Here is a 55562-nt window from a genome sequence, read left to right on the forward strand (position 1 = left end):
GGGTGGGAGGTCACCGACGGTGACGACCTCGACGCCTGGGTCGGGAACGCGGCCGAGCTGACGGACGACTACGCCCCGGTCGACCAGCTGCTCACCCCCTGACCTTCGCCGAGCGGGTCCTCGCTGCCGCCGGACCTTCCCGTGCGGCTGTGCTCTCGCCGGCTGCTGCGTCGCTGTGGCTGCGAGTCGGGGTGGTCTCCGAAAGGGCCTCAACCGGAGCGGGGGTTCTCGGCCCGGCTGGGTCTGCGGGGCGCGGCCACGATTCTCCCTCTGTGCGGGATCCACGCACGATTCTTCCTTCGTGTGGACCGTGCCTCGCGAAGGAAGAATCGTGGCGACAAAAGGGCGCCTTCCAGGCAGGGATGCTCCCTTCGTGTGGAACGGTCCACGAGAAGGGAGAAGGCTTGCCCTCCTTGCCCTCCTTGCCCTACTTGCCCGCCTCGGGTCGACCCATCGGCCCGACCCTCGGTGTGCGCGCCCGTCAGGCCGCGACGTCACCCACCTCGCGACGCAGCCGCCCCAGCAGGGCCGACAAGCGCCGTGAGACCTGCATCTGGCTGATGCCGAGCCGGGTCGCGATCTCGCGCTGGGGCAGCTCGTCGACGAAGCGCCACGCGAGCAGGCGTCGGTCGTCGTCGGACAGCGTGGTCCGCAGCGACCGCACGGTCAGCCAGGCGTCGACCCGGTCGAAGCCGTCGTCCGCTCGAGCCGTGGCGCCCGTGCCGTCCTGGAGGGCGTCCGCCGTGAAGCAGCTGCCGGCGGCCAGAGCCTCGCGCACGTCGGCGACACCCACGCCGAGCTGGGCGGCGATCCCCTCGGGGTCCTCCGTCCAGGAGGCTCCGACGACGGTCTCCGCTGCGATGCGCGCCTGCAGCTCCTGCAGTCGGCGCGGTGGTCGCACGCTCCAGGCGTGGTCGCGGAAGTAGCGCTTGATCTCGCCGCGGATGGTGCTGGCCGCGTAGGGCGCGAAGTCTCCGCGATCAGGGTCGAAGCGGTCCGCCGCCTTGACGAGTGCGAGACGGGCGACCTGGAGCAGGTCGTCGTCCTCGACGCCGCGGCCGCGGTAGAGGCGAGCCAGATGCGCCGCGAGCGGCAGATGATCCTGGATGAGCGAGCCCGTGCGCATGGTCTGAGCCATGTCGACCTCCCGAGTCGGGGCGACGACGGCTGCTGCTCAACCTGAGATCCAGCCTGGACCGGCCTTCGGGGATCCGCAACCCGGCGGTTCGTGCAGCCCACGAGCGGGTACGTCCTGTGCGTGGACACCCCAGGACAGACCGCCCCCGCCCCGACCGCGCACCCGACCGTGCGGACCGTGCCGTTCGGTCCCCTGTCGATCGACGTCGACGACACCGTGCTGCTGCCGCGACCATGGACGTACGCCCAGTCGCGATGGGCGGCCGAGCTGCTGACCTCCCTCCCCGAGGGTGACGTGCTCGAGCTGTGCTCCGGGGCCGGCCAGATCGGCCTCGCGGCGGTCCACGGCACCGGACGTCGACTGGTGATGGTCGACGCGGCTCCCCGAGCCTGCGAGCTCGCCCGCGTGAACGCCGAGCGCGTGACCGAGGACGTGGAGGTCCGCGAAGGTCAGTTCGACGCCGTGCTCGGTGAGGACGAGCGGTTCGTCCTGGTCGTCGCGGATCCGCCGTGGGTGCCGACGCAGCGGGTGGGTGAGCATCCCGCCGACCCGCTCTGGGCGATCGACGGCGGGATCGACGGACTCGAGGTGGCCCGCCGATGCGTCCGGGTGGCGGCCAAGCACCTGGAGCCGACCGGACGGCTCCTCCTCCAGCTCGGCAGCCGGGAGCAGGTGGAGCTGCTGGAACGCCCCTTCACCTGGGTGGGCCTCGAGGTGGTCGAGGTGCGCGAGGAGGGACAGGAAGGATCGAGCGGCGTGGTGGCGCTCGTGGCGCCCACGCCCCGTTCGAGTTGAAGGACCCGCCGAACCGTGGTTCCGTGGGGGACAGGTTGAGTCAGCAGCCGATCTCGTTCGACGAGAGGCATGTGCATGACCACCACCCTCCCCGCCCCCACCGCCAGCGCGGTCCAGGATCCCGACGTCGCCACCGGTGAGCGTCTGCGACGAGCGGCCGAGGCGCCCGCCGACCGACGTCGCGAGCTGCAGAACGACGTCGTGGCCGACTACATCCCCATGGCAGGCCGCCTGGCGCGCCGGTACCGCGGCCGCGGCATCGCCGACGACGACCTCGACCAGGTGGCGCGCCTCGGCCTCGTGAAGGCGATCCGCCGCTTCGACCCCGAACGCCGCTCCTTCGCCGCCTACGCCGTGCCCACGGTCCTGGGCGAGCTGCGACGACACTTCCGTGACCGCGGCTGGACCATCCGGCCGGTGCGCTCGCTCCAGGAGCTGCAGATGTCGGTGTCGGCTGCCAGGGACGAGCTCCGCAGCACCGGCACCCACGAGCCGAGCGCCGAGGACGTCGCCGAGCGCCTCGGGATCGGCGTGGCCGAGGTCCGCGAGGCCGACGCCGCGCACGACGCCTTCGCGCCCCGGTCGCTCGACGTGCCGTCGCCCGCCGACGGCACCTTCGCGCACGAGCGGATCGGAGCGGTCGATCCCGGACACGAGGCGGTCGACCGGCTCCAGACGGCGATGCCGGCGCTGCGCTCCCTCGACGAGCAGGACCGTCGGCTGCTGCACATGCGCTTCGTCGAGGACCGGACCCAGCGCGACATCGGCGCCGAGCTCGGGGTCTCGCAGATGCAGGTCTCGCGCCGGTTGACGGCAGTGCTGCAGCGGGTGCGCGAGCGCATCGGACCGCTCGACGGCTGACCCCTCGGCGAGGCGCCGGGTTCCACGGTGCGTCGTCGAGGTGTGAGGCAGGCCGATCGAGGGTAGTCCTGGGACATGAGCACCTTCGGAAGCAGCCCCCAGTCCGGTCCCGGGACCAACGACCACGCACCGGTCGACCCCGCGACGTCGCCCGACACCGAGCCCGACGCCGACCTTCCCCCGACGGAGCCGTCGCTCGACGCCTCCGAGCTGGAGGACGACGAGAACGGTGGCGAGGAGGGCGACGACGCGTCGTCCTGACCTGGACGGGGCGGCCGGGGCGGGGTGGACCCCCACCCGGCCGTCGGTCAGCGCACGAGCGCCCGGGCCGCTGCCTGGGTGTGAGCCTGCTCGAGCCGGTCCTGCTGCGACTCGGCCTGGGCGACGAGGTCCTCCAGCTCGGCGCGGTCCAGCGCCGGGTGGACGTCGACGACCGACAGCAGCGCCTGCCAGCCGGCGCGCTTGCCCGCGACCGCCGTGCGCATCGCCTCGAGCTCGACGAGGTCGGTCATGTCGGTGCGCTGCGTCAGGGAGCCGTTCGGCTTCAGCCGCCCGAGGCGTTCGCCGGCCTGGGCCGCGAGCGTGAGCGCCTTGGACTCGCCGACACCGAGGTCGTCGGCCATGCGGCGCAACCGGCGTCGCTCGTCCACGAGCTCGCCGTGGATCGTGCGCACCGTGTTCCCGATCTCGGGATCGAGCTGCGCGTCGGCGCTGCGGTCGAACAGGTCGATGCCCGCGGCCGAGCCTGCGAGGTGCGTGTGCACGTGGTGGGCGATCGGTGATCCGCCCGGCACGATCGCGGAGATGGGGGAGGGCATGGGTGCTCCTTCGGGGCGGGCGTGGTCCCGCTCGTGGTCGAGGTCTGTGCCCAGCATGTACCCGCTCCCGGCCGGACCATGCCGCGCATGGTCTCGCGCCCGGCGGGTACGCGTCGGAGGAACACCACCGACGCGAGGAGGACGACCGTGAGAGCAGTGACGTGGCAGGGCCGACGTGACATCCAGGTGCAGGACGTGCCGGACCCTCGCATCGAGGATCCGGGCGACGTCGTGCTCAAGGTCACCAGGACCGGTCTGTGCGGCTCCGACCTGCACCTGTACGAGGTGATGGGTCCCTTCATGAACGCCGGTGACGTGCTGGGGCACGAGACCATGGGCGAGGTGGTGGAGGTCGGCAGCGACATCACCAACCTCGAGGTCGGCGACCGCGTCGTCGTGCCGTTCCAGATCTCGTGTGGCCAGTGCTTCATGTGTCGCAAGGGGCTGCAGACGCAGTGCGAGACCACCCAGGTGCGCTCGCACGGCACGGGAGCAGCCCTGTTCGGCTACAGCGAGCTGTACGGCAGCGTTCCTGGCGGTCAGGCCGAGTACCTGCGCGTGCCGCACGCGGACTACGGCGCCATCAAGGTGGGTCCCGACCTGCCCGACGAGCGCTACGTCTACCTGTCCGACGTGATGCCCACGGCGTGGCAGGCCGTCCGGTACGCCGACGTGCACGAGGGCGACACGCTCGCCGTCGTCGGACTCGGCCCGATCGGCGACATGGCCGCCCGTCTCGCGCTGCAGCAGGGCATCCGGGTCATCGGCATCGACCTGGTGCCCGAGCGGCTCGAGCGCGCCCGCGAGCGGGGCGTCGAGACCCTGCACGTGGAGGACGACGACGTCGTGGAGACGGTCTTCGAGCTCACGTCGGGTCGTGGCGCGGACGGCGTGATCGACGCCGTCGGCATGGAGGCGCACGGATCGCCGGCCCCGTCGGCCCTGCAGAAGGCCGTCGGCCTCCTCCCGGACGGCCTGGCGAAGCAGGCCATGACCTCGGCCAGCGTCGACCGGCTGGCCGCGCTGCACCTGTCCACCCAGCTGGTGCGCCGCGGCGGCACGGTCTCGCTGTCGGGCGTCTACACGGGCACGCACGACCCGATGCCCATGCAGCAGCTCTTCGACCGCCAGGTGACGCTGCGGATGGGACAGGCCAACGTGAAGAGGTGGGTCGACGACCTGATGCCGCTCGCGGAGCGCGCCGACGACCCGCTGGGCCTCGAGTCCTTCGCCACCCACCGGTTGGCTCTGGAGGACGCGCCGCGCGCGTACGACATCTTCCAGCGCAAGGACGACGGCGCCGTCAAGGTCGTCTTCGACCCCAGCCTCTGAGGGACGCGCGCGGCCGGCTCCCCCTCACGGGTGGGGGCCGGCCGCGGCACGTCGGGCGATCAGCTTGTGCGTCCCGTCGCACCAGGGGCCGCGCGCCGTGGCGTCGCAGCGGCACAGGGCGACCACCGGCCGCTGGGCCTGCACCGCCGTCCCGTCGGGCGCCACGACGAAGCCGAGGTCGCGCACCAGGCGAGGGCCGGCCTGCGCCCCGCGGATCATCGCCTCCCTGCGGTCGCTCATGCCGGCACCGGCGCGCCGAGGAGGTCGACGGCGCAGCGTTCCTCGACGAAGACGCACACGAAGGCGCCGAACCCCACCTCGTCCTCGAGCTGCGGGTCCCCACCGGTCTCCAGCTCGCAGAGCGTGCGGGCCAGGTGCTCGTGCACCGCGTCGGCCTCGACGTGCTCGTCGTAGTAGAGCGCGACCGTCTCGTCGAAGCCGAGACGGCGCAGGCCGTGCACCATGTCGGCGCTCGGGAGCGAGCTGGTGGCCTCGAAGGCCGCCAGGTGGCCCAGGGCCGCGTGCCGCAGACGTCGGTGCAGGCACAGCAGCGACATCGCGTTGCTGAGCGTCAACGTCTCCTCGGACGCCTCGTCGACGTAGGCGCCGTAGGTCGGGTCGAGCCCTGCCGCCTCCATCGCCCGCTCGAACAGGTGCGCGTGCAGACGGTCCGCCTGCCCGTCGCCGAGCTCGTCGTACTGCAGCTCGGCCAGCCCGGCCTTCGCGGCGTTCCCGAGCCGCGGCAGCACGAAGCACTGCGGGTCGGCCTCCTTGAGGTGGTAGATGCTGCGCTGGACGAGGATGCGGCGGACGTCGTCGGCATCGGCGCTCTCGCGGACGAAGCGGGCGACGCCGGGGACGTCGCCGTCGGCCTCGACGAGGCCGGCGAGGTCGCGGGGGCCGGTCGAGGTCGCGAACGCCTCGCGCAACCAGGCCTCGAGGTCACGACCCAGACGGTTCCGCAGCCTCAGCACCTCCGGCGACCACTCCAGGTCCGGGTCGACGCCGTCGAAGCCGCGGTACGCGAGCTCGTACAGCGTCCAGAGCGCGAGGGCGTGGTCACGGGTGGTCGGTGCCGGTGCGTCCAGGAGGTCGGGAAGCGGGCGCAGCGTGGTCAGGTGGTCGTGCACGGCCTGGCTGACCGGGCCGCACGGCGTGGGGATCCTCATGACCCTGACGTACCCCGGGTAGGTGCCGCCACACGTGAGGTTTGACTCGGTGCGCACCGGGTACGTGGGAGGTGGGTGACGCGGCCCCGGCCCGCCTCACGCAGTGCGGGGCCGGGCCGCGCCGCCCCTGCTCCGCCCCTGTTCCGCACAGCCGGCCTCGACGAACGACGCCTCTGGCGTGGGCCCCGTCCTCTAGAGTCTCCTCGGACCCCGAGGAGGCACGATGAGCGACTGGCAGCCCGACATGCTGGGCGAGGGCTACGAGCAGCGCACGTTCGAGCTGGGCGACGACCCCGACGGCCAGGGCGAGGTGTTCGCCACGCTCGTGCGCCGCACCTGGACCGGATCGGCGGCCGCGGAGCGCGCCGTCCTCTATGTGCACGGCTTCAGCGACTACTTCTTCCAGAAGGAGCTTGCGGAGTTCTTCACCGACCGGGGCTTCGCGTTCTACGCGCTCGACCTGCGCAAGTGCGGCCGCTCGCGTCGGGAGGGCCAGACGGCTCACCACGTCACCGACCTCGCCCTCTACGACGCCGAGCTGGACCGCGCCCTGGCCGTGGTGCGCGAGGAGGTGCCCGGGGGTCCGGTGCTGCTGTCGGGCCACTCCACGGGAGGGCTCGTGCTGCCGCTGTGGCTCCATCGTCTCAACCAGCGTCCCGGGGGCTCGCGCGGCGCGGGCATCAGCGGGCTGGTGCTCAACAGCCCATGGTTCGACCTGCAGGGCAAGCCGTGGATGCGGACGGTGGGCACGCTCGCCATCCGTGGCGTCGGACGGATCAAGCCGTTCGACGTGATGAAGCTGCCGCCGACCGACGCGTACGGCAGCAGCCTGCACGTCAGCGGACACGGCGAGTGGGACTACGACACCGTGCTCAAGCCGCTCGACGGCTTCCGCGTCACCTACGGGTGGCTCGGTGCGGTCCGGGCCGGACACGCGCGTCTGCACCGCGGCCTCGACGTCGGCGTGCCGTCGCTGGTGCTGCGCTCGGACAAGACCCGGTTCGCCCGCTCGTGGAGCGAGCAGGTCGACCGGGCCGACGCCGTGCTGGACGTCAAGCAGATCGCGCGGTGGGCCGGCTGCCTCGGCGACGCCGTGACGTCGTTGCCGATTCCCGACGCCCGCCACGACGTCTTCCTCTCGCTGAAGGAGCCGCGGGAGGCCGCCTACGACGCCGTCGACGCCTGGCTGCGAGCCACCGCGATCGTGTCGTCTGCGGGGGACGCCCCGGTGGGGTAGACCTGTCCCCGTGAGTGCCATGCCGATGTTCCCGCTCGGCACCGTGCTGCTGCCGGGCGGGCTGCTGCCGCTGCGGCTGTTCGAGCCGCGCTACCTGGAGATGCTGCAGGACGTGCTGCAGGCCGAGGAGCCCGAGATCGGCTTCGTCCTCATCGAGCGCGGCCACGAGGCCGGCGGCGGGGACGCGCGGTTCTCCACGGCCACGGTCGGGCGCATCGTCCAGGCCGAGCCGCGAGAGTCCGACGTCGGCATGGTGGTGCAGGGCGGACGCCGCGTCGAGGTGGAGGGCTGGCTTCCCGAGGACCCGTACCCGCGGGCCCGGGTGCGCGACCTCCCTGACCTGGTGCCCGACGTCGACCGCGCCGAGGTGGCCGCCGTGCACGACCGTGCGGTCGCCGCGTCGCTGCGTCTGGGCATCATGGCGCCGGAACCGCCTCCGCACGGTCTGCTCGCCGCCTGCTGGCACCTCGCGGACGCCTGCCCGCTCGGTCCCTACGACCGGCTCGCGCTGCTGCGCTCCACCCGCGCCCGTCAGCTCCTCGCCGCCGTCGACGACGCCTACGACCAGGCGGTCCAGATGCACGAGGCCTTCGGCCCGGGCAGCTAGGGCCTGCCTCTCCACGTCGTTCGAGCGACGCCGGTGGGTCGGGCAGGCTCCGGGTCCACCGAGGCCGTCCACGACGGCCTCGGTGATGTGGGCGCCATGTCCTAGGCTCAGGCGCGTGGATGCCCCTCTCGCCCTCTACCGCCGGTACCGTCCCGAGACGTTCGCCGAGGTGATCGGTCAGGAGCACGTCACCGACCCGCTGCGGCACGCGCTCGCGGCCAACCGGGTCAACCACGCCTACCTGTTCTCGGGGCCTCGTGGCTGCGGCAAGACCACCAGCGCCCGCATCCTCGCCCGCGCACTCAACTGCGAGCAGGCGCCGGTCTCGGACCCCTGCGGCGAGTGCCAGAGCTGCCGCGACCTCGCCCGGGGCGGGCCGGGCAGCGTCGACGTCATCGAGATCGACGCCGCCAGCCACGGTGGCGTCGACGACGCCCGCGACCTGCGCGAGCGGGCCTTCTTCGCGCCCATCAGCAGCCGCTACAAGGTCTACATCATCGACGAGGCGCACATGGTGAGCCCGCAGGGCTTCAACGCGCTGCTCAAGCTAGTCGAGGAGCCGCCGCCGCACCTCAAGTTCATCTTCGCCACCACCGAGCCCGACAAGGTCATCGGCACCATCCGGTCGCGCACCCACCACTACCCCTTCCGGCTCGTGCCGCCCAAGGCGCTGGGCGACTACCTGAACCAGCTGAGCGAGACCGAGGGCGTGCGGCTCGAGCCGGCGGCCCTGCCGCTCGTGGTGCGCGCCGGAGCCGGCTCCGTGCGCGACACCCTGAGCGTGCTCGACCAGCTCCTCGGCGGCGCCGGGCCCGAGGGCGTGACCTACGACCTCGCCGTCCAGCTGCTCGGCTACACCCCCGACTCGTTGCTCGACGAGGCCGTCGCAGCGTTCGGCGCGGGTGACGGGAGCACCGTGTTCGGCGTCGTCGACAAGATCATCGAGTCCGGTCAGGACCCGCGGCGCTTCGCCGAGGACCTGCTGCAGCGCCTGCGCGACCTCGTGGTGCTGCGCGCCGTGCCCGACGCGCTGGCCACCGGCCTGCTCGACGTCCCCGGCGACCGCGCCGAGCGGCTGCAGAGCCAGGCCACGTCGTTCGGCCCGGCCGACCTGACCCGCATGGCCGACCTCGTCAACGCGGCGCTCACCGAGTTCCGCGGTGCCACCGCACCCCGGCTTCTGCTCGAGCTGATGTGTGCCCGCATCCTCGTGCCGGCCTCCGACGCCTCAGGGGTCGTGGCCCGCGTCGACCGGCTCGAGAAGCGGCTCTCCATGGGCGGGGTCCCCGCCGCGTCGGCCGCCACGGGAGCCGACGCCCCGGCCGACGCCCAGCCGAGCGCGGCCGCCCCTGCGCCCGCTCAGCCTGCACCTGCCCAGCCCGTCCCCACGCAGGCTGCTCCGGCGCAGGCCGCCCCCACCCAGCAGACCGCTCCGGCACAGGCCGCCCCGGCCCGGCAGACGCCCGCCCCCGACCCGGCCCGGCCCCCCGTCGACGACGCGCCGCCCTGGGACGTCGAGGAGCCGCCGGAGCCGGATCATCAGCCACCCCCGCCGTCGGCGCCGCAGCAGCCCCCGCAGGAGGCGCCCCGTCGCTCGTCGCCCGATCAGGCGCGTCCCGCAGCGGCTCCGGCCCAGTCCCAGCCAGCCCAGTCCCAGCCGGCCCAGTCCCAGCCGGCCCGGTCCCAGCCGGCCCAGTCCCCGCCGTCGACCCGCGAGCCCGAGCCGGCCGCCGCCGAGGCCCAGCCGGCCTCGGCACCTGCCGGGGGGATGAGCGTGGCCGACGTGCGTCGGCTCTGGCCCGAGATCCTCGAGGTGGTCAAGGGCCTGCGTCGGTTCACCTGGATCATGCTCAGCCAGAACGCACAGGTGCAGGCGCTCGACGGAACCACCCTCACCATCGCCCTGGTCAACAGCGGCGCCCGCGACTCCTTCATGGCCAGCGGCTCCGCCGAGTACGTGCAGAAGGCGCTGCAGCAGGTGATCGGGGTGCAGTGGCGGATCGACGCCATCGTCGACCCCTCGGCCGACCCGCGGGCGGCGAGCAACCCCGCCCCGGCATCGCCCCAGGCTGCGGCTCCCACGCCGCCGGCCCAGGCCGCTCCGGCCGCCGGTGGCGACGCCGGCCGCGGCGTTGGCGCACCGGAGTCGGTGCGCCAGGCCATGCGCGAGCCGGCCTCGATGACCCCGCCGGAGGACCCCGACGCGTCCGCCCACCCCGACGACCCGGTGGTCGACCAGGGCACCGATCCCGAGCAGCTGCTCAGCCGGGAGCTGGGTGCCCGGGTGATCGATGAGATCGACCACGGCTGACGGTTCCGCCGACGGAGCCGCCCTGGTGGCACGTCGCCGCCGGCTCGACTTCGCCGACGACCCCCTTGCGGTCCTGCGGCGGCTGCGCGGCCGCGACCGGCTCGTGGGTCTGGTCGGCTCGTGGCACCAGGGCGACGCGCTCGTGGCGTGCGACCCGGTCCGTGTGCTCGACCCCGACGTCGACGACCCGTTCGACCTGCCCCTCCCGGTCGTCGTCGACGACGCCGGTGCCGGGTTCGGCGGTGGGTGGATCGGCCTGTGGGGCTACCGGTTGGGTGGCCGCGTGGAGCGGGTCCCGGAGCCGAGGTCGCGCCCCGTGCCGCGTCCCGACGCCCAGCTGGCGTTCTACGCCTGGGTGCTGCGGCGCACCCGCGGCACGTGGTGGCTCGAGTGGCTGGGCGACGTCGACGTCGCACCGGTGCTGGACCTGCTCGACGGACCGCCCCCGCCCCCGCGGGAGCACCGGGTGGGCGCGTTCACGCTCACGCCGTCGCCCGCCGAGCACGAGGCCGCCGTGGCGCGCGCCGTCGAGCACGTGCACGCGGGCGACCTGTTCCAGGTGAACCTGTGCGCCCGGCTGGGCGCCTCGCTCGAGGGCGATCCGCTCGACGTCTTCTGTGCCGGCGCCGAACGGCTCCGACCCGCCTACGGCGCCTACGTCGAGAGCCCGGACGGTGCCGTCCTGTCCTTCTCGCCGGAGCTGTTCCTGCGGCGCACCGGTCAGGAGGTGCTCACCTCGCCCATCAAGGGGACGGCGCCGCTGGGTCTCGACGCGCGCGAGGACGCCGCCACGGTCGGAGCGCTCGTGGCCTCGGCCAAGGACCGCGCCGAGAACGTCATGATCGTCGACCTCATGCGCAACGACCTCGGCCGGGTGAGCGCTCCCGGCAGCGTGCGGGTCCCCGCCCTCGTGCGTCCTGAACGGCATGCGGTGTGGCAGCTGGTGTCCGACGTCGTCGGCCGTCTCGCCCCCGGCGTCGGCGACGCCGAGCTGCTGCGAGCCACCTTCCCTCCGGGATCGGTCACCGGTGCCCCGAAGGTCCGGGCCATGGAGGTGGCCGCCGCGCTGGAGGCCACCGGCCGCGAGGCGTACACCGGCGCCATCGGGCACCTCAGCCCCCTGGCAGGTCTCGAGACCAACGTGGTCATCCGCACCGTCGAGGTGGCCGAGGGTCGCGCGTGGCTCGGCGTGGGCGGTGGCATCGTCGCCGACTCCGAGCCGGCGGCGGAGCTGGCCGAGGTGTTCGTGAAGGCCGCGCCGGTGGTCGCGGCGATCGGCGGCACGCTCACCGACGACGTGGCTCCCGCGGTCGGTCCCCGGCCCACCCCCGTGCACGGCTCGGTCGGGTCGGCCGCCGACGCACGCCGCGGCGTGTTCACCACCCTCCTCGTCCGCGACGGTCGCGCGGTCGACGTCGAGGCGCACCTGGCGCGGCTCGACGCGAGCGTGCGCTCCGTCTACGGCACCACCGTGCGCGAGGGTCTCGACGACGCGGTCGCCCGGCGGGCAGCGACCCTGGGCGCCGGGCGGCACCGGCTGCGGATCGAGGCCGTGCCGGCCGAGCCCGAGCGGGTCGGTGAGGACCCGGTGCCGGTGGGCGTCCGCCTGGTCGATGCCCCCCTCGTCGAGGCGCCAGCCACCTGGCGCCTGTCGCCCGTGGTCGTGCCGGGCGGCTGGGGAGCCGACAAGTGGGTCGACCGCGGCCCCCTCGACCTCTCCGCCGTCCCCTCGCTCGACGCTTCCGACGACGTGCTGGTGCTCGACGTCGACGGTTCCGTCCTCGAGGGCGGGCGCACCAACGTCTTCTGCGTCCTCGACGACGGGGTGCACACGCCGCCGCTCGACGGGCGCGTGCTGCCGGGCACGCAGCGGGCCCGGGTGGTCGACGCGCTGCTCGCCGCAGGCGTCCCGCTCCACCAGCGTCGGCTCACCACCACCGACCTGGCCGCTGCGTCCGAGGTCTTCGTCACCAACGCGCTGCGCGGGGCGGTCCCGGTGCGTGAGGTCGTCGGCGTCGGCACCTGGGAGGCGCCCGGTCCGGTGACCCGTCGGGTCGCCGGGGACCTGTCCGCCGGCGTTCCGTCGCGGCGGGAGCGGCGGCACGCACCCCGACGGGGCGGCAGCGCGCGGGTGCTGTTCGTCGACAACTACGACTCCTTCGTCTTCAACCTCGTCCAGTACGTGCGCGAGCTGGGCGCCGACGCGCAGGTGGTGCGCAACGACGCCGCCACCGTGGCGGAGCTGGTGGCCGCCCGGGAGGCCGGGGACCTCACGCACGTGGTGCTCTCGCCCGGGCCCGGGGCGCCGGCCGACGCGGGGATCAGCGTCGACCTGGTGCGCCGGCTCGGCCCCACCACGCCCTTGCTCGGGGTGTGCCTGGGGCACCAGGCGATCACCGAGGCCTACGGCGGGCGGGTGGTGCGCGCCGCCGAGGTGGTGCACGGGAAGCCGTCGCTCGTGCACCACGACGGGCTGGGCGTGCACGCGGGCCTGCCCTCGCCGCTCACCGTGGCGCGCTACCACTCCCTCGTGGCCGAGGAGGCGAGCCTCCCGCCCGAGCTGGTCGTTACCAGCCGCACCGCCTCGGGCGTGGTCATGGGCCTGCGCCACACCTCCCACCCCGTCGAGGGCGTGCAGTGGCACCCCGAGTCGATCCTCACCACCCGCGGCCACGACCTCCTCGCCACGTTCCTGCGCGGCACCGACCCGGCCGCGCCGTGAGGGTCGTCGTCTCCGGCACCCATGCCAGCGGCAAGTCCACGCTGGTGGCCGACGTCACCGCAGCGCTCCCCGACGTCGAGGTGCTGCCCGACCCGTATGAGCTGGTGGCCGAGGAGATGGGCGAGGAGCCCGATGCGGCTGCGTTCGGCGAGCAGCTGCAGGTCGCGGCCGAGCGGCTCGACGGACCGTCGCCGGAGCACCTCGTGCTGGCCGAGCGCGGACCCCTCGATCTGCTCGCCTACCTGGAGGCGCTGGTCGACCTCGGCCGCCCCGGCCGCGACGCCGAGGCGGTGCGCCGGGGTCGCGTGGTGGCGGCGAAGGCGATGGCGGGGGTCGACCTCGTGCTGCTGCTCGACCCCGACGACGTGCTCGACCCCGACGACGAGGACCCCGGCCTGCGCCTCGCGATGCACATGGCGCTCGTCGACCTGCTGGACGACCCCGACCTGGTGGGCGCGGCGGTCGTCGTCGACGTCGCCGGCGACCGCGGTGCGCGGCTCGCCCAGGCCGTCGCCGCCGTCGGAGGTAGGTAGTGCGCGGCGGTGGGTGCCCCCCGCGGATGCCGCGGGGCACCCACCTCCGACGGCCTGGGCCGGGGGACACGGCTCGGTCCGCGTGGCAGCATCGGCCCCATGGACCTGACCCTCACCGACGAGCAGGCGAGCTTCCGCGCCCTTGCGCGTGACTTCCTCGACCGCGAGGTCGTCCCCCACCGTGCCGCGTGGGACCGCGCCGAGTCCGTGGACCTCGCGATCATCCCCAAGCTCGGAGAGATCGGCTTCTTCGGTCTCACCATCCCCGAGGAGTACGGCGGGGTCGGCGGCGACTACGTCACCTACGTGCTCGCGGCCGAGGAGCTGGGTCGGGCCGACTCCGCCATCCGCGGCATCGTCTCGGTGTCGTCGGGCCTGTTCGGCACGTCCGTCCTGCAGCACGGCACCGAGGAGCAGAAGCAGCGCTGGCTGCCCGACATCGCCGCCGGGCGGACGCTCGGCTGCTTCGGCCTCACCGAGCCCGGTACCGGCTCCGACGCCGGCAACCTGCGCACCCGCGCCCGCCGCGACGGCGACGACTGGGTGATCGACGGCTCCAAGATCTTCATCACCAACGGCACCTGGGCCGACGTCGCCCTCGTCTTCGCCCGCACCAGCGACGACGGCCCGCGCGGGGTGTCCGCGTTCCTCGTCCCCACCGACACACCCGGCTTCCAGGCCACCGAGGTCAAGGGCAAGCTGGGTCTGCGTGGCCAGGCCACCGCGGCGCTGTCCTTCGACGGCGTGCGGGTCCCGGCCGACGCCCTGCTCGGCGAGGAGGGCAAGGGCTTCAAGATCGCCATGCAGACGCTTGACAAGGGTCGGGTCACGATCGCGGCCAGCTGCGTCGGCATCGTGCAGGGCTGCCTCGAGGAGACCGTGAAGTACACCGGCGAGCGCGAGCAGTTCGGTCAGCCGATCGCGTCGTTCCAGCTGGTGCAGGAGATGATCGCCGACATGAGCGTCGACGCCGACGCCGCGCGGCTGCTCACCTGGCGCGCCGCCGACCTCATGCAGCGCGGGGAGCCGTTCGGCACCGCTGCGTCCAAGGCCAAGCTGTTCGCGTCCGAGGCCGCGGTGCGTGCCTCGAACCTGGCGGTGCAGGCGTTCGGCGGCTACGGCTTCATCGACGAGTACCCCGTGCAGAAGTACCTGCGCGACGCTCGCGTGATGACCCTGTACGAGGGCACCAGCCAGGTGCAGAAGCTGCTGATCGGGCGGTCCGAGACGGGCATCAACGCGTTCGTCTGACCGGGTCGTCCGATCGAGGGCCCCTGTTCGACGACGCCCGGCAGCGCGCCGAGCGGGCCCACGGCCGCCGGGGCGCCTAGACTCACTCCTTGTGTACGACGGCGTCATCCAGGACCTCATCGACGAGCTCGGGCAGCTGCCTGGGGTCGGTCCGAAGAGCGCCCAGCGGATCGCCTTCCACCTGCTCGACGCCGACCCCGAGGACGTCCGCCGGCTCGCGGCCGTGCTGGTCGACGTGAAGGACAAGGTCCACTTCTGCGCGATCTGCGGCAACGTGACGGTCGACGTCGAGTGCCGCATCTGCACCGATCCTCGCCGCGACGTCACCGTGCTGTGCGTCGTGGAGGAGAGCAAGGACGTCGTCGCCATCGAGCGCACCCGCGAGTTCCGCGGCCGCTACCACGTGCTGGGCGGCGCGATCAGCCCCATCGCGGGCATCGGCCCCGACCAGCTGCGCATCCGTGAGCTGCTCGGCCGCCTGCAGGACGGCGCCGTCACCGAGGTCATCATCGCCACCGACCCGAACCTCGAGGGCGAGGCCACGGCCACCTACCTCATCCGCATGCTGAGCACCCTCGGCCTGCGGGTCAGCAAGCTGGCCAGCGGCCTGCCCGTCGGCGGTGACCTCGAGTACGCCGACGAGCTCACTCTCGGGCGCGCCTTCGAGGGCCGCACCGCCATCGCCGGCTGAGCGTCAGCGCGCCTCGGTCCCTGCCAGGAGCTCGGCCTGGTCGGCCGCGATCGCCCGGACCACGCGGATCCACAGGGCGCACGCGACGACGAACAGCACCGTCGTCGCGGCGGCGAACGGCGGCAGGTCCTGGATGGACGCCGTGTCGATCTCGTCGACCGGGACGAACACGGTCTCGACGCCGGAGGCGAAGCAGGCCAGCAGGAAGGCACCCCACCACCACCCCACGCGGGCGCCGGACGAGGGACGGTGGGATCGCACCCGCAGGGCGTCGCGCACCACCTGGTAGGGGAACCACAGCGAGACGATCGGCACCAGCCACCCGCCCCACACCCACCCACGACGGCGTGCGTGAGGAGACGTCGGCGACAGCACCTCGAGGTTGGATCGAACGCGCCACAGCCACAGGCACGTGACGACGTAGGCGCCGAGCAGGACGAGGTAGCCCGCGGAGTCGACGAGCTCGTAGGGGGTCCAGAGGTCCCAGGCCAGGCCGCCGTTCGCCTCCTGGCGCTCCCACCGCTCGACGGCGTCCTGCGCCAGCCAGAAGCGGGGCAGGAGCGTCGCGGTGTAGAGCGCGGCCCCGCCGACGGTGAGTGCGGTCAGCAGGCCGAGCGGCTGGGCGTACCCCGTGGGCGTCACGGAGTGCGGAGCGGCCGGGCCGGGAGCAGCCGTCGCGCCGGACTGCGCGACGCCCTCCGGGACGTCGTCCTGGGACGGGTAGCGCGGGTACGTCGGTGAGTCGGTCATGGTTCCCCCGGTCGTGATGATCTGGGGCGACCGTACGACAGGTGAGCCGCTCCGGAGGCGAGAACAGAGGGCTTTGTCCGACTTCGGGCACGCGTGCACCGAGGACGCCGATCGCCGCGGCGCCGGTAGACTCACCGAGTGGAGCTGGAGCTGCGACACCTCAAGGTCGTGTGTGCCATCGCCGACGCCGGGAGCGTCACGAAGGCCGCCGCCGAGCTGGGTGTCGCGCAGCCCGCGCTCACCGCGCAGCTGAGCCGCATCGAGCGTGCCCTGGGCGGCCCGTTGTTCGACCGCGACCACCGCGGCGTGCGGCCCACGTCGCTGGGCGAGCTGGTCATCGCCCGGGCCCGCATGCTGCTGCCCGCCATGACCGGTCTGCTCGACGACGCCACCCGGCTGAACGACCCCGAACGGGGGCGGAGCACCCCCGAGCACCTGTCCATCGGCTCCTCGTCGCCGGCCATCCTCGCGCCCCTCATCCAGCGGCTGGAGGAGCGGCACCCGGACCTCGAGGTCTCCACGACCGCCTCGTGGTCGGCCGACGAGCTGGCCCGTGAGCTCGACGACGGGCGCCTCGACTTCGCCGTGGTCGGCATCTGCGGAGGCGACAGCACGCCGGGGGAGCGCGGCCAGGTGTGGCGCACGTTCTCGGTGGACCCCGTGTTCGTGATGCTCCCGCAGGACCACCTGCTGGCGGACGTCGACGAGGTCGCGCTCGCCGACCTCGCCACCACCGGCTGGGCCGCGACCCCGGGCGACGGCTGCTTCCAGGAGTGCTTCGCGGCTGCCTGCGCGCGCGAGGGCTTCGCGCCGCGCAGCCTCTACGTCGCCGACGCGGCCAGCTGCATCGACCTCGTGGCGTCCGGCACGGCCGTGGCGCTGTGCCAGCCCACGCGGGTCCTCCCGGGGCTGGTGACCAAGCCGCTCGCCGGAGTCCCCCTGAGCTGGCGCCACCTCGTCGGCTGGCGACCCGACTCCGTGGGCGCTGCCTTCGCCGACGAGCTGCTGCTCACCGTCCGCATGGCGCACGGTGACCTCGTCGCGCGCAGCGCCGTCTACGCCGACTGGTTGGGGCGGAACCCGGGCTTCGGCGAGCAGCACGACCCGGGCATCACCCCCGCGGTATGACTCTTCCGGTATGACCCTCCAGGGCTGAACTGACAGTACGTTCTTGCCAACCCCTCGGGGGGGCTGCGGAGGCGAACCCGTCTCCGGACGACAGCGTGGGGCGTGGCGGCGAGCCGTCCGTTCCGCAGGACGGCGGCACCCTGGCGACCCCAGCGTGCCGCCACGACGAAGGAGATCCACCGTGAAGACTCCCAAGCGAACCCTCTTCGGCTCCCTGGCCGTCGCCGTCGTGCTGGCCACGGCGCTCGGCCAGCAGGCCAACGCCGCGCCGTCACCCGACGACGTCCCGCCCAAGACCAGCATGATGAAGGCCATGGAGCGCGACCTCGGCCTCTCCGAGACGCAGGCCAAGGCCCGCATCGCCGACGAGGCCCAGGCAGCCAAGGCCGAGAAGTCGCTCGTCAAGAGCCTGGGCGCCGACTACGCCGGCTCCTGGTACGACGCGAAGAAGGGCACCCTCGTCGTCGCGGTGACCGATGCCGCCGCCGCCGACGCCGTCACCGCGAAGGGCGCCGAGGCGCGCACCGTCGAGCGGTCGTCGTCGGAGCTGAACGGCTACATGAAGGCCCTCAACGCGAAGAAGAGCGCAGCGCCCGACACCGTGGCCGGCTGGTACGTCGACGCCGAGTCCAACAAGGTCGTCCTTCCGACGCAGGACGTCGCCGCTGCCGAGGCGTTCGCCGAGAAGGCCGGCGTCCCGGCCGAGGCGTTCCAGGCCGAGGCCGCTCCCGAGCGTCCGCAGCCGCTCTACCAGGGCGGCGACGCCTACTACATCGGCGGCGCGCGCTGCTCCATCGGCTTCGCCGTCACGGGCGGCTTCGTGAGCGCCGGTCACTGCGGCACCACGGGCAGCACCACCTCGTCGCCGAGCGGCACGTTCGCCGGTTCGAGCTTCCCCGGCAACGACTACGCGTTCATCCGCTCGTCGGCGTCGATCACCGGCACCGTGAACAACTACAGCGGCGGTAGCGTCGCCGTCCGTGGTTCTTCCAACGCGGCCATCGGGTCGTCGATCTGCCGCTCCGGCTCCACGACAGGCTGGCGCTGCGGCACCATCCAGGCCCGCAACTCCACGGTGAACTACGCCGAGGGCTCGGTGACCGGGCTCATCCGCACCACCGCGTGCGCCGAGCCGGGCGACTCGGGTGGATCGGCCATCTCCGGCAACCAGGCGCAGGGCGTCACCTCCGGTGGCTCCGGCAACTGCTCGTTCGGCGGGACGACGTACTTCCAGCCCGTCAACGAGATCCTCAGCGCCTATGGCCTGACCCTCAAGACCTCCTGACCGGAGGAACCGCGCACGGCGCGGACCGGGCACCCTCTTCCCCTGGAGGTGTCGGGTCCGCGCCGTTCGTCGTTTCGCGGGGCTCGCGCGTTGCTGCGTCGCCGCCGCTGGGCTTTCGCCTGCTGCTGCGTCGCTGTGGCTGCGAGGCGGGGTGGTCTCCGAAAGGGCCTCGACCGCAGCAGGGGGTCTGGGCTCGGCTGGGTCTGCGGGGCGCGGCCACGATTCGTCCTTCGTGCGGGATCCACGCACGATTCTTCCTTCCCGTGGACCGTGCCTCGCGAAGGAAGCATCGTGGCGACGAAAAGGGCCCCGTACGGGCAGTGATTCTCCCTTCGCGTGGACCGTCCCACGCAAAGGAAGAATCTCTGCCCACCCCGGCGCACGAGTCGCCCCTGCGGACGCAAGATTCTGCCTTCGCGTGCAGAAACCCGAACGATGCTGCGTTCACGACGGAATCCGAACACCAACGCAGCATCCTTCGACCCCTCACGCACGAACGCAGAATCTTGCGTCCCCCGAGCCACGCTCCGAGAGCCCACCCGACCCCGGACCCGACCGCCGGTCGAGGCCCTTTCGGAGCGCAGGTCGACTCGCAGCCACAGCGACGCAGCCGTAAGGCACGACCCACCCGGAGCAGCGCAGCCCGCACGGCACGACTCAGCCACAGCGACGCAGCCGCACGGCACGACCCACCCGCGACCGCACGCGCCGACGCCCTCGGCGCGATCTCGCGGTCCCACGGCAGGAACGACGGTGGAGGCGGCCTGTCGCAGGCCGGTAGCATGGACGACGTTGCCCGGTCAGCGTCGCCCTGGCACGGTCCACCCCACCCCCGCACCTCAAGGACATCGTCGTGGGCATTGTCGTCCAGAAGTACGGTGGCTCCTCCGTCGCCGACGCCACGAGCGTCAAGAGGGTCGCCCAGCGCATCGTCGCCACCAAGAAGGCCGGTCACGACGTCGTCGTGGTCGTCTCGGCCATGGGCGACACGACCGACGAGCTGATCGACCTCGCCAACGAGGTCTCACCGCTGCCGCCCGCCCGTGAGCTCGACATGCTGCTCACCGCCGGCGAGCGGATCTCGATGGCCGTGCTGGCCATGGCCATCGGCAACCTCGGCCAGGAGGCCCGCTCGTTCACCGGCTCCCAGGCCGGCGTGATCACCGACGCCGAGCACGGCAAGGCCAAGATCATCGACGTCACGCCCGGTCGCATCGAGAAGGCGATCGCCGAGGGCGCCATCGCGATCGTCGCGGGGTTCCAGGGCGTCTCGCAGACCACGAAGGACATCACGACCCTCGGCCGTGGCGGGTCCGACACGACCGCCGTGGCCCTGGCCGCGGCCCTCAGGGCCGACGTGTGCGAGATCTACTCCGACGTCGACGGCATCTTCACCGCCGACCCTCGGATCGTCCCCGACGCCCGCCAGATCCCGCAGATCTCCTACGAGGAGACGCTCGAGATGGCCGCGAACGGCGCCAAGATCCTGCACCTGCGCTGCGTCGAGTACGCGCGCCGCAACGACATGCCCATCCACGTCCGGTCGTCGTTCTCCGACAAGCCCGGCACGTGGGTCATCAAGGCCGACGACGTCACGAAGGACCCCACCATGGAGCAAGCGATCATCAGCGGCGTGGCCCACGACCGCTCCGAGGCCAAGATCACCGTCGTCGGCGTGCCCGACAAGGTCGGCTACGCCGCGGCGATCCTGCGCGCGCTCGGCGACGCGCAGATCAACATCGACATGATCGTGCAGAACGTGTCGGCCGCCGCCACGGCGCTCACCGACATCTCGTTCACCCTGCCGCGGGCCGACGGCCAGACCGCCATGACCGCCCTGGCGCGGCTCAAGGACGAGGTCGGCTTCGAGCGCCTCCAGTACGACGACAGCGTCGGCAAGGTCTCCATCGTCGGCGCGGGCATGCGCTCGGCGCCCGGCATCACGGCCACGTTCTTCCAGGCCCTGGCCGACGCCGGGATCAACATCGCGATGATCTCGACGTCGGAGATCCGCATCTCGGTCGTGGTGGCCGAGAGCCAGGTCGAGGAGGCGGTCCGCGCCGCCCACTCGGCGTTCGACCTCGGCACCGACGAGGTCCAGGCCGTGGTCTACGGAGGGACCGGACGATGAGCCGTCGCGCCAGCATCGGCATCGTGGGCGCCACCGGGCAGGTGGGTGTCGCGATGCGCCAGATCCTCGAGGAGCGGAACTTCCCCGCCGACGAGGTCCGCTTCTTCGCCTCGGCCCGGTCGGCCGGCACGGTCCTGCCGTTCGCCGGCCGCGAGATCACCGTCGAGGACGCCGAGACGGCCGATCCGTCGGGTCTCGACATCGCCCTGTTCTCCGCCGGTGCCACCACCTCGCGGGCCCACGCGCAGCGCTTCGCCGACGCGGGCGTGACCGTGGTCGACAACAGCTCGGCGTTCCGCAAGGACCCGAGCATCCCGCTCGTGGTCAGCGAGGTGAACCCCGAGGCCATCCCCGCCGGCGACGGTCCGGGTGGCCGCGGCATCATCGCCAACCCGAACTGCACCACCATGGCCGCCATGCCGGTCCTCAAGCCGCTGCACGAGGAGGCCGGGCTGGTCCGCCTGGTCGTCGCGTCGTACCAGGCGGTCTCGGGGTCGGGCATCGCCGGCGTCCGCGAGCTGCACGGGCAGGCGCGCGCCGTGGTCGAGAAGGCCGACGAGCTGGCCTACGACGGCAGCGCCGTCGCGTTCCCCGACCCCGACGTCTACGTCGCGCCCATCGCGTTCAACGTGCTGCCCATGGCCGGCAGCGTGGTGGACGACGGCAGCAACGAGACCGACGAGGAGCAGAAGCTGCGCAACGAGTCGCGCAAGATCCTCGGCCTGCCCGACCTCCGGGTCGCGGGCACCTGCGTGCGCGTGCCCGTGTTCACGGGGCACTCGCTGAGCATCCACGCCGAGTTTGAGGGCGACCTCTCCCCGGAGCGGGCCACCGAGATCCTGGGCAGCGCGCCCGGGGTGCAGCTGGTCGAGGTGCCCACGCCGCTGCAGGCCGCGGGCGCCGACCCGAGCCTGGTCGGGCGCATCCGTGCCGACCAGTCGGCGCCGGAGGGCAAGGGCCTCGTGCTGTTCGTCAGCGGCGACAACCTGCGCAAGGGTGCGGCCCTCAACACGGTCCAGATCGCCGAGCTCCTCCTCGGCTGAGGTGGGTGTGACGGGCATGGTCCGTGGCGTTGCGGCCGACCTTGTGGTGAGGAGCCGACGCCCCGCGGACCTCGATGCGCTGGTGGCGGTGCTCGCCGCGGTCCACGAGCAGGACGCCTACCCCGTGCGCGCGTCCCGCGTGAGTGCGGACTGGCTCGAGGAGGGGACCGACGTGGCTTGGGTGGCCCTGCTCGACGGGCACGTGGTCGGTCACGTGGCCCTCGCACGCACCCCCGACGGGTGGGAGCTGACCCGCTACGTCGTCGCCGTCGGTGCTCGCGGTCGCGGGGTCGGCAGGGCGCTCCTCGACGTCGCCGAGGCGTGGGCCGACGCCGACGGCCTGCCGATGACGCTGGTGGTCATGGAGCACAACGTGGACGCCCAGGCGGTCTACGCTCGCCGCGGCTGGGCGCGGGGCAGTGCCCGCCGCGCCGACTTCGTGGGCGACGACGGACGACGTCCGAGGATGGTCGACTTCCGGCGCGAGGCCGTCCAGGTCTGACTCGGGGTCAGGTCCTGGTGCGTGCCAGGGTCGTCCCCGAGGTGCGAGGTGAGCGGTCTCCCTAGCGTCGAGGCATGACACGGGGAACCTGGACGGACCTCCGCCGCTGGGCGGCCATCCTGCTGGCGCTGGGCGCGGTGGCGTCGAGCGTTCCGGCGCACGCCGCGGACGGCGAGGTGAGGTCCCGTGACGAGGTCAGGACCTACCTGAACGCACTGCGTGCCGAGCTCGACCTCCCGGGCGTCGCGGTCGCCGTGCTCGACGGTGACGACCTGGTCCTCGAGGAGGCCCTGGGTGAGGACGGCGACGGCCGACCCGTCACGCGGGAGACGCCCCACTTGATCGGGTCCGTCGCCAAGTCGATGACCGCCACGCTGGTGGTCCAGCAGGCCGAGGACGGCCGCCTCGACCTGGACGAACGGGTCGGCGGGCGGCTGCCCTGGCTGCACGACACCGACGCGACCGTCCGGCAGCTGTTGACCCACACGAGCGGCTACACCGCGAGCGACGGGCTCGCCGTCTCCGAACGCTTCGACGACCAGCCGGGTGCGGTCCGTCGGGCGGCAGGCGACCTGCGGAGCACGGGCACGCGCGGCAGCTACGCCTACAGCTCGGCCAACTACCTGGTCCTGGGCGCCCTGCTCGAGGCGCTGGAGGACCGTCCGTACGCGGAGATCCTGCGGCGCGACCTGCTCGGGCCGCTCGGGATGGACGACACGTCGGGCGCCGCCGAAGCCGGCCGCGACCTCCCGGCGGGCCACCAGTGGTGGTTCGGGCGGCCGCGTGCCCACCAGGTCGGGATGGACGAGTCGGGTGCTCCGTACGGCTACGTGGTGTCCAGCCTCTCCGACCTCGAGACCTACGCGGCGGCCCAGGCTGGAGCACGTCCGGACGTGCTCGACGGGGAGCTTCTCGCATCGGTGCACGCGCCACGTGTGCGGGCCGACGACGACCGGTACGGCTACGGCTGGCGGGTCACGGGCGACGGGGCCGGTCGCTTGGTCCACCACACCGGCGCGACCCCGGGGTTCTTCGCCCACGTCCTGGTCCGTCCCTCCGACGGGCGGTCCGTCGTGGTGCTGGCCGGCGCCTACGGCGAGGCGCAGGCCCCCGCCCTCGCCGGTGTGGCCAAGGACGTCCTGACGATCACGGACGGCGGTTCCGCGGCGCCGACGTCGGGCGACCCGGTCCTCGGTGCGCTGCCCTGGGTCCTCGGTGCCGCCGCTGCGATCGGCGCGCTGCTGGTCGTGCTCGTCCGGGCGCGGACCTCGGTGCGACGGTGGGGCCGTGCGGCGGCTGCCGGCGTCGTGGCGGGGTCGCTCCTGCTCCTGCCGGGACTGCTCGGAACCGACCCGCGGCAGCTGCGGATCTGGGCACCGGACAGCTTCCTCGCGCTGGTCGTCGCCGCCACGGCGTGGGCGCTGCTCGCGGGCGCTCTCGTCGTGAGCCGGCGAGGGCCGGCGGCAGGGGTCCGAGGGTCCTGACCGGGGGCTAGTCCGGCAGTGCGGCCCGCAGGGCGTCGGCGAGGTGCTCGGGCGTGGTGGCGAACGACCGGCTCGTGAGCACGAGCTCACCGTCTCGGGCGGGTCCGCGCACGACGACCGACTGCGAACGGGCGGTGTCGCCGCTGCCCACCCGGACGCGTCGCCGCGTGGCGCGCACCTGCGTGCTGCGCCGGCCCTCGTGCAGGGTCACGACGTCGCCACGCACCGTCACACGCTGCCGGGTCCGGCCGCGGACGGTGACGAACCAGAGCCAGGCCCCCACGGGCCACAGGCCGAGCAGGACGACGGGCGAGCGGCGCCCGGACGAGTCACCGAGGACGCTGGGGTCCCCCAGCGCGATGGTGGCCAGCACCGCCGCCGCCGTGGTGCCGACCGTGAGGACGCAGAGGAACCGCCATGGCCAGGGGCTGCCGTCGATGACGATGCTCCCGTCGACGGCCCTCGGCGTGACCGGGCGGCGGGGGAGGAGGATGTAGACGACGGCCATGAGGAAGGCCGCGCCCATGAGCCCGACCGTCGCGCCCATCGGCGCGTCGCCTCCGGACGCCGTCGCGGCCATGAGCACCCCGCCCCCGGTCATGAGCAGACCCATCGGCATGCCGATGAGGACGACCTTGCGCTCGGGGCTCATCGAGATGCGGCGACCGCGGCGACCTCGTCGAGGGCCGAGGGGTCGGCGAGGGCGCCTCGCGTGGCGGCCTCGTCGGCCGGGACTCCGCGCAGGATCTTCTTGACCGGCACCTCGAGCTTCTTGCCCGAGAGCGTGCGGGGCAGCGCCCTCACGACGTGCATCTCGTCGGGGACGTGGCGCGGCGACAGCCGGGTGCGCAGCTCGCGGGCCACGCTCGTGCGCAGGGCGTCGACGTCGGTGCCGTCGGGGTCGGCCAGCGACACCAGCAGCACCAACGTCCCGGCGCCCCCTTCGTCGTCCTCGAGGTGCACGACCAGGCTGTCCCTCACCTCGGGCAGGCTCTCGACGACGGTGTAGAACTCGGCGGTCCCGAGCCGCACGCCGCCGCGGTTGAGGGTCGCGTCGCTGCGGCCGGTGATGGTGCAGGTGCCGCGCTCGGTGATGGTGATCCAGTCGCCGTGGCGCCACACCCCCTCGATGTCCTCGAAGTAGGCGGCGCGGTAGCGCGAGCCGTCGTCGTCGCCCCAGAAGCCCACCGGCATGGACGGCATGGGAGCGGTGATGACGAGCTCGCCGAGGGACCCGACGACCGGCTCGCCGTCCTCGTCGAAGGACTCGACCGCCGCGCCCAGGCAGCGGCACGAGATCTCGCCGGCGTACACGGGGACGGTCGGGGCGGCGCCCACGAACGCGGCGCACACGTCGGTGCCGCCCGAGACGGACTGCAGGTGCACGTGGTCGCCCACCGCGTCGTAGACCCAGCGGAAGCCCTCGGCCGGCAGGGGTGCGCCGGTGGACCCCACGCCGCGCAATGTCGACATGTCGCCGATCTCGCTCGGCACGATCCCCTCCTTGCGGCACTGCAGCAGGAACGGCGCGCTGGTGCCGAAGTACGTGACGCCCAGCTCGTCGGCGTCGCGCCACAGCTGGCCGAGGTCGGGGTGGGCCGGGTTGCCGTCCCACAGGACGATCGTCGAGCCGGTCAGCAGGCCCGAGACGAGCAGGTTCCACATCATCCAGCCCGTGGTGGAGAACCAGAAGAACACGTCGTCGGCGCCGAAGTCGTGGTGCAGTCCCAGCGACTTGAGGTGCTCGAGGGTGATGCCACCGTGACCGTGGACGATGGGCTTCGGCAGGCCGGTCGTGCCGGAGGAGTAGAGGACGTAGAGCGGTGCGTCGAACGGCAGCCGCTCGAAGGCGAGCTCGCCTGGCTCACCCAGCAGCTCGTCCCACGTCGTCGTGGCGGTGCCGTCGATTGCGGGCACGGGCGCCTCGGGCTCCAGGTACGGCAGCCACACGAGGGTCTCCACGCTCGGGAGCGCGTCGACGATGTCGGCGACCTCGCCGCGCCGGTCCACCGGCTTCGCGCCGTAGCGGTAGCCGTCGACGGCCAGCACGACCTTGGGCTCGGTCTGCTTCCAGCGGTCGACGACGCTCTGGACCCCGAACTCGGGGGCGCAGGAGCTGAAGACCGCTCCCAGGCTGGCTGCCGCGAGCAGCAGCACGAGCGTCTCGGGCGCGTTCGGGGCGTAGGCGGCGACCCGGTCCCCACGGACCACGCCGGCGCGCTTCAGCCCGGCGCGAGCACGGGCCACCTGGTCACGCAGCTGCGCCGCCGTGAGCCGGACGTCGGCCCGCGACTGCGAGCGCGCCACGACGACCACGTCGGCGTCGGCCCGGCCGGGGAGCCGCAGCATCGCCTCGGCGTAGTTGAGCCGCACGTCCGGGAACCAGACCGCACCCGGCATGGAGGCGTCGGCCAGGGCAGGGGAGGGCTCCCCGTCGCCGGGGACGTCGAAGAACCGCCACACGGCCTGCCAGAACGCGTCGGGCTCCGCGACGGACCAGCGCCACAGGGCGTCGTAGTCGTGCGGGTCGATGCCGACCGTGCGGGCGAAGTGGACGATGCGCGGTGCGGCGTCGGGGTCGGGGCGCCAGAGGACCTCGGGGCTGCGATCGGTACCGGTCATGCGGAGTGCTCCTGGAGTACGGGGTGGCTGCTCAGCGCACGGCGTCGTCGTCCGGGCGGACGTCGCTCGCGGTCCACACCAGGAGACGCTGCACCAGCGGGACCGTGGCGGTCATGAGGCCCGGCACGATCAGCCACGCCCAGGGCCCGTCGACGGGCTCCAGGAACAGCAGCATCACGAGGACGGCCACCAGCATCACGGAGAGCGCGAGGACCGCGCGCGCCTGCTGCACGCCGAACGCGATGAGCAGCCGGGAGCCGATCTCGTAGGCGAGGCCCACCACGACCAGGACGGCCAGGCCGCCCCAGAAGGCGCCGCCCGCCGAGGTGCCGCGCACCGCGCTGAACAGGTTGAGGCACGCCCAGCCGCCGGCCGTGATCAGCAGCCCGGCGACCAGCCCGGTGACCAGGGAGGCGCGCAACGGCGGGACGGTGGGGAGTCGGTAGTCGCGCACCGCCCACACGGCGTCCTCGCTGCGGTCGCGGACCGCGAAGCCGAGCCGCCGTGCGAGGTCGCCGGTCCCGTGCAGGGCGTCGGTCGCACGTCCGCGTGCGCTCCCGAGGGCGGCCCCGACGTCGATGGTGGTGCGCGGACCGCTGCGCTGGGGCTGCGGCGCCGTCGCGGGCTGCTCGACGGCCTCGTCGTCGGACGGATCCGCGGCGCGCGAGTCCTTGCCCTTGAGCCGCGAGACGGCCGAGGCCTTGGGCGCTGCAGGCCGGACGGGTCGAGCCGTGCCCGACGCGGGCGCGCCGGGGCGCACCACCGTCTTCTTGACGATCTTCTTGACCACGCGCGGCTGGGTGCTGCCGGCACCGTCGGCCTGCGTCGTGCCCTCCTCGACCATGGCGCCAGTGTGTCACAGCGCACGTCGTCCGGGTTGGGGAGCGCACGCACGACGAAGCCCCCGGACCGTGGTGGTCCAGGGGCTTCGGATCCCGAAGGAACTGGGTCGGGGTGACAGGATTTGAACCTGCGGCCTCGTCGTCCCGAACGACGCGCGCTACCAAGCTGCGCCACACCCCGGCGCTGTCCTCGCTAGGAGGACGAACCCGCTGAGTCTATCGCAGTGAGGGTGAGCAGGGTGGCCTCGGGTCGGCAGGCGAAGCGGACCGGCGCGAACGGTGAGGTGCCGAGCCCGCCCGACACGTGCAGCCACGACGGAGACGAGCCGGCGACCTGGTGCGTGCTCAGGCCCTTCACGCGGGCCCGGTCGAGGTCGCAGTTGGTCACCAGCGCGCCCACGAAGGGCAGGCACAGCTGGCCGCCGTGGGTGTGCCCGGCCAGGACGAGCGGGTATCCCTGGCGGGAGGCGTGGTCGAGCACCCGCAGGTACGGCGCGTGCGCCACCGCCACGGCGAGGTCGGCGTCGGCCCCGAGGGACGCGGCCGGCGGGACGGCCGCGAGGTCGTCGAGCTCCAGGTGCGGGTCGTCGACCCCGGCGAACGTGAGTCGTCGCCCGTCGACGGTGAGCGACCCGGTCGCGTTGTTCAGGTCGAGCCAGCCGTGCTCGGCCAGGCCCTCGCGCAGGTCCTCGAAGGGGAGGGTCGCGGCGCGCTCCCACGTGCCCCCGACCTGGGTCCCGGTGCCACCGGTCAGGTACTTGAGAGGGTTCTTGGGCACCGGGGCGAAGTAGTCGTTGGAGCCGAACACGAACACGCCGGGGCGCTGCAGCAGATCGCCGTAGGCCTCCAGCAGCGGGGGAACGGCGTCGTGGTGGGCGAGGTGGTCACCGGTGCTGACCACCAGGTCGGGCTCGAGGTCGGCCAGGGACCGCAGCCAGTCGGCCTTGCGCCCCTGGGTCGGCGTCAGGTGCGCGTCGGACAGGTGCAGGACCTTCAGCGGGCGGGCGCCCGACGGGAGCACCGGCACGGACACGTGCCGCAGCGCGAACCACCGCGCCTCCCACCAGGCGTAGCCCAGGCCGGCCGCGCCGGCACCGATCACACTGGCTCCCACCACCACGGGCCGAGCCGCCACCGATGCCCTCATGCTCCCAGCCTAGGTGCGTGGCCGAACGGCGCTCGCCCGCGGTGAGAGGATGAGGGCATGTCAGCCCTGAAGGACCGCCTCCGTTCCGATCTCACCGCGTCGATGAAGGCCCGCGACACCCTGCGCTCGAGCACGCTGCGCATGGTCCTCACCGCCGTGACCAACGCCGAGGTGGCCGGCAAGGAGGCCCGCGAGCTGACGGACGACGACGTGCTGACCGTGCTGACGTCGGAGGCCAAGAAGCGTCGCGAGGCCGCCGAGGCATTCGAGGCGGGCAACCGTCCCGAGCTGGCCCAGAAGGAGCGCGACGAGGCCGCCGTCCTGGCCGAGTACCTGCCCGAGCAGCTGTCGGCCGACGAGGTCCGCGCTCTCGTCACGTCGACCATCGAGCAGCTCGGCGTGGCCGGCGACGGCATGAAGGCCATGGGCCGCGTCATGGGCGCGCTGCAGCCGCAGGTCAGGGGCCGGGCCGACGGCGGCGTGATGGCCGCCGAGGTCAAGAAGGCACTCGGCGCCTGAGGGTGGGCGCCGGGCCGGCCCGGTGAGAGGTAGGTGGCGCGCGTCTCCACCGGTTCGGAGGTAGGTGGCACGCAGATACCGGCTCGGTATCCGCGCGCGCCCTACCTCCCGAGGCGTGGAAGCGCGGCCTTCCTACCGCCCCGCGCGGGTCACCGCCCGCGGGCCGGCTCCCGCGACCAGCGGCAGCCCTGCTCGCTGCTGGTCAGTCGCGGTCGCCGTTCCCGTTGCCGTTTCCGTTCCCGTTGCCGCGCGGTGCGGGCTCCTGCTCGGTGTCGCGCTGCGTGGTCGTCGGCGCGGCGGCGCGGTCGTCGTTGCTGCCGCCCGTGCTCCTCACGGCCTGTCGCCGCGGCGGCGCGTCGAAGCGCTCGGGGCTCAGGTAGTCCTGGATGGTCCCCATCGCGTCCTTCCACATCGGACCCGACAGCGAGGAGCCGCCCGCCTGGGAGAAGCTCACGGGCGCACCCTTGAGCGTGACGCCGACGAGGCTCGCGGGGTTGTCCTTGCTGTTGACGCCCGCGATCATCGACGCGGCGGCCAGCTCAGGCGTGTAGCCGACGTACCAGACGGCCTGGCTGCTGTTCGTGGTGCCGGTCTTGGCCGCGGAGTCGATGTTGAGCCCGGTGCCGTTCTGGAAGCCGAAGCCGCCGGGCTGCTGGAGGCCGCGCAGGATGTCGTTGACCTGGGCCGCGACGTCCTTGCTCATGACCCGCTCGCACTGCTCGGGGTACTTCTTGAGCGACTCGCCGTTGGCGTCGAGGACCTCGTTGACCGGGCGCGGTGCGCAGTACTCGCCACCGGATGCAGCCGCGGCGTAGGCGGCGGCCATGTCGAGGGTGCTCACCGACGTGACGCCGAGGGTGAAGGACGGGACCTGGTTCGTCTCCGGCACCGTGATGCCCATCGACTCGGCCGCCTTGACCGTGTTGCAGAGGCCGGCGTCCTTCTCGAGCTGGGCGAAGTAGGTGTTCACCGACCGCCGGAGTCCCGTGACCATGTTGAAGGTGCCGGAGCCGGTGGAGTTCTTGACGTCCCACGTGCCGGTGCCGCGTCCCTCGCAGTCGTAGTAGGTCCCGGTGGGGATCTTCATCGTCTGGGGCGACCGGTACGACTTGGACGGAGGGATGCCGTCCTTCAGGGCCGCGATCGCGGTGAAGTACTTGAACGTCGACCCGGCCTGGAAGCCGCCGGACTGGCCGTACTTGGCCGGCACGGAGAAGTTGAGGTAGGTCTGCCCGGCCTTCTTGTCGCGACCCATCGGCTTGGACTGCGCGATGCCGCGGACGTTGCCGGTGCCGGGCTCGACGAGCGCGAGGGAGCCGATGGCCTTGTCCTTCGCGCCGACCCGGTTCTTGACGGCCTTGTTGATGGCCTTCTGCATGCGCACGTCGATGTTGGACTTGATCGTGAGCCCGCCGCGCTCGAGGCGTGCCTGACGCTCCTGGACGGTGGCGCCGAGCGCTTCCTCGTCGAGCAGGTACTGGCGGATGTAGTCGCAGGAGAACGCGGCGACGGACTCCACGCAGCCGTTCGGGAAGCGGGTGAGCTTGAGGTCGAGCGGGGAGGCGATCAGCTCGTCGGCCTGGGACTGGGTGATCTTGCCCTGGGTCGCCATGACCTGCAGCACGGTGTTGCGTCGCTGGAGGGCGCGCTCGGGGTAGATCCGCGGGTTGAACTCCTCGGGGTTCTTCACGAGGCCCGCGAGCGTGGCGGCCTGCTTGACCGTCAGCTTGTCGGGGGAGACCGAGAAGTAGTGGTACGCGGCGGCGTTGATGCCGTAGGCGCTGTCGCCGAAGTACGCGATGTTCAGGTAGCGCTCGAGGATCTCCTTCTTGGTGTGGGACTCCTCGTAGTTGATCGCCAGCTTGAGCTCGCGCACCTTGCGGGCCGTGGACTTGGCGGTGGCCGCGCGGATCTGCTCTTTCGTGGTGGCCTGCTGCACCAGCGTCAGCTTGACCAGCTGCTGCGTGATCGTCGAGCCACCCTGCGTCTGGCCGTCCGACGCGTTGTTGACCAGGGCGCGCAGCGTGCCCTTGAGGTCGAGGGCGCCGTGCTCGTAGAACCGGTTGTCCTCGATGGAGATGATCGCGTTCTGCATCGTGCCCGCGATCTGGTCGAGCGGGACGTCCTGGCGGTTCTCCTCGTAGAAGTAGGCCAGGAGGGTGCCGTCGGAGGCGTAGAGGCGGGTGGTCTGCGGGTTGGGCACGTCGTCGAGCTCCAGCGGCAGCTCGACCACGTCGCGCGTGACGTCGTTGGCGGTGGCCGCCACGAACGCCGTGCCCGGGATGACCACGGCGGCCACGAGGACGCCCGCCGCGACGGCGAGCACGATCATGGTCCCCACGAGCGAGGCGCGGCTCGAGGTGGGGGGCGGCGTCTGGGCGATCCGCCGGACGTTGTCGGTGAGGTCGTCCCAAGGCATGTGCCCCAGGATACGGGGCGTTCCTGAGGATCGCGGGACGCGAGGTCGAGGGTGCCGTGGTCCCGGAAGGTCCTGGATCCGGCAGGACCATAGTCCCTTAGGACTACTCATAGTTGGGCACGATGAGGTCTGCCGCCCGAACCTGAACGCTCTTAGCGTTCTCTTTGTTAGAGAAACCTTGTCGGCCTCGGGGCCGACTCTCGGGAGGTTGATCACCATGGGGTGGAACCAGAACTGGGCCGGCCAGGCCGCGTGCCGTGGCAAGTCCGACGCACTGTTTGTCAAGGGCGCTGAGCAGAACCGCGCCAAGCAGGTCTGCGGCGGTTGCTCCGTCCGGGCCGAGTGCCTCGCGGAGGCGCTCGACAACCGGATCGAGTGGGGCGTCTGGGGCGGCATGACCGAGCGCGAGCGTCGTGCGCTGCTGCGTCGTCGGCCGAACGTGGCCACGTGGCGCAGCATCCTGCAGCAGACCGCCTGAGCACAGCCGTCTGAGCGGTACCGTCAGCTCGGGGCCGTCCGGCGTCCGAGCCCTGGCTCGGACGGGTGCGTCACCGCCCGGCGATCAGCTCGCCGATGCGTCGCAGGCCGTCGAGGTCGTGCACGTCGGTGGGGAGCGCGGCCACGGGCACCGTGGGCACCCTCGGGTGGCTGCCGGTGAACCGACGCTGCACCTTCTCCTCGCGCGCCGCGACCCGCTCGCGGTCGGCGTGCACGTCGAGCAGCTCGGCCACGGCCTCGTCGTAGGCGCCGGTCCCGGACTCACGGAGTCGACCGGCGCCGCTCTCGGCGTCGGCCGCGGTCAGGCCGCCGGGTGCGCGCTCGTGCACCCGGTTGACGACCAGCCCGGCCAGCGGCATGTCCTCCTGGGCGAGCCGCTCCACGAAGTAGGCCGCCTCGCGCATCGCGTCCGGCTCGGGTGCAGCGACGACGAGGAACGCCGTGCCGTCGGCCTGCAGGAGCGAGTAGGTGGCCTCGGCGCGCTGGCGGAAGCCGCCGAACAGGGTGTCGAACGCCGCGACGAACGTCTGCACGTCCGAGAGCACCTGCGCGCCGAGCACCTTGTTCAGCGCACTCGTGACGATGCCGAAGCCCGCGCTCAGCAGCCGTGCCGGACCCTTGGCGGGTGCGAGCAGCAGCTTGATGAACCGCCCGTCGAGCAGGCTCGACAGTCGCTCGGGGGCGTCCAGGAAGTCCAGCGCCGACCGCGACGGGGGCGTGTCGACGACGATCAGGTCCCAGTCGGGGACCTCGGGGTCGTCGGTCGCCGCGGCGTGCAGCTGGCCGAGCTTCTCCATGGCCATGTACTCCTGCGTGCCCGCGAACGAGCTCGACAGCGCCACGTAGAACGGGTTGGTCAGGATCTGCTGCGCCTTCTCGGCGGTGGCGTGCGCCTCGACGACCTCGTCGAAGGTCCGCTTCATGTCGAGCATCATGGCGTCGAGCGACCCACCGGCCGACGTGTCGACGTCGGCGACGGGACGGGGGGTGTTGTCGAGCTCGGTGAGCCCCATCGCCTGGGCGAGCCGCCGGGCGGGATCGATCGTCAGCACGCACACCCGTCGGCCCTGCTCGGCTGCGCGCAGCGCGAGCGCCGCCGACGTGGTGGTCTTGCCTACGCCACCGGACCCGCAGCACACGATGATCTGGACGGTGCGGTCGGCCAGCATGGCGTCGACGTCGACGCGGCCCGCGCTGGACCCGGGCAGGCCGCGAGCCGGCTGCCGGGAGCGCCGCTTCGCTGCGCCGCCCTTGGCGGTGGAGGAGCGCCCGCTCATGCCGTGCCGCCCTTCAGGTCGATCGAGTCGTGGAGGATGCGGGCCAGCTCGAAGAGCGCGCCGTGGTCGACACCGTCGCCGAGCAGCGGAAGCTCGACGAGGGGGCGTCCGCAGTCGCCGATGACCTCGCGCTGCTCCTCCTGGAGCTGCTGCCGCTCGACGTGCGCCCGCCCCTGGGCGAGGAGCGGTCCTGCGGCGTCGCCGGGCAGGGCGGCCGACTCCAGTGCCGCCGCGGCGGTCTCGTCGTCGAGGCTCCCCGACGCGAGCGCCTCGCGCGTGGGGGCGGTGATCAGCTCGGGGCGCACCAGGTTGAGCAGCACGTGCCCCACGGGCAGCCGGGCGCCCTGCAGCTCGGCGATGCCGTCGATCGTCTCCTGCACCGGCATCTCCTCGAGCACCGTCACGAGGTGCACGTGCGTCGACCGGGCTCGCATGAGCTGCATGATCGAGTCGGCCTGGCGCTTGATCGGCCCGACCTTGGCCAGGCCGGCCACCTCGCTGTTCACGTTGAGGAACCGGGTGATGCGGCCGGTGGGAGGTGCGTCCATGACGATCGCGTCGTACCGATCCGAGCCCTGCCGGCGAGCGGTCTCGTAGACCTTGCCCGTGAGCAGCACGTCGCGGACGCCGGGGGCGATGGTGGTCGCGAAGTCGATGATGCCGAACTTGTCGAGCGCCTTGCCGGCCCGGCCCAGCCGGTAGAACATCTGCAGGTACTCCAGCAGTGCGGCCTCGGGGTCGATCGCGAGCGCGTAGACCTCACCGCCGTCGAGGCCGGACGCGATCTTGCGCTCCTCGTACGGCAGGGGCGCCACGTCGAACAGCTGAGCGATGCCCTGGCGTCCCTCGACCTCGCACAGCAGCACGCGCCGCCCGCGGGTGGCCAGGGCCGTGGCGAGGGCGGCGGCCACGGTGGTCTTGCCCGTCCCACCCTTGCCGGTGACGACGTGCAGCGGGGTCCAGACGGTCACAGGACGAGCCTACCGACGTCGTCGGAGGCTGCGAGCCGAATGGATCTCAGCGGCGCGAGGCGGGTCGGCGTGCGGTGCCGGCGCGACGGGTGGTCGTGGAGCCGCGCTTCGTCGTCGTGCGGGGTGCCGGCCTCCCGGCGCTTCGCGTGGCCGCAGCAGCGCGGGGCTTCGGCTTCGGCTTGGTGGCGCCGGTGGTCGCCGTCCGTCCGGACGGTGGGCGCCGGGCGGAGGCCGTGGCGGTGGTGCGCTTGGTCCCCGAGCGCGCGGCGGTCGTCCGTGGTCGTGCGCGTGACGGCGGCGGCGGGCTGACGAGGTGCACCACCACGTCCCGCAGGGCCAGCACCAGGTAGACCACGGCGGCCACCGCGAGGAACCACGCCACCGGGTTGGCCAGCAGGAAGGTCGTGCCGGTGCCGGCCGGCGTGAGCGGCGGGAGCTCGGTGAGCTCGTCGCCGGTCAGCGAGAACACCTGCAGCAGGAACGGGACGATCTTGGCCACGCCGACGACGACGGCCGACACCACGAGGGCGCGGCCGATCCGTGTCGTGGGGAAGATCGACATGGTGTGACCTTTCCACGCGACCGGGTCTCCTGTCCTGGAAACGTGAAGGATGTGAGGGCCGCCGCTCGCCCCCTCCCGAGAACGGCGCCGTCGCGCCCGGGCCGGTCGCGGCTAGAGTCGGGCGCATGACGCAGTGGGAGTACTTGACGGCACCGGTGCTGGTGCACGCGACCAAGCAGATCCTCGACAACTTCGGCCGGGACGGGTGGGAGCTCGTGCAGATCGTGCCGGGCATGAACCCCGAGAACCTGGTGGCCTACTTCAAGCGACCGGTCCAGTCGTGAGCGGCGGCATCGAGCAGCGGATCGCCGACCTCGGGCTCACGCTGCCCGAGGTGGTGCCGCCGCTCGCTGCCTACGTCCCGGCAGTGCGCTCCGGACAGCACGTGTTCACCGCCGGTCAGCTGCCGCTGGTCGACGGCGAGCTCGTCGCCAAGGGCAAGGTCGGTGGCGAGGTGTCGGCCGAGGAGGCACAGGACTGCGCGCGCCAGTGCGCCCTCAACGCGCTCGCCGCCGTGAAGTCCGTCGTCGGCTCGCTCGACGACGTCGTGCGGATCGTGAAGGTCACGGTGTTCGTGTCCAGCACGCCCGACTTCACGGGGCAGCCGGTCGTGGCCAACGGCGCGAGCGAGCTGCTCGGCGACGTGTTCGGCGAGGCCGGCGTGCACGCGCGCAGTGCGGTGGGCGTGCCGGTGCTGCCGATCGACGCACCGGTGGAGGTCGAGCTCGTGGTCGAGGTCGGCTGACCGTGCGGGTGCCCATGCCGGCGGCGTTCCGTGACCGCGTGGCGACGTGGGACGGCACGGCCGCGCCGACGCGCGACGCCGCGACCATCGCGTTGCTGAGGCCCAGTGCCGGTGGTCCCGAGACCTACCTCCTGCGCCGCCAGGCGTCGATGGCCTTCGCGCCGGGCATGTACGTCTTCCCCGGCGGTGGGCTCCAGGAGTCCGACCGCGAGGTCGTCGGCTGGGCGGGGCCGACGTCGAGCCAGTGGGGCGACCGGCTGGGGTGCGACCCCGACACGGCGCGGGCGCTGGTGGTGGCCGCCGTGCGTGAGACCTTCGAGGAGTCCGGGATCCTGTTCGCCGGCACCGACGCCGGGTCGGTCGTGGCCGACACGTCCTCCCCGGAGCTGCAGAAGGCCCGGCTCGACCTCGACGCCGGCGAGCTGAGCTTCGGCGACTTCCTGGGCAGCCGAGGTCTGGTGCTCCGCTCGGACCTGCTCGGCGCGTGGGCGCACTGGATCACCCCGGCCTTCGAGCCGCGTCGGTACGACACCCGGTTCTTCGTCGCGGCCGTCCCGCGGGGGCAGAGCGTGGGCACCTTGCCCGGTGAGGCCGACCGCGCGGTGTGGGCCCCGATCGCGTCGGTCCTCGAGAAGGTCAAGGCGGGGGAGGCGGCCATGCTGCCGCCGACCTGGATCACCTGCCGCGAGCTGGTGCGGGTCGACCCCGCCGGTGTCGTGGACGAGGCCGCGTCGCGCGAGATCCGGCCCATCGAGCCGAAGCTGGTCGACGTCGACGGGGAGTGGTTCCTCGACAACCCGATCGAGGAGGAGACCCATGGCTGACGCCGTGACGGTGACCGAGCGTGCGTCGGTCGTGCGGGCCGACAATCCCGGGATCATGACGCTCGAGGGCACCAACACGTGGATCCTGCGAGAGCCCGGGGCCGCCCGGTCGGTCGTCGTGGACCCCGGCCCCGACGACGCAGCCCACCTCGACGCCGTGCTCGAGGCGGCCGGCGAGGTGGCCCTCGTGCTGTACACGCACCACCACGGCGACCACACCGATGCCTTCCACTCGTTCGGCGAGAGGACCGGGGCGCCGGCGCGCGCGGTGTCCGAGCGGTTCTGCTCGGACGCGTCGCCCCTCGTCGACGGCGAGGAGATCGACGTCGACGGCCTGCGCCTGGAGGTGGTGCTGACCCCCGGCCACACCCGCGACTCCGCCTGCCTGCGCCTGCTCGACGAGCCGTCGGTGCTCACCGGCGACACGGTCCTGGGGCGCGGCACCACCGTGGTGGCCCACCCCGACGGCGCCCTCGGGCCCTACCTCGACTCCCTCGCCAAGCTGCGCCAGCTGGTCGAGGAGGGCACCGCCGGTCGTCTCCTGCCCGGCCACGGTCCCGTCGTGGACGACGCCGCCGCGGTGCTCGACCAGTACGTCGACCACCGGCAGGAGCGCCTGGACCAGGTCCGCGCCGCGGTCGAGGCCGGCCGCACGACCCCGCGCGACGTCGTCGAGCACGTCTACGCCGACGTCGACCCCGTCCTGTGGGACGCCGCCGAGCTCAGCGTCCGCGCCCAGCTGGAGTACCTGCAGGAGGCCTGACCCGTCCCTCCGTTTCGGACACTTCCGGGTGACTTAGCAGGTCGCGAACGCCCCGGAAGTGTCCGAAACGGGAGCACTGCCTCGCCGGGGAGGCATGCGAACGGGGCACCTCCCCGGTGGGAGGTGCCCCGTTCGGCGGGCGAGGTGCGTCAGCGGCGCGACTTGGCGGCGCGGGCGCGCTCGGAGGCGTTCAGGATCACCTTGCGGATGCGCACGTGGGTGGGGGTGACCTCCACGCACTCGTCCTCACGGCAGAACTCCAGGCACTGCTCGAGCGACAGCCGCTTCGGCGGGATGACCTTCTCGAAGTTGTCCGACGTCGCCGAGCGGATGTTGGTCTGCTTCTTCTCCTTGGTGATGTTGACGTCCATGTCGTCGTCACGGGAGTTCTCGCCGACGATCATGCCCTCGTAGACCTCGGTGGCGGGCTCGACGAACAGCACGCCGCGCTCCTGCAGGTTGGTCATCGCGAACGAGGTGACCGCACCGGCCCGGTCGGCCACGAGCGAACCCGACGGGCGGGTCGAGATCTCGCCGAACCAGGGCTCGTAGCCCTCGGAGATGTGGTGCGCGATGCCGGTGCCGCGGGTGTCGGTGAGGAACTCCGTGCGGAATCCGATCAGGCCGCGGGCGGGGACCAGGAACTCCATGCGGACCCAGCCGGTGCCGTGGTTGATCATCTGCTCCATGCGGCCCTTGCGGACGGCCAGCAGCTGCGTGATGGTGCCGAGGTACTCCTCGGGTGCGTCGATGGTCAGGCGCTCGACGGGCTCGTGCAGCTTGCCGTCGATCTCCTTGGTGACCACCTGCGGCTTGCCGACGGTGAGCTCGTAGCCCTCGCGCCGCATCTGCTCGACGAGGATCGCGAGGGCCAGCTCGCCACGACCCTGCACCTCCCACGCGTCGGGGCGGTCGGTGGGCAGCACGCGGATCGACACGTTGCCGATGAGCTCGGCGTCGAGACGGTCCTTGACGAGGCGGGCGGTGACCTTCGTGCCCTTCTCGCGGCCGGCGAGCGGCGACTGGTTGGTGCCGATCGTCATGGAGATGGCCGGCTCGTCGACGTGGATCAGGGGCAGGGCGACCGGGTTCTCCGGGTCGGCCAGCGTCTCGCCGATGTTGATGCTCGCCATGCCGGCGATGGCGACGATGTCGCCCGGACCGGCGGACTCACCGGGCTTGCGCTCGAGCGCCTCGGTGATGAGCAGCTCGGTGACCTTGACCCGCTCGACCGAGCCGTCGCGCTTCATCCACGCGACCTGCTGGCCCTTCTTGAGCGTGCCCTCCTTGACGCGGACCAGCGCGAGGCGGCCGAGGAAGGGCGAGGAGTCGAGGTTCGTGACGTGCGCCTGCAGCGGCGCGCCCTCGGTGTACTCGGGGGCCGGAACGGCGTCCATGATCGTCTGGAACAGCGGGACCAGGTTCTCGTTGTCGGGCAGGCCGCCGTCGTCGGGCTTGTTCAGCGAGGCGCGACCGGCGCGGGCCGACGCGTAGACGACGGGGAAGTCGAGGGCGTCGTCACCGGCGTCCTCGGGCAGCAGGTCGAGGAACAGCTCGTAGGTCTCGTCGACGACCTCGGCGATGCGCGAGTCGGGACGGTCGACCTTGTTGACCACGAGGATGACCGGCATCTTCGCGGCGAGCGCCTTGCGCAGCACGAAGCGCGTCTGGGGCAGCGGGCCCTCGGACGCGTCGACGAGCAGGACCACGGCGTCGACCATGGACAGGCCGCGCTCGACCTCACCACCGAAGTCGGCGTGGCCGGGGGTGTCGATGATGTTGATGGTCACGCCGCCCTCGGGAGCACCGGGGCCCGCGTAGCGGACGGCGGTGTTCTTCGCGAGGATCGTGATGCCCTTCTCACGCTCGAGGTCGCCGGAGTCCATGACCCGGTCGGTGACCTCCTGGTGGTCGGTGTAGGCACCCTGCTGCTGGAGCATGGCGTCGACGAGGGTGGTCTTGCCGTGGTCGACGTGGGCGACGATCGCGACGTTGCGCAGATCGAGACGGGTGGACATGCAGGGAGTTCCTCGCGCTGGATGACAGGGGAGCCGGGGCCGGCTGAGGCCGGAGGGCCCCCAGAAGTCTAGTCGGCCGGTGGACGTGCTCCTGCCACATGGCGGCATCAGCGTCGAAACTAGATGCAGATCACAATCATCGCGTGATCACAATGGTTGCGTGTGCGTTACCATCGTCCGGTGACCATCGAACGCGGAGCGGTGTACGAGCGCCTGGAGGCGTTCGTCCAGAGACTCATGAGCTGTGTGCACTCCGAGGGCCTCGACCAGCTCGTCGAGCTCGACCTCTCCATGACGCAGGCGCGAGCGATGTTCACCGTCGCCCACGCCGACCGCCCCCTCGCGATCAACGAGATCGCGACCGCCATCGGTCTCTCGGTGGCTGCTTCCGGTCGCACCGTCGACCAGCTCGTGAAGCTCGGCGCCCTCGAGCGCCACGAGAGTCCGGAGGACCGTCGGGTGAAGCTCGTGGGCCTCACCAAGCACGGCTTCGACTTCGTGGACGAGCAGATGGAGCACAAGCGACGGGCCCTGCGCGTCGTCGCGGACCGGCTCGACCCCCAGCACGCCGAGGACCTGCACCGGGTCCTCGGCCAGATCCTCGCGAGCGACGCCTTGCGACTGCCAGAGAAGGAAGACCATGTCTGACCAGACCACCGCCGGTGCGTCGACGTCCGTCCCGGACGACGACCGCATCACGCCCGAGATCCTGAAGGTCGCCGGCGTCGTCGTCCTCGGCGCGATCATGTCGATCCTCGACGTGACCGTCGTGAACGTCGCTCTCCCGACGTTCCAGACCGAGCTGGCCACCGGCAGCGAGCCGCTCGCCTACTCCACCGTGGCGTGGACCGCGACCGCCTACATGCTGGCGCTCGCGGCCGTCATCCCGCTGACCGGCTGGGCCGCCGACCGCTTCGGCACCAAGCGCCTCTACATGACCGCGATCGCGCTGTTCACGCTCGGCTCGGCACTGTGCGCCACCGCCTGGAACATTGAGACCCTCATCGCGTTCCGCGTGCTCCAGGGCCTCGGCGGCGGCATGCTCATGCCGCTCGGCATGACGATCATGACCCGCGCCGCCGGCCCGCAGCGCATGGGCCGTCTCATGGCGATCCTCGGCATCCCGATGCTGCTCGGCCCGATCATGGGCCCGATCCTCGGCGGCATCCTCATCGACGCCGCGTCCTGGCACTGGGTCTTCCTGATCAACCTGCCGATCGGTCTCGTCGGCCTGGTCTACGCCTCGCGCGTGCTGCCCAAGGACGCGCCGGAGCCGAGCGAGAAGCTCGACGTCGTGGGCATGCTCATGCTGTCGCCGGGCCTCGCCGCGCTGCTCTACGGCGTCTCGAGCATCCCCGAGCACGGCACGGTCGCGCACCCTGAGGTGTGGCTGCCGGCCCTCATCGGCGTCGCGCTCATCGGGGCCTTCGTGGTCTACTCCTTCCGCCCCGAGCACCCGCTGCTCGACCTGCGGCTGTTCGCGAACCGCAACCTGACGGTCGCCATCATCACGATGTTCCTGTTCGCGAGCGCCTTCTTCGGCGCGCTGCTGCTCGTCCCGACCTACTTCCAGCAGGTCAACGGCGACTCGGTGCTGAGGGCCGGCCTGCTGGTCGCCCCCCAGGGCATCGGCGCGATGCTCACGATGCCGATCGCCGGCGCCCTCACCGACCGCATCCCGGTCGGTCGGATCGTCCCGTTCGGCTTCCTCGGCATCCTCATCGGCATCTTCGGCGTCTCGCAGAGCACCGACCCGGGCACGTCGAACCTGCAGATCATGGCCTGGCTCTTCGTCACCGGCCTCGGCATGGGCGCGACGATGATGCCGCTGTTCACGTCGGCGCTGAAGACGCTGAAGGCGCACGAGGTGGCGCGCGGCTCGACACTGCTGAACGTGACGCAGCAGGTGGCCAGCGCCACCGGCATCGCCGTCATCTCCGTCGTGCTCACGAACGCCATGAAGGCCGGCGACGTGGTGCGTGGAACCGAGCAGCTGCCCGGCACCGACGGCGGCCTCACCGCCGCCGAGCTGGCGGCGGGATCGAACAGCAGCCTCGGTGGGGGCAACGCTCTCGACCTGCCCGCGTCGGTGCTGCAGCAGGGCTTCGTCGACCTGGCGAACGCCTTCGAGACGTCCTACCTGGTCGCCTTCGGCGTCCTGGTGCTCACGTTGATCCCGGTGGCCTTCCTGCCGCGCAAGCGAGAGACGTCGCACCTGCTCGACGACGAGGCCGGCGCCCCGCCGGTCATCATGCACTGACCGTCGCCGCGACGACAGCGACCCCCGACACCTCGAGGTGTCGGGGGTCGCTGTCGTTCGGGAGCGTCTAGCTCTTGCGACGGTCCTTGCGCAGGGCCGCGTCGATGCGTCCGTCGACGGGGTCGGCGAGGTGCTCGTCGAAGTTGTCGACCAGCTGGTCGGCCACACGACCGGACAGCTCCTCCTGCCACTCGCGCTCACGCGCTCGGCGCGCGAGGCGGGTGATCTCACGGTGCTCGGCCTTGAGCGCCTTGTAGGTGGCGTAGGCACCGATGATCATCACGATGCTGAACGGCACCGCGGTGAGGATCGCTCCGGTCTGGAGTGCTCCGAGACCACCGGCCAGCAGCAGGCTGATCGCCACGGCCCCCTCGAGGACCGCCCACATGATGCGGCTCCACGTCGGCGGCTCGGGGTCTCCGCCCGAGGCCAGCATGTCGACGACCAGCGAGCCGGAGTCCGACGACGTGATGAAGAAGATCGTCACGAGGATGATCGCCACGCCGGACAGCAGGCCGGAGGCGGGCATCGTCCCGAGCAGGTCGAACAGCACGTTCTCGCTGCTGGTGACGCCGTCGGACCCGACGAGGTCGCCCTCGTTCATCTGACGCATGATCGCGCTGCCACCGAGCACGGTGAACCAGGCCGCGGTCACGAGCGTCGGGACCAGCAGCACGCCTGCCACGAACTCGCGGATCGTTCGTCCGCGCGAGATGCGGGCGATGAAGACGCCGACGAAGGGCGCCCAGCTGATCCACCAGCCCCAGTAGAAGGTCGTCCAGGACGACTGCCAGTCGATGCCGTCCTGGCCGGTGAGCGCGCTCGTGTTGAAGCTGAGCGGCACGATGGCGGCCAGGTAGTTGCCGATGTTCTGCACGAAGTCGCGGAACAGGAACAGCGTCGGGCCGAGGGCCGCGAGGAGCACGAGGAAGACGCCCGCGAGGATCAGGTTCGCGTTGGACAGCCACTTGATGCCCTTGCCCACGCCGCTGACGACCGAGAGGGTGGCGGCACAGGTGATCGCGACGATGACGACGACCCTGATGGTGTCGGTCGGCTCGTCGATCACGCCGATCTGGGCGAGTCCGGCGGTGATCTGCTGCACGCCGAGCCCGAGCGACGTCGCCACGCCGGCGACGGTGCCGACGACGGCGACCACGTCGACGGCGTCACCGAGACGTCCCTTGACGCGGTCGCCGAAGACGGGCTCGAGGATCCAGCGCAGCGAGACCGAGCGGCCCTTGCGGTGGATGGCGTAGGCGAGGGCCAGTCCTACGACGACGTAGATCGCCCAGGCGTGGAAGCCCCAGTGCAGGAAGACCTGCGACATGGCCGCGTTGGCCAGCTCGGCGGAGTCGCCCTCGACCCCGGGCTTCGGGGTCGTGTAGAAGGTGAGCGGCTCGGCGGCACCCCAGAAGACGAGGCCGATGCCCATGCCGGCGGCGAACAGCATGGCGAACCAGGCCGGCAGGCTGAACTCGGGCTCGTCGTCGTCCTTGCCGAGCGTGATGTCGCCGAAGCGGCCGACGCCCATCCAGACGGCGAAGACGACGAATCCGCTCACGGCGAGCGTGTAGTACCAGCCGATGCCGGTGATGACGGAGGACTGGAGCGAGGAGAGGGTGTCTCCGGTCCAGGTGGGGAAGGCGACGCTGACGATGACGACGGTCAGCAGGATCGCCACCGCCGGGTAGAAGACGCCGGGCGCTACGGACGACAGCCGAGAAGGACGGCCACCCTCCGTCCCTGGCGGTCGGGCCTCGGTCGTGGCCATGGGTGTGATCCTTCCGTAGGGGGGTACGAGGACCCCACGACCGTTCCAGGACCGCCTGCCACCGTCAACTCGAAGGAGTGCGGTGGACCTTGTGCTGCGACGCCTGCGCGATCGGCTTGACAACCACGAGGTCGACGTTCACGTGCTGCGGTCGGGTGGCGATCCACGCGACCACGTCGGCCACGTCGTCGGCCGTGAGCGGCTCGTCGACGCCGGCGTACACGGCCTCCGCGCGGGCGGCGTCGCCGTCGAACCGCGTGAGCGCGAACTCCTCGGTGCGCACCATGCCGGGTGCGACCTCGCACACGCGCACGGGACGGCCCAGGAGCTCGAGGCGGAGGGTCTCGGTCATCACCGCGACGCCGTGCTTGGCCGCGGTGTACCCGCCGCCGCCCTCGTAGGCGATGCGACCGGCGGTGGACCCGACGTTGAGGATGGTGCCGGCGCCGCTGGCCTCGAGCGCGGGGAGCAGGGCCCGGGTGACCTGCAGGGTGCCGATCACGTTGATCTCGTACATGCGCCGCCAGTCGTCGGCGTCGGCGTGCTCCACGGGATCCAGGCCCAGTGCGCCGCCGGCGTTGTTGACCAGCAGGCTCACCGCGGGGCCCGCGGCCTCGGCGAGTGCTCGCACCTGCTCGGGGTCGGTCACGTCGCAGGGCACGGCGAGCCCGTCGATCTCGGCGGCCAAGGCCTCGATGCGATCGGCGCGGCGCGCGGCGCAGACGACGCGGTAGCCCGCGGCCGCGAGGTGCCGAGCGCTCGCGGCGCCGATGCCGCTGCTGGCGCCGGTGACGACGGCGACGGGACGGCCAACCTGCTGGGACGGGGCGGGACTCTGCTCGACCATGACGCCATCGTCGCACCGGTGTCGACGTCGTCGGCGCGCCCCTCTCGCTGCGGAGGTGGGCGGGGAGGGTCAAGATGGTTCGGTGACGACCTCCCGCCGACCCCGCCGCGTGGCCATGCTCTCGGCGCACACGTCGCCCCTGGAGCAGCCGGGCAGCGGCGACGCCGGCGGGATGAACGTCTACGTGCTCGAGCTGGCCCGGCGCCTCGCCCGGCGCGGCGTCGAGGTCGAGGTGTTCACGCGGGCCACGTCGCGACACCTCCCGCCCGTGGTCGAGGCCGCGCCCGGCGTGGTGGTGCGGCACGTGACGGCCGGACCGTTCGAGGGACTCACCAAGGACGACCTGCCCAGCCAGCTGTGCGGCTTCGTGCGCGACGTCCTGCGGGCCGAGGTCGTGGCCGGCCCCGACCACTTCGACCTCGTCCACAGCCACTACTGGCTGTCCGGCCAGGTCGGGACGGTCGCGGCCGAGCGATGGGACGTGCCGCTCGTGCACACGATGCACACGATGGCGAAGGTCAAGAACGCCCACCTCGCGGAGGGCGACCGGGCCGAGCCGATCGGCCGCGTCGCGGGCGAGGAGGAGATCGTCCGCATCGCGGACCGGCTCGTGGCCAACACGCAGGAGGAGCGGCGCGAGCTCGTCGACCTCTACGGTGCCGCGCCGGACCGGGTCGACGTCGTCCATCCCGGGGTCGACCTCGAGGTGTTCCGCAGCGGGCGCCGCGACGAGTCCCGCACGCTTCTCGGCCTTCCCGACGACGCCGCGGTGCTGCTCTTCGCCGGCCGCATCCAGCCGTTGAAGGCTCCCGACGTGGTGCTGCGCGCGGCTGCCGTCATGATCGATCGCGACCCGGCCCTGCGGGAGCGGCTCCAGGTGGTGGTCGTCGGCGGTGCCTCGGGCAGCGGGCTGGATCGTCCGACCTCGCTCGTCGAGCTGGCCGACGACCTCGGGATCGCCGACGTCGTCCGGCTGGAGCCGGCGGTCACCCAGGCGGAGCTGGCCGGCTGGTACGCCGCCGCCGACGTGGTCTGCGTGCCGTCGTACAACGAGTCGTTCGGGCTCGTCGCGATCGAGGCCCAGGCCTGCGGCACCCCGGTCGTCGCCGCGCGCGTCGGGGGTCTGTCGACGGCGGTCGCCGACGGCGTGAGCGGTGTGCTGGTCGACGGCCACGACCCGCAGGACTACGCCGACGCGCTGCACCCGCTGCTCACCGACCGCGCGCATCGCGACGCCCTGGGCCAGAAGGCGGTGGCCCATGCGACGGGCTTCGGCTGGGACGCGACCGTCGACCGCGTGCTGGAGGTCTACGCCCGGGCCCTCGACGAGCGGCCTGATCACGACCGAGCCGACAACGGGACGACGAAGGACGCGTGAGGACATGAGCGACGACCTGACGACCGACCAGCGCCAGGCGCTCGAGGTGATCCTCGACGCGGTGGCCTCGGCCGGGCTCGACCACGTGCGGCACGGCCTCACCGTGGTCGAGGTCGACCTGCCGGGGGAGCGCAAGCTCAAGACCACCACCCGCCTCGACGTCGGCCGGCACACGCTGGGCGTGCACGCCTTCGTCGCGCGCAACCCCGACGAGAACCACGAGGGCGTCTACCGCTGGCTGCTCGAGCGCAACCTCAAGCTGTACGGCGTCGCGTTCGCCATCGACTCCGCGGGCGACGTCTACCTCGACGGCCGCCTGCCGCTGCACTCGGTCACGGCCGACGAGGTCGACCGTCTCCTCGGCGCCGTGCTCTCGGCGTCGGACGACTCGTTCAACACGATCCTCGAGCTCGGCTTCGCCTCGTCCATCCGCAAGGAGTGGGCGTGGCGCGAGTCCCGCGGCGAGCCGACGACCAACCTGGCCGCCTTCGAGCACCTGCGCCCGAAGGGCTGAGGTCTAGACCTTCGCCTTGCGGTACCCGGCCCTCCGGGCGGCGGCCTGGGTCGAGAAGCAGTCCTCGGGCTTCGTCGCCTTGTAGTACCGCTGGTGCGGCATGTGGTAGATCATCGAGCTCTCGTTGCCCTTGATCGGTGCCCACGACGGACAGTTCCACGAGGAGACGGGGTCGGTCCGACCGGGTAGCGAGACCTTCGCCGACGAGCTGGTCGTGCTCGTGAACGTGCTGTACCCCGCCTTGGTGCCACGCACCGTGGCTCGCAGACGCTTGCCCTTCCAGGACGGCCTGACGTAGACCGAGGACCCCTTGGCGCCGGAGATCTTCTTGCCGTTGAGAGTCCAGGAGTAGGTGAAGCGCGTGCCGGACGTCCAGGTGCCGGTGGAGACCCGCATCCGGCGGGTGGCGACGGCGCTTCCGGACAAGGTGGCCTTGCCGACCCGCTGGACGTAGCGGGTGGCGCTGGACGCGCGGGTCACGGTCCCGTAGCCGGAGCGGCTGCCGGTCGTGCGCACGGTGATCCGCTTGCCCACGGCGGACGAGGGGATGACGAGCTTCGAGCGAGCGGCCCCGGCGATCGCCACTCCGTCGGCGTACCAGCGGTACCGGACCGTCATGCCCTTCATCCACGTCCCGCGCTTGGCGGTCAACGTCCTGCCCTTGGCCGCCGCCCCGGAGATGCGGGGCACTGCGGCCGCGGTCACGACACGGAGCGTCGACGCGGACGTCGCGGTCACGGTGGGGAAGTTCTCGTTGCGGCCGGTCACGCGCACGCTGATCCGGCGACCGCCCTGAGCCCTCGTGAGCTTGAAGGAGCTCAGCGTCGCTCCGGTGATCGCCTTGCCGTCGGCGTACCAGCGATAGGTGTGGTCGGTGCCCTCGGCCCAGCTCCCGGTCGCGGCCCTGAGGGTGGCCCCCACGAGCAGGAGACCGGAGATGGTCGGCAGTGCCTTCGACTGCACGCGCTGTGACGGAGCCGACGCCTCGGTCACCGAGCCGTAGCCCGCGAGTGATCCGCGGACCTCCACCGAGAAGGAGTGGCCCACGGAGCTGGAGGACAACGGGAGCGTGGCGGCGGTCGCCCCGGCGAGCGGGTCGCCGTCCGCGAACCACTGGAACGTGTGGGTGGTCCCGGGAGTCCAGGTGCCCGGCACGGCGGTGAGCGTGCCACCCTCGAGGGCTGTTCCGGCGACCGTGGGCGCGGCGGTGCCGAGGATGCGCGGAGTCGGGACGGAGCGATAGGACCCTCCGGCCTGCTCCTCGGTGTCGGGCACCGTGATCTCTACGGACACCGTTGCACCGACGAGGGTCGAGTCGATGGCGAGGGAGGGTTCGGACGTGGAGAGGAGGGTCTCGTCGGCGTACCAGCGAATGGTGGATCCCGCGTCCGGCTGTACTCCGTCGAGGTGGGCGCTCAGCGCCGCACCGATCCTGAGGTCGCCGTCGTGGTGGACGGTGGCGACCGGTCCGACCGGGACAGGATCGGGGTCCGGGTCGGCGACGGCGGGTGCGGCCGTGAGGGCGAGCGAGAGCGCGGCGACGAGGACGACGAGCTGGCGGACGAGACGCGCTGGAACGGAGGGGTTCACCGGGGATCCTTGCAGAGAAAGTTGAACGGCTCACCGTATTTCAGGCGAGCGTTCTGCGTCTGCAGAATCGGTGGGAACGGGCCGAAGGTCCTGATGGGCATCGCTCGACGCCCTCACGTAGCGTTGGTGCCGTGAAGGCTCTGGTGTTCTGCGACGTGACGGACCCGTGGTCGTACGTCGGGGTGACGCGCTTCGAGCGCGCGGCCGGGATGTTCACGATCCTCACGGGGGAGCCGCTCGAGGTCTCCTTCCGGGCCCGGCTCCTGGAGCCCGACGCCTCCAGCTCGGGCAGGCCGCTGCGCGAGGTCCTGGCCGAGCGCCTCGGGGGCGAGGACAAGGTCGACCTCGTCGACGCCCAGGTCACCGCGGCGGCCCGCATCAGCGGCATCGAGCTCAACCTCGCCGAGGCGGTCGAGGCCAACAGCCTCGACGCATGGCGGCTCCTCACGTGGGCCGACGAGGCCGGTCCGGGGCTGCAGCGCGAGCTCGTCCACCAGCTCTGGCGGGCCCACCTGCTCGAGGGCGCCGACCTCGCGGACCCTCTCGTGCTGTCCAGCCGGGCGGCCCTCGTCGGGCTCGACCTCGAGACGGCCGACGCCCTCCTGGCGAGCGACGAGTACGCCGATGCGGTCCGCACCCAGGACGAGACGGCACGGTCCCTCGGCGTGACGCAGCTCCCCTACGTCGTCGTCGAGAACCGGTGGACCCTCGCCGGCACCCAGTCGCAGGACGACTACGTGCAGGCGCTCCACCAGATCCACCGCGAGTGGCGCGACGCGTAGCCCCGTCTCGGACACCTTCGGGGCACTCGGGCGGGTCCGGATGCCCCGGAACTGTCCGAAACGCAGGGACGGGCTGGCGGTAGGGTCGTCGACATGACCTACACGCTCGTCCTCCTGCGCCACGGGCACAGCGAGTGGAACGCGAAGAACCTGTTCACCGGCTGGGTCGACGTCGACCTCAACGAGCAGGGCGTGGAGGAGGCCCACCGCGGGGCCACGCTGCTGGCCGACGCCGGCATCGCCCCCGACGTGTCGCACACGTCGCTGCTGCGTCGGGCCATCCGCACGTCGCAGATCGTGCTCGACGGCATCGACCGGCACTGGATCCCGGTCAAGCGCTCGTGGCGGCTCAACGAGCGTCACTACGGCGCACTGCAGGGCAAGGACAAGAAGGCCACGCTTGAGGAGTACGGCGAGGAGCAGTTCATGACCTGGCGCCGTTCCTACAGCACCCCGCCGCCGGTGCTGGACGACGACAGCGAGTTCTCGCAGGCCAAGGACGCCCGCTACGCGGCGCTGCCCGACGAGCTCCTGCCGCGCACCGAGTGCCTGGCCGACGTTCTCGACCGGATGCTCCCGTACTGGTACGACAGCGTCGTCCCCGACCTGCTCGACGGCCGGACCGTGCTCGTGACGGCGCACGGCAACTCGCTGCGCGCCCTGGTCAAGCACCTCGACGGCCTGGGCGAGGACGAGGTCGTCGGCCTCAACATCCCCACCGGCATCCCGCTCGTCTACGAGCTCGACGACGACCTCAAGCCCGTCACGAAGGGCGGCCGCTACCTCGATCCCGACGCCGCCGCCGACGCCATCGCGGCGGTGGCGAACCAGGGTCGCTAGGCAGGCGCCACCTAGGAGGTGGGCGGTCGGTGCTGCAGCACCGACCGCAGCCGCTGCGTGCGCCGTTCGATGTGCGGGGTCGGGTCGGGCAGGAAGCGCAGCATCGCGGCGAACAGCGCGACCAGCACGACGACCGGGAGAACGGTGGCGACCACCGTCCGCGGGTCTCCATCGCCTGCGGCGACGCCGATCGCCAGCAGCGTCGCGATGATGACGCCGGCGCAGAGGGCCAGGCGTCGCAAGGCCCGAGCCCGCTGGTCCACAGCCGGCCAGTGGTCCAGCTCTGCGGTCCAGAGCCAGCGGTCGGCGTCGGCGGGCACGGTGCCCGACCCCCAGGCGCGTCGGAACCTCCTGACCTCGCGCGCGCTGCCGAGGCGCCGCTTCTGGCCCCGGTACGTGCTCGAGAGTGGTCGGAGGAGCAGCGCCAGGACGAAGACGAGCGCTGTTCCGGCCAGTGCCGACACGACCGCGGCGACGAGCGGGCTCACGTCCACCTCGTGGCTTCGTCCACGTCGCACCTCGTCGTCGTCGGTGAAGGCACCGTACCGACGGACGCGATGCCTGTCACGGCGTTCTGACGCCTTCCGGTCGGTCTGCGGACGCAGGATCGACGCGAACGCGTCAGAACGAGGGGAGGGGCGGTCAGGCGTCGAGCTTGTAGCCCAGACCGCGGACGGTGGTGAGGGTGGCCGGGTTGGCGGGGTCGGGCTCGATCTTGGCCCGCAGGCGCTTGACGTGGACGTCGAGCGTCTTGGTGTCGCCCACGTAGTCGGCGCCCCACACGCGGTCGATGAGCTGGCCTCGGGTGAGGACCCGGCCGGGGTTGCGCAGGAAGAACTCGAGCAGCTCGAACTCCTTGAGCGGCAGTCGCACGGTCTCGCCGTCGACCGACACCAGGTGGCGCTCGACGTCCATGCGCACGCGGCCCGCCTCGAGCACGGCGTCGTCGTCGATCTCGTCGGTCGCGCCGCGGCGCAGGACCGCGCGGATGCGGGCGACGAGCTCGCGCGGCGAGTACGGCTTGGTCACGTAGTCGTCGGCACCGAGCTCGAGGCCCACCACCTTGTCGACCTCGGTGTCCTTGGCGCTCACCATGATGATCGGCACGCTCGACGTCTGCCGCAGCTGACGGCAGACCTCGGTGCCGGGCAGCCCGGGCAGCATCAGGTCGAGCAGCACGATGTCGGCGCCGTTGCGCTCGAACTCGGTCAGGGCGTCGGGTCCCGTCTCGGCGATCGCGACGTCGAACCCCTCCTTGCGCAGGACGTACGACAGCGCTTCGCTGTAGCTGGTCTCGTCCTCGACGACCAACACTCGTGTCACGGGATCTCCTCATCGAGGTCGTGCTGGAAGCGGGGGAGCACCAGCGTGAAGGTGGAGCCAGCGCCGGGCTCGCTCCAGACGTCCACGGAGCCGCCGTTGCTGGCGGCCACGTGCTTGACGATGGACAGGCCGAGCCCCGTGCCGCCCGTGGCGCGGGCGCGGGCGGGGTCGACCCGGTAGAAGCGCTCGAAGATGCGCTCGAGCTCGGGCCCGGCGATGCCGATGCCGTTGTCGGCCACGCTGATGCGCACGTCGTCACCGTCGAGCGCGGCGGTCACCGCCACCTTGGAGCCCTCGGGGCTGTAGGTCACGGCGTTCTCGACCAGGTTGCTGACGGCGGCGTGCAGCTGGGCGCGGTCGCCGTGGACCATCAGGTCAGGCTCGACCGACCGTGCGATCTCGATCTGCTTGCGCTCGGACTCCGTGGCCGAGTGCTCGCAGGCCTCGGCGACGAGCTCGTCGACCTTCACGGTGGCAGCGTCCTCGCTGGCGACGTCGTTCTGCAGGCGCGACAGGTCGATGATCTGCTGCACCAGCCGGGTGAGACGTTCGCTCTCCGTCTGCATGCGCGAGGCGAACCGCACGACCGACTCCGGGTCGTCCTTGGCCTCGGAGACGGCCTCGGCCAGCAGGTTGAGCGCACCCACCGGCGTCTTCAGCTCGTGGCTGACGTTGGCGACGAAGTCGCGGCGGATGTTCTCGACCCGCTGCTGGTCGGTGCGGTCCAGCGCGAGCACGATGATCAGCCGGGACGTGAGAGGGGCGACGCGGACCTGCACGTGGGCCGGCGTGCCGCGTCGGCGCTGCAGGGTCAGGTTGGACTCACGCACCTGACCGTCGCGACGTACCTGCTGGACGAGGCCGCGGATGTCCTCGGACTCGATGCGGTTGTCGCGCACGATGCCGAGGGCCACGGCCGGGGCCGACGCCTGCAGCACCTCGTCGGACGGGCCCAGCAGGACGGTGGTCGACGACAGGACCGACAGCACGGCCTCCGCGCCCGGGGGCACGAGGGGAGTCGGCTCGTCGGGAACGGCGTTCTGGCGGCGTTCGCTGAACAGCCACAGGAAGGTCACCGCGGCACCGAGGGCGGTACCCACGGCACCGGCGACGACGAGACCCGCACTGATGTCCACGCCCCGATGCTAGGCCCATCGTGAGCAGGCGCCCGTGCCCGAACCCCCTCTGACGTGCGCCTTTCTGCGGCTGTTCACACCTCGTTCACCAGGCGTCGCCATCCGTTCACCGGCTTCTCCTAGGGTCCCTCTCATGCGTGATGCGTATTACGAGCAGCTCGACACGATCGTCGACGACCTGGTCCAGCTGACCGGGACCGTCCGCAAGGCTGTCGCTGCCTCCACTGCCGCCCTGCTCAACGCCGACGGCCCGCTCGCCGAGCAGGTGATCGCCGGCGACAAGCAGATCGATGAGTCCACCGAGGAGATCGAGGAGCGTGCTCTGCTCCTCCTCGCCACCCAGCAGCCGGTCGCGACCGACCTGCGGCAGCTGGTCGCCACCCTGCGGATGCTGACCGACCTGCAGCGGATGGGCGACCTCTCGGTCCACGTGGCGAAGGTGGCGCGCATGCGCATGCCCGACGTCGCCGTGCCCACCACCCTGCAGCCCACGATCATGGCGATGGCCTCGGTGGCCGACCAGATGATCCACGCGGCGTCGCGCATCGTCGCCAACCGCGACATCGACGCCGCCACCAAGCTCGAGGACACCGACGACGAGATGGACCGTCTCCGCAAGGACCTGTTCCGGGCGCTGCTCGGCGGGACCTGGGAGCACGGCATCGAGCCGGCGATCGACCTCGCGCTCCTCGGCCGCTACTACGAGCGCATCGGCGACCACGCCGTCTCCATGGCGCGCCGTGTGGTCTACCTCGTCACCGGCGAGCTGGCACCGGGCGTCTGACGCCTGCGAGGCCCCTACGACGAAGGGCCGTCCGCGATCCTCGGGGGGATCGTGGGCGGCCCTTGTCGTCGTGGCGGGGCGGCGGACGGCACGGAGGCGTCGACGCCTCCGGTCGCCGTCGGGCCCCGGGAGGCCCGCGGGGTCAGCCGGCCGGGGTCTCCTCGGCCTCGGCGGCCTCCTCGGTGGCCTGCTGCTCGGCGGTGTCGCTCGTCGGGGTCTCGGCGACGTCGGCGTAGCTGGCGTTGCGTGCGACGACGGGGACGGAGATCTCGACCTCGCCCGCGTCGGAGAAGGTCAGGGTGACGTCGGCGTACCGGCCGACCGGGAGGGTCGCGCCGTCGATGCCGGCGAGCTCGCCGGCACGGCCGATGGTGAAGAGCTGGCGGGGCGCGAGCTCGACGTCGGTGGCCGGGTCGGCCGTGACGGAGCCGGAGCCGCCGAGCGGCGTGATGGTGACCGACTCGAGCGTCTGCGGGGAGTCGGTCGTGTTGAGCACGCCGGCGGAGAAGGCGAGCGTGTCGTCGCTGCCGGCCACGAGGAGCGCGTTGTAGAGCTGGACGTCACCGGTGCGCAGGTTGGCGCCGATGCCGGGCTGGTACTGCTGGTTGGTGGCGGCGCCACCCCCGGTGCCGCAGGCCGAGAGGCCGAGCGAGGCGGCGAGGATCATGCTGGCGGCCGTGAGACGGCGCGTGCGAACGGTGGGCACCGGGCACCTGCTTCTGCGTCGGGGAGGGTCGTCGTGCGGATCATATCGGAGCGCGGCGACGTGCCGGGGTCCGACCCCGCGGCGATCGGAGTGGGCGGAACCTACCGCTCGGGAGCCTGGAACGCCCGGAATAGTCGTCCGTGGCGCGTGTTAAACTGATCACCTACGAAAGGTGCCGCGTTTATGACTTTCACTGTCGGCGAGACGGTTGTGTACCCCAATCACGGGGCCGCAGTCATCGAAGACATCGAGAAGCGGACGATCAAGGGGGAAGAGCGGGACTACCTGGTCCTGCGCATCGTTGCCCAGAACGACTTGGTGGTTCGTGTTCCTGCCTGCAACCTCGACCTCGTGGGCGTCCGCGACGTCGTCGACGCCGACGGCCTCGAGCGCGTGTTCGGCGTCCTGCGGGCCGAGCACGTCGAGGAGCCGACCAACTGGTCGCGTCGCTACAAGGCGAACCTGGAGAAGCTGCACAGCGGCGACGTGCTCAAGGTGGCCGAGGTCGTGCGCGACCTGTGGCGCCGTGACCACGAGCGGGGCCTGTCGGCCGGCGAGAAGCGCATGCTCGCCAAGGCTCGCCAGATCTTGGTCTCCGAGCTGGCTCTCGCGGAGAAGACCAACGAGGACAAGGCCGAGCTGCGGCTCGACGAGGTCCTCGCCTCCTGAGCCGATCGATCCTCGACGGCCCTCGCCCCTTCGGGCGGGGGCCGTCGTCGTTCTCGGGGGCGGGCTCAGGCCCGGGCGACCAGTGCGGTGGCGATCGCGGCCACGCCCTCGCCCCGCCCGGTGAGTCCGAGGCCGTCGGTCGTCGTGGCGGAGATGCTCACCGGTGCGCCCACGACGGCAGAGAGGTGCGCCTGGGCCTCGTCGCGTCGCGGCCCGAGTCGGGGCGTGTTGCCGACGACCTGCACGGCGACGTTGAGCACGGCGAACCCGGCGTCGGCGAGCAGTCGGACGGTCTCGGTGAGGAAGGTCGTGCCCGACGCCCCAGCGAACCGAGGATCGGCCGTGCCGAAGCGCGACCCGATGTCGCCGAGGCCGGCGGCCGAGAGCAGGGCGTCGACCATCGCGTGGCACGCCGCGTCGCCGTCGGAGTGACCCTCGAGCCCGGCGTCCTCGCCCGGCCACTCGAGTCCGGCCAGCCACATCGCGCGGCCGGGCACGAGTCGGTGGACGTCGGTGCCGATGCCGGTGCGCACGTCGGGCAGGGTCATGGCTGCATCCTGCCAGGCACCGGAGCAGGTGACGTGGCTACCAGCGCGAGGTGTCCGCCGGCAGCTTCTTCGAGCCCGGACGCATGACGTACACGACGCCGCCGCTGCCGCCGAGCCAGGCACGCTCGAACTGAGCGCGGGAGTAGGTCCGACGCACCGACCCGTTCGAGGGGGCCGCCGGGTCGTTCACGACGACCCGACCGTCCGCCGTGAAGCCGCTGATGATGAGCAGGTGGCCCGGTGTCGACGAGATCGGCGCTCCGGTCAGCTCGCCGCGCTTGAACGCCACGGAGGCCACCAGCGGGATGCCGGCCTTGATGAACGCCTCGGCGTCGCGGAGGTCGACCATGCGGGTGACGAAGGAGTCCAGTCCGTAGCGCCCCGCGTAGGCGGTGCTGAACGGCCAGTTCCCCGTGCCCCGGTAGCGGTAGTCGTAGGAGTACCGGGCAGCGTGGTCCACCTGCCCGTCGGCACCCTTCGTCCAGCTGTAGTCGCCCTTCTTGGGTCCGGAGCCGAAGTACCGGAGCACCATGGCGACCGACGTCGGCGAGCACCAGGCCTCGCCTCCGCCGCCCCACTCGGGATGGTGGCCGCGATGGGTCATCTGCGAGAAGCCGGGGACGGCGAGCGTCTGGGTCTTCGTCATGGTCGTGCGGCTCGTGGCCGCGCGGCGGGTGGAGTACGAGGCGGCGACGGCGCTGACCGACTCGACCTTCGGCGTAGCGGTGGACTTCGGGGCCCGCACGAGGTCGAAGCGCAGCTGCCAGTGCGAGAAGGTGCGCGAGCCGTTGGCCTTCAGGGTGTCGGTGGCCAACGACGTGAGGTCGTCGGGCTGCGCGGTCCCCGAGGCGCGTCGCACGCCCGCGGTGCCGTAGGCCCACGTCGCGACGGTGTCCCAGCTGCCGGTCGTGGAGCCGCTGCGCCCGCGGGCCAGCACGCGGATCCAGGTCCCGTTCGGCATCGAGGCGCTCCAGGAAGGGACGAGAGTCCGGGCGCCGAAGCCGGTGCCGGTCCAGGGCGAGGTCCAGCTGCCGTAGGACCAGGTCGTCTTCTTCTTCGTGCCGAAGGGGTCGGTGTAGGTCAAGGTGCGACGCGGCGAGGCGAGGACGAGCGCGGAGCCCGAGATCCTCACGCCGTCAAGCGTGCCCTTCTTGAGGTCGCTGGCGGTGACCCACCGATCGGTCCTCACGCGGTCGCCGGCGGCCTGGGCCGGAGCGGCGGGCAGGAGCATCAGGGCGGCTGAGACGGCGGTGAGCACGGCGGTGCCGAGCGTGGCGGGTCGGCGAACGGGATGCCGAAGGGGAAGAGGCATCCTCCGAGGGTAGGTGACGCCTGGGGTGCGTGGGGCGGTTGTGGCGAATCCAGGTGGCAGGAACGGTGCCGCCGGGCCGATAGGCTTCGGGGGTGAGCCTGCGC

Annotated in this window: 56 protein-coding genes, 1 tRNA gene and 1 pseudogene (2 of these 58 only partly in view); 34 read left to right on the top strand and 24 right to left on the bottom strand. The window is 72.1% G+C overall.

The window, feature by feature from the left end; translation table 11 throughout:
* Positions 1 to 102, top strand: the end of a protein-coding gene (locus tag RQG84_RS02205) for a fused MFS/spermidine synthase (RefSeq protein WP_311208655.1). The gene continues 1404 nt to the left of window position 1, outside the view; 102 of the gene's 1506 nt are visible here — the last part of the coding sequence; the start codon falls outside the window, past its left edge; it ends in the stop codon at positions 100 to 102.
* 379 nt (positions 103 to 481) lie between these two features.
* On the opposite strand, the gene RQG84_RS02210 is transcribed toward RQG84_RS02205, so the two are convergent.
* The gene (locus tag RQG84_RS02210; RefSeq protein WP_311208656.1) at positions 482 to 1138 is read right to left on the bottom strand and encodes a sigma-70 family RNA polymerase sigma factor; all 657 of its coding nucleotides are present in this window, start codon (positions 1136 to 1138) and stop codon (positions 482 to 484) included.
* Positions 1139 to 1315: 177 nt separating this feature from the next.
* On the opposite strand from RQG84_RS02210, the gene RQG84_RS02215 reads away from it, so the two are divergent.
* The 3 genes from RQG84_RS02215 (at position 1316) to RQG84_RS02225 (ending at position 3055) form a co-directional block, all read left to right on the top strand.
* The gene (locus RQG84_RS02215) at positions 1316 to 1933 is read left to right on the top strand and encodes a class I SAM-dependent methyltransferase (protein WP_311208657.1); all 618 of its coding nucleotides are present in this window, start codon (positions 1316 to 1318) and stop codon (positions 1931 to 1933) included.
* A gap of 75 nt (positions 1934 to 2008) precedes the next feature.
* Complete coding sequence (locus RQG84_RS02220; protein ID WP_311208658.1) at positions 2009 to 2794, top strand: sigma-70 family RNA polymerase sigma factor; 786 nt, start codon at positions 2009 to 2011, stop codon at positions 2792 to 2794.
* 75 nt (positions 2795 to 2869) lie between these two features.
* The gene (locus tag RQG84_RS02225; RefSeq protein ID WP_311208659.1) at positions 2870 to 3055 is read left to right on the top strand and encodes a hypothetical protein; all 186 of its coding nucleotides are present in this window, start codon (positions 2870 to 2872) and stop codon (positions 3053 to 3055) included.
* Positions 3056 to 3102: 47 nt separating this feature from the next.
* On the opposite strand, the gene RQG84_RS02230 is transcribed toward RQG84_RS02225, so the two are convergent.
* Positions 3103 to 3612, bottom strand: coding sequence for a hypothetical protein (locus RQG84_RS02230; RefSeq protein ID WP_311208660.1), 510 nt, complete (start codon positions 3610 to 3612; stop codon positions 3103 to 3105).
* Positions 3613 to 3759: 147 nt separating this feature from the next.
* Here RQG84_RS02230 and RQG84_RS02235 point away from each other — a divergent pair, with 147 nt between their 5' ends.
* Positions 3760 to 4944 carry a zinc-dependent alcohol dehydrogenase gene (locus RQG84_RS02235; RefSeq protein WP_311208661.1) on the top strand — a complete coding sequence of 395 codons (1185 nt, stop codon included), beginning with the start codon at positions 3760 to 3762 and terminating at the stop codon, positions 4942 to 4944.
* Positions 4945 to 4968: 24 nt separating this feature from the next.
* Here the strand turns inward: RQG84_RS02235 and RQG84_RS02240 are convergent, their stop codons facing one another.
* Together RQG84_RS02240 and RQG84_RS02245 are read right to left on the bottom strand one after the other, a co-directional pair.
* Positions 4969 to 5184 carry a CDGSH iron-sulfur domain-containing protein gene (locus tag RQG84_RS02240; protein WP_056556415.1) on the bottom strand — a complete coding sequence of 72 codons (216 nt, stop codon included), beginning with the start codon at positions 5182 to 5184 and terminating at the stop codon, positions 4969 to 4971.
* Positions 5181 to 6113, bottom strand: coding sequence for an iron-containing redox enzyme family protein (locus RQG84_RS02245; RefSeq protein WP_311208662.1), 933 nt, complete (start codon positions 6111 to 6113; stop codon positions 5181 to 5183). Before RQG84_RS02245 ends, RQG84_RS02240 begins: the two co-directional genes overlap by 4 nt.
* A gap of 223 nt (positions 6114 to 6336) precedes the next feature.
* On the opposite strand from RQG84_RS02245, the gene RQG84_RS02250 reads away from it, so the two are divergent.
* From RQG84_RS02250 to recR, 8 genes and pseudogenes are all read left to right on the top strand, one after another.
* Positions 6337 to 7350: an alpha/beta hydrolase gene (locus RQG84_RS02250; RefSeq protein WP_311208663.1), complete on the top strand. Its 1014-nt coding sequence runs from the start codon at positions 6337 to 6339 to the stop codon at positions 7348 to 7350.
* A 19-nt stretch (positions 7351 to 7369) separates the two neighbouring features.
* On the top strand, positions 7370 to 7957 hold the full coding sequence (locus RQG84_RS02255; RefSeq protein WP_311208935.1) for an LON peptidase substrate-binding domain-containing protein: 588 nt from the start codon (positions 7370 to 7372) through the stop codon (positions 7955 to 7957).
* A 115-nt stretch (positions 7958 to 8072) separates the two neighbouring features.
* The gene (locus RQG84_RS02260) at positions 8073 to 10268 is read left to right on the top strand and encodes a DNA polymerase III subunit gamma and tau (RefSeq protein WP_311208664.1); all 2196 of its coding nucleotides are present in this window, start codon (positions 8073 to 8075) and stop codon (positions 10266 to 10268) included.
* Positions 10249 to 12264 (top strand): annotated as a pseudogene (locus RQG84_RS02265) (bifunctional anthranilate synthase component I family protein/class IV aminotransferase); the annotation flags it as partial. The gene RQG84_RS02260 and the pseudogene RQG84_RS02265, both read left to right, overlap by 20 nt.
* Before the next feature lie 135 nt (positions 12265 to 12399).
* Complete coding sequence (locus tag RQG84_RS18090) at positions 12400 to 12990, top strand: anthranilate synthase component II (RefSeq protein WP_396135219.1); 591 nt, start codon at positions 12400 to 12402, stop codon at positions 12988 to 12990.
* A complete protein-coding gene (locus tag RQG84_RS02270) occupies positions 12987 to 13523 on the top strand; it encodes an AAA family ATPase (protein ID WP_311208666.1) in 537 nt (178 codons plus the stop codon). Before RQG84_RS18090 ends, RQG84_RS02270 begins: the two co-directional genes overlap by 4 nt.
* Positions 13524 to 13622: 99 nt before the next feature.
* On the top strand, positions 13623 to 14774 hold the full coding sequence (locus RQG84_RS02275; RefSeq protein ID WP_311208667.1) for an acyl-CoA dehydrogenase family protein: 1152 nt from the start codon (positions 13623 to 13625) through the stop codon (positions 14772 to 14774).
* 91 nt (positions 14775 to 14865) lie between these two features.
* Positions 14866 to 15465: a recombination mediator RecR gene (gene recR, locus RQG84_RS02280; protein WP_055963139.1), complete on the top strand. Its 600-nt coding sequence runs from the start codon at positions 14866 to 14868 to the stop codon at positions 15463 to 15465.
* Between the two features lie 3 nt (positions 15466 to 15468).
* Here recR and RQG84_RS02285 read toward each other — a convergent pair whose 3' ends face one another.
* Positions 15469 to 16215 carry a DUF4328 domain-containing protein gene (locus RQG84_RS02285; protein WP_311208668.1) on the bottom strand — a complete coding sequence of 249 codons (747 nt, stop codon included), beginning with the start codon at positions 16213 to 16215 and terminating at the stop codon, positions 15469 to 15471.
* Positions 16216 to 16353: 138 nt separating this feature from the next.
* Here RQG84_RS02285 and RQG84_RS02290 point away from each other — a divergent pair, with 138 nt between their 5' ends.
* The 6 genes from RQG84_RS02290 (at position 16354) to RQG84_RS02315 (ending at position 23788) form a co-directional block, all read left to right on the top strand.
* A complete protein-coding gene (locus RQG84_RS02290) occupies positions 16354 to 17343 on the top strand; it encodes a LysR family transcriptional regulator (protein ID WP_311208669.1) in 990 nt (329 codons plus the stop codon).
* Between the two features lie 181 nt (positions 17344 to 17524).
* On the top strand, positions 17525 to 18628 hold the full coding sequence (locus tag RQG84_RS02295; protein ID WP_311208670.1) for a S1 family peptidase: 1104 nt from the start codon (positions 17525 to 17527) through the stop codon (positions 18626 to 18628).
* 853 nt (positions 18629 to 19481) lie between these two features.
* A complete protein-coding gene (locus RQG84_RS02300; protein ID WP_055963153.1) occupies positions 19482 to 20759 on the top strand; it encodes an aspartate kinase in 1278 nt (425 codons plus the stop codon).
* The gene (locus RQG84_RS02305; protein WP_311208671.1) at positions 20756 to 21802 is read left to right on the top strand and encodes an aspartate-semialdehyde dehydrogenase; all 1047 of its coding nucleotides are present in this window, start codon (positions 20756 to 20758) and stop codon (positions 21800 to 21802) included. Before RQG84_RS02300 ends, RQG84_RS02305 begins: the two co-directional genes overlap by 4 nt.
* A gap of 46 nt (positions 21803 to 21848) precedes the next feature.
* On the top strand, positions 21849 to 22304 hold the full coding sequence (locus RQG84_RS02310) for a GNAT family N-acetyltransferase (protein WP_311208672.1): 456 nt from the start codon (positions 21849 to 21851) through the stop codon (positions 22302 to 22304).
* A 74-nt stretch (positions 22305 to 22378) separates the two neighbouring features.
* The gene (locus RQG84_RS02315; protein WP_311208673.1) at positions 22379 to 23788 is read left to right on the top strand and encodes a serine hydrolase domain-containing protein; all 1410 of its coding nucleotides are present in this window, start codon (positions 22379 to 22381) and stop codon (positions 23786 to 23788) included.
* Positions 23789 to 23795: 7 nt separating this feature from the next.
* Here the strand turns inward: RQG84_RS02315 and RQG84_RS02320 are convergent, their stop codons facing one another.
* The 5 genes from RQG84_RS02320 to RQG84_RS02340 form a co-directional block, all read right to left on the bottom strand.
* Positions 23796 to 24440 carry a hypothetical protein gene (locus tag RQG84_RS02320; RefSeq protein WP_311208674.1) on the bottom strand — a complete coding sequence of 215 codons (645 nt, stop codon included), beginning with the start codon at positions 24438 to 24440 and terminating at the stop codon, positions 23796 to 23798.
* Positions 24437 to 26410 (bottom strand): acetoacetate--CoA ligase, encoded by a 1974-nt coding sequence (locus RQG84_RS02325; RefSeq protein ID WP_311208675.1) that lies wholly within the window; start codon positions 26408 to 26410, stop codon positions 24437 to 24439. Before RQG84_RS02325 ends, RQG84_RS02320 begins: the two co-directional genes overlap by 4 nt.
* Before the next feature lie 31 nt (positions 26411 to 26441).
* Positions 26442 to 27254: a hypothetical protein gene (locus RQG84_RS02330; protein ID WP_311208676.1), complete on the bottom strand. Its 813-nt coding sequence runs from the start codon at positions 27252 to 27254 to the stop codon at positions 26442 to 26444.
* Between the two features lie 105 nt (positions 27255 to 27359).
* Positions 27360 to 27433 (bottom strand) — tRNA-Pro (locus tag RQG84_RS02335).
* 12 nt (positions 27434 to 27445) lie between these two features.
* Positions 27446 to 28399, bottom strand: coding sequence for a metallophosphoesterase (locus RQG84_RS02340; protein WP_311208677.1), 954 nt, complete (start codon positions 28397 to 28399; stop codon positions 27446 to 27448).
* 57 nt (positions 28400 to 28456) lie between these two features.
* Between RQG84_RS02340 and RQG84_RS02345 the strand changes: the two genes are divergently transcribed.
* Positions 28457 to 28918, top strand: a complete 462-nt coding sequence (locus RQG84_RS02345) for a GatB/YqeY domain-containing protein (protein ID WP_311208678.1) — start codon at positions 28457 to 28459, stop codon at positions 28916 to 28918.
* Between the two features lie 202 nt (positions 28919 to 29120).
* Here the strand turns inward: RQG84_RS02345 and RQG84_RS02350 are convergent, their stop codons facing one another.
* Positions 29121 to 31337, bottom strand: coding sequence for a transglycosylase domain-containing protein (locus tag RQG84_RS02350; protein ID WP_311208679.1), 2217 nt, complete (start codon positions 31335 to 31337; stop codon positions 29121 to 29123).
* Between the two features lie 217 nt (positions 31338 to 31554).
* On the opposite strand from RQG84_RS02350, the gene RQG84_RS02355 reads away from it, so the two are divergent.
* Positions 31555 to 31815, top strand: a complete 261-nt coding sequence (locus tag RQG84_RS02355) for a WhiB family transcriptional regulator (RefSeq protein ID WP_055963184.1) — start codon at positions 31555 to 31557, stop codon at positions 31813 to 31815.
* Between the two features lie 70 nt (positions 31816 to 31885).
* Here RQG84_RS02355 and RQG84_RS02360 read toward each other — a convergent pair whose 3' ends face one another.
* The 3 genes from RQG84_RS02360 to RQG84_RS02370 are packed head-to-tail and all read right to left on the bottom strand — an operon-like array spanning position 31886 to position 34645.
* On the bottom strand, positions 31886 to 33112 hold the full coding sequence (locus RQG84_RS02360) for an ArsA family ATPase (protein WP_396135212.1): 1227 nt from the start codon (positions 33110 to 33112) through the stop codon (positions 31886 to 31888).
* Positions 33109 to 34083: an ArsA-related P-loop ATPase gene (locus RQG84_RS02365; protein ID WP_311208680.1), complete on the bottom strand. Its 975-nt coding sequence runs from the start codon at positions 34081 to 34083 to the stop codon at positions 33109 to 33111. The genes RQG84_RS02360 and RQG84_RS02365 overlap by 4 nt, the downstream gene beginning before the upstream one ends.
* Positions 34084 to 34129: 46 nt before the next feature.
* Positions 34130 to 34645: a hypothetical protein gene (locus RQG84_RS02370; protein ID WP_311208681.1), complete on the bottom strand. Its 516-nt coding sequence runs from the start codon at positions 34643 to 34645 to the stop codon at positions 34130 to 34132.
* Between the two features lie 125 nt (positions 34646 to 34770).
* Between RQG84_RS02370 and RQG84_RS02375 the strand changes: the two genes are divergently transcribed.
* The 4 genes from RQG84_RS02375 to RQG84_RS02390 are packed head-to-tail and all read left to right on the top strand — an operon-like array spanning position 34771 to position 36977.
* Positions 34771 to 34929, top strand: a complete 159-nt coding sequence (locus RQG84_RS02375) for a DUF4177 domain-containing protein (protein WP_144433633.1) — start codon at positions 34771 to 34773, stop codon at positions 34927 to 34929.
* Positions 34926 to 35390 carry a RidA family protein gene (locus RQG84_RS02380; protein WP_311208682.1) on the top strand — a complete coding sequence of 155 codons (465 nt, stop codon included), beginning with the start codon at positions 34926 to 34928 and terminating at the stop codon, positions 35388 to 35390. The genes RQG84_RS02375 and RQG84_RS02380 overlap by 4 nt, the downstream gene beginning before the upstream one ends.
* A 38-nt stretch (positions 35391 to 35428) precedes the next feature.
* The gene (locus RQG84_RS02385; RefSeq protein WP_311208683.1) at positions 35429 to 36214 is read left to right on the top strand and encodes an NUDIX hydrolase; all 786 of its coding nucleotides are present in this window, start codon (positions 35429 to 35431) and stop codon (positions 36212 to 36214) included.
* Positions 36207 to 36977 carry an MBL fold metallo-hydrolase gene (locus tag RQG84_RS02390; protein ID WP_311208684.1) on the top strand — a complete coding sequence of 257 codons (771 nt, stop codon included), beginning with the start codon at positions 36207 to 36209 and terminating at the stop codon, positions 36975 to 36977. The genes RQG84_RS02385 and RQG84_RS02390 overlap by 8 nt, the downstream gene beginning before the upstream one ends.
* 149 nt (positions 36978 to 37126) lie before the next feature.
* Here the strand turns inward: RQG84_RS02390 and typA are convergent, their stop codons facing one another.
* A complete protein-coding gene (typA, locus tag RQG84_RS02395; RefSeq protein ID WP_055963196.1) occupies positions 37127 to 38995 on the bottom strand; it encodes a translational GTPase TypA in 1869 nt (622 codons plus the stop codon).
* A gap of 180 nt (positions 38996 to 39175) precedes the next feature.
* Between typA and RQG84_RS02400 the strand changes: the two genes are divergently transcribed.
* Together RQG84_RS02400 and RQG84_RS02405 are read left to right on the top strand one after the other, a co-directional pair.
* Positions 39176 to 39643 (top strand): MarR family transcriptional regulator, encoded by a 468-nt coding sequence (locus tag RQG84_RS02400; RefSeq protein WP_311208685.1) that lies wholly within the window; start codon positions 39176 to 39178, stop codon positions 39641 to 39643.
* Positions 39636 to 41255 carry a DHA2 family efflux MFS transporter permease subunit gene (locus tag RQG84_RS02405; RefSeq protein ID WP_311208686.1) on the top strand — a complete coding sequence of 540 codons (1620 nt, stop codon included), beginning with the start codon at positions 39636 to 39638 and terminating at the stop codon, positions 41253 to 41255. The genes RQG84_RS02400 and RQG84_RS02405 overlap by 8 nt, the downstream gene beginning before the upstream one ends.
* A gap of 67 nt (positions 41256 to 41322) precedes the next feature.
* Here RQG84_RS02405 and RQG84_RS02410 read toward each other — a convergent pair whose 3' ends face one another.
* Together RQG84_RS02410 and RQG84_RS02415 are read right to left on the bottom strand one after the other, a co-directional pair.
* Positions 41323 to 43029: a BCCT family transporter gene (locus tag RQG84_RS02410; RefSeq protein WP_311208687.1), complete on the bottom strand. Its 1707-nt coding sequence runs from the start codon at positions 43027 to 43029 to the stop codon at positions 41323 to 41325.
* Between the two features lie 64 nt (positions 43030 to 43093).
* Positions 43094 to 43876, bottom strand: coding sequence for an SDR family NAD(P)-dependent oxidoreductase (locus tag RQG84_RS02415; protein WP_311208688.1), 783 nt, complete (start codon positions 43874 to 43876; stop codon positions 43094 to 43096).
* Between the two features lie 115 nt (positions 43877 to 43991).
* Between RQG84_RS02415 and mshA the strand changes: the two genes are divergently transcribed.
* Together mshA and RQG84_RS02425 are read left to right on the top strand one after the other, a co-directional pair.
* Positions 43992 to 45254: a D-inositol-3-phosphate glycosyltransferase gene (gene mshA / locus RQG84_RS02420; RefSeq protein WP_311208937.1), complete on the top strand. Its 1263-nt coding sequence runs from the start codon at positions 43992 to 43994 to the stop codon at positions 45252 to 45254.
* A gap of 4 nt (positions 45255 to 45258) precedes the next feature.
* A complete protein-coding gene (locus RQG84_RS02425; protein ID WP_311208689.1) occupies positions 45259 to 45768 on the top strand; it encodes a YbjN domain-containing protein in 510 nt (169 codons plus the stop codon).
* 3 nt (positions 45769 to 45771) lie between these two features.
* Here RQG84_RS02425 and RQG84_RS02430 read toward each other — a convergent pair whose 3' ends face one another.
* Positions 45772 to 47358, bottom strand: coding sequence for a hypothetical protein (locus RQG84_RS02430; protein WP_311208690.1), 1587 nt, complete (start codon positions 47356 to 47358; stop codon positions 45772 to 45774).
* A 131-nt stretch (positions 47359 to 47489) separates the two neighbouring features.
* Here RQG84_RS02430 and RQG84_RS02435 point away from each other — a divergent pair, with 131 nt between their 5' ends.
* Together RQG84_RS02435 and RQG84_RS02440 are read left to right on the top strand one after the other, a co-directional pair.
* Complete coding sequence (locus RQG84_RS02435; RefSeq protein WP_311208691.1) at positions 47490 to 48140, top strand: DsbA family protein; 651 nt, start codon at positions 47490 to 47492, stop codon at positions 48138 to 48140.
* A 93-nt stretch (positions 48141 to 48233) separates the two neighbouring features.
* Positions 48234 to 48980, top strand: a complete 747-nt coding sequence (locus tag RQG84_RS02440) for a phosphoglyceromutase (protein WP_311208692.1) — start codon at positions 48234 to 48236, stop codon at positions 48978 to 48980.
* An 11-nt stretch (positions 48981 to 48991) separates the two neighbouring features.
* On the opposite strand, the gene RQG84_RS02445 is transcribed toward RQG84_RS02440, so the two are convergent.
* The 3 genes from RQG84_RS02445 to RQG84_RS02455 all read right to left on the bottom strand — a co-directional run bounded on the left by RQG84_RS02445 (position 48992) and on the right by RQG84_RS02455 (position 51439).
* The gene (locus RQG84_RS02445; protein ID WP_311208693.1) at positions 48992 to 49468 is read right to left on the bottom strand and encodes a hypothetical protein; all 477 of its coding nucleotides are present in this window, start codon (positions 49466 to 49468) and stop codon (positions 48992 to 48994) included.
* Between the two features lie 154 nt (positions 49469 to 49622).
* The gene (locus RQG84_RS02450; protein ID WP_055963229.1) at positions 49623 to 50303 is read right to left on the bottom strand and encodes a response regulator transcription factor; all 681 of its coding nucleotides are present in this window, start codon (positions 50301 to 50303) and stop codon (positions 49623 to 49625) included.
* Positions 50300 to 51439, bottom strand: a complete 1140-nt coding sequence (locus RQG84_RS02455; protein ID WP_055963234.1) for a cell wall metabolism sensor histidine kinase WalK — start codon at positions 51437 to 51439, stop codon at positions 50300 to 50302. Before RQG84_RS02455 ends, RQG84_RS02450 begins: the two co-directional genes overlap by 4 nt.
* A gap of 133 nt (positions 51440 to 51572) precedes the next feature.
* Between RQG84_RS02455 and phoU the strand changes: the two genes are divergently transcribed.
* The gene (phoU, locus tag RQG84_RS02460; protein WP_055963237.1) at positions 51573 to 52223 is read left to right on the top strand and encodes a phosphate signaling complex protein PhoU; all 651 of its coding nucleotides are present in this window, start codon (positions 51573 to 51575) and stop codon (positions 52221 to 52223) included.
* Positions 52224 to 52365: 142 nt separating this feature from the next.
* On the opposite strand, the gene RQG84_RS02465 is transcribed toward phoU, so the two are convergent.
* The gene (locus tag RQG84_RS02465; RefSeq protein ID WP_311208694.1) at positions 52366 to 52929 is read right to left on the bottom strand and encodes a hypothetical protein; all 564 of its coding nucleotides are present in this window, start codon (positions 52927 to 52929) and stop codon (positions 52366 to 52368) included.
* A 183-nt stretch (positions 52930 to 53112) separates the two neighbouring features.
* Between RQG84_RS02465 and RQG84_RS02470 the strand changes: the two genes are divergently transcribed.
* A complete protein-coding gene (locus RQG84_RS02470) occupies positions 53113 to 53598 on the top strand; it encodes a CarD family transcriptional regulator (RefSeq protein WP_055963243.1) in 486 nt (161 codons plus the stop codon).
* A 65-nt stretch (positions 53599 to 53663) separates the two neighbouring features.
* Here the strand turns inward: RQG84_RS02470 and ispF are convergent, their stop codons facing one another.
* Both ispF and RQG84_RS02480 read right to left on the bottom strand, forming a co-directional pair.
* Positions 53664 to 54146 (bottom strand): 2-C-methyl-D-erythritol 2,4-cyclodiphosphate synthase, encoded by a 483-nt coding sequence (ispF, locus tag RQG84_RS02475; protein WP_311208695.1) that lies wholly within the window; start codon positions 54144 to 54146, stop codon positions 53664 to 53666.
* A gap of 37 nt (positions 54147 to 54183) precedes the next feature.
* Complete coding sequence (locus tag RQG84_RS02480; protein ID WP_311208696.1) at positions 54184 to 55458, bottom strand: peptidase C39 family protein; 1275 nt, start codon at positions 55456 to 55458, stop codon at positions 54184 to 54186.
* Between the two features lie 92 nt (positions 55459 to 55550).
* Here RQG84_RS02480 and cysS point away from each other — a divergent pair, with 92 nt between their 5' ends.
* On the top strand, positions 55551 to 55562 hold the start of the coding sequence (cysS, locus tag RQG84_RS02485; protein ID WP_311208697.1) for a cysteine--tRNA ligase. The gene runs 1434 nt beyond the window's last position; only the first 12 of its 1446 coding nucleotides appear in the window; its start codon is at positions 55551 to 55553; its stop codon lies beyond the right edge, outside the window.

Source organism: Aeromicrobium sp. WCS2018Hpa-31, from assembly GCF_031843905.1.
GTDB lineage: Bacteria > Actinomycetota > Actinomycetes > Propionibacteriales > Nocardioidaceae > Aeromicrobium.

Coding starts and splice junctions, on each gene's coding strand:
- RQG84_RS02340 (WP_311208677.1), bottom strand. CDS start 28,399: ATGAGGGCATCGGTGGCGGCTCGGCCCGTGGTGGTGGGAGCCAGTGTG.
- RQG84_RS02355 (WP_055963184.1), top strand. CDS start 31,555: ATGGGGTGGAACCAGAACTGGGCCGGCCAGGCCGCGTGCCGTGGCAAG.
- phoU (WP_055963237.1), top strand. CDS start 51,573: ATGCGTGATGCGTATTACGAGCAGCTCGACACGATCGTCGACGACCTG.
- RQG84_RS02360 (WP_396135212.1), bottom strand. CDS start 33,112: ATGAGCGGGCGCTCCTCCACCGCCAAGGGCGGCGCAGCGAAGCGGCGC.
- RQG84_RS02325 (WP_311208675.1), bottom strand. CDS start 26,410: ATGACCGGTACCGATCGCAGCCCCGAGGTCCTCTGGCGCCCCGACCCC.
- RQG84_RS02245 (WP_311208662.1), bottom strand. CDS start 6,113: ATGAGGATCCCCACGCCGTGCGGCCCGGTCAGCCAGGCCGTGCACGAC.
- RQG84_RS02315 (WP_311208673.1), top strand. CDS start 22,379: ATGACACGGGGAACCTGGACGGACCTCCGCCGCTGGGCGGCCATCCTG.
- RQG84_RS02275 (WP_311208667.1), top strand. CDS start 13,623: ATGGACCTGACCCTCACCGACGAGCAGGCGAGCTTCCGCGCCCTTGCG.
- RQG84_RS02375 (WP_144433633.1), top strand. CDS start 34,771: ATGACGCAGTGGGAGTACTTGACGGCACCGGTGCTGGTGCACGCGACC.
- RQG84_RS02240 (WP_056556415.1), bottom strand. CDS start 5,184: ATGAGCGACCGCAGGGAGGCGATGATCCGCGGGGCGCAGGCCGGCCCT.
- RQG84_RS02405 (WP_311208686.1), top strand. CDS start 39,636: ATGTCTGACCAGACCACCGCCGGTGCGTCGACGTCCGTCCCGGACGAC.
- RQG84_RS02370 (WP_311208681.1), bottom strand. CDS start 34,645: ATGTCGATCTTCCCCACGACACGGATCGGCCGCGCCCTCGTGGTGTCG.
- RQG84_RS02210 (WP_311208656.1), bottom strand. CDS start 1,138: ATGGCTCAGACCATGCGCACGGGCTCGCTCATCCAGGATCATCTGCCG.
- RQG84_RS02285 (WP_311208668.1), bottom strand. CDS start 16,215: ATGACCGACTCACCGACGTACCCGCGCTACCCGTCCCAGGACGACGTC.
- typA (WP_055963196.1), bottom strand. CDS start 38,995: ATGTCCACCCGTCTCGATCTGCGCAACGTCGCGATCGTCGCCCACGTC.
- RQG84_RS02350 (WP_311208679.1), bottom strand. CDS start 31,337: ATGCCTTGGGACGACCTCACCGACAACGTCCGGCGGATCGCCCAGACG.
- RQG84_RS02230 (WP_311208660.1), bottom strand. CDS start 3,612: ATGCCCTCCCCCATCTCCGCGATCGTGCCGGGCGGATCACCGATCGCC.
- mshA (WP_311208937.1), top strand. CDS start 43,992: ATGCTCTCGGCGCACACGTCGCCCCTGGAGCAGCCGGGCAGCGGCGAC.
- RQG84_RS02425 (WP_311208689.1), top strand. CDS start 45,259: ATGAGCGACGACCTGACGACCGACCAGCGCCAGGCGCTCGAGGTGATC.
- RQG84_RS02470 (WP_055963243.1), top strand. CDS start 53,113: ATGACTTTCACTGTCGGCGAGACGGTTGTGTACCCCAATCACGGGGCC.
- RQG84_RS02415 (WP_311208688.1), bottom strand. CDS start 43,876: ATGGTCGAGCAGAGTCCCGCCCCGTCCCAGCAGGTTGGCCGTCCCGTC.
- RQG84_RS02250 (WP_311208663.1), top strand. CDS start 6,337: ATGAGCGACTGGCAGCCCGACATGCTGGGCGAGGGCTACGAGCAGCGC.
- ispF (WP_311208695.1), bottom strand. CDS start 54,146: ATGACCCTGCCCGACGTGCGCACCGGCATCGGCACCGACGTCCACCGA.
- RQG84_RS02345 (WP_311208678.1), top strand. CDS start 28,457: ATGTCAGCCCTGAAGGACCGCCTCCGTTCCGATCTCACCGCGTCGATG.
- RQG84_RS02440 (WP_311208692.1), top strand. CDS start 48,234: ATGACCTACACGCTCGTCCTCCTGCGCCACGGGCACAGCGAGTGGAAC.
- RQG84_RS02255 (WP_311208935.1), top strand. CDS start 7,370: ATGCCGATGTTCCCGCTCGGCACCGTGCTGCTGCCGGGCGGGCTGCTG.
- RQG84_RS02410 (WP_311208687.1), bottom strand. CDS start 43,029: ATGGCCACGACCGAGGCCCGACCGCCAGGGACGGAGGGTGGCCGTCCT.
- RQG84_RS02390 (WP_311208684.1), top strand. CDS start 36,207: ATGGCTGACGCCGTGACGGTGACCGAGCGTGCGTCGGTCGTGCGGGCC.
- RQG84_RS02225 (WP_311208659.1), top strand. CDS start 2,870: ATGAGCACCTTCGGAAGCAGCCCCCAGTCCGGTCCCGGGACCAACGAC.
- RQG84_RS02320 (WP_311208674.1), bottom strand. CDS start 24,440: ATGAGCCCCGAGCGCAAGGTCGTCCTCATCGGCATGCCGATGGGTCTG.
- RQG84_RS02305 (WP_311208671.1), top strand. CDS start 20,756: ATGAGCCGTCGCGCCAGCATCGGCATCGTGGGCGCCACCGGGCAGGTG.
- RQG84_RS02330 (WP_311208676.1), bottom strand. CDS start 27,254: ATGGTCGAGGAGGGCACGACGCAGGCCGACGGTGCCGGCAGCACCCAG.
- RQG84_RS02220 (WP_311208658.1), top strand. CDS start 2,009: ATGACCACCACCCTCCCCGCCCCCACCGCCAGCGCGGTCCAGGATCCC.
- RQG84_RS02480 (WP_311208696.1), bottom strand. CDS start 55,458: ATGCCTCTTCCCCTTCGGCATCCCGTTCGCCGACCCGCCACGCTCGGC.